General features: G+C 72.3%; 53 protein-coding genes and 2 tRNA genes (1 of these 55 running past the window's edge). 36 read left to right on the top strand and 19 right to left on the bottom strand.

Going from position 1 to position 56843, the window contains the following annotated elements:
• On the top strand, positions 1-249 hold a 249-nt coding region (locus H7344_RS16670; protein ID WP_222130794.1), incomplete at its 5' end, for a hypothetical protein.
• A 121-nt stretch (positions 250-370) separates the two neighbouring features.
• Here H7344_RS16670 and H7344_RS16675 read toward each other — a convergent pair.
• A complete protein-coding gene (locus H7344_RS16675) occupies positions 371-1837 on the bottom strand; it encodes an aminopeptidase P family protein (protein ID WP_229706881.1) in 1467 nt (488 codons plus the stop codon).
• Between the two features lie 87 nt (positions 1838-1924).
• Between H7344_RS16675 and H7344_RS16680 the strand changes: the two genes are divergently transcribed.
• The 6 genes from H7344_RS16680 to H7344_RS16705 all read left to right on the top strand — a co-directional run bounded on the left by H7344_RS16680 (position 1925) and on the right by H7344_RS16705 (position 9876).
• Positions 1925-3046 carry a PrsW family intramembrane metalloprotease gene (locus tag H7344_RS16680; RefSeq protein ID WP_229706880.1) on the top strand — a complete coding sequence of 374 codons (1122 nt, stop codon included), beginning with the start codon at positions 1925-1927 and terminating at the stop codon, positions 3044-3046.
• Positions 3043-4815, top strand: coding sequence for a GTPase domain-containing protein (locus tag H7344_RS16685; protein WP_229706879.1), 1773 nt, complete (start codon positions 3043-3045; stop codon positions 4813-4815). Before H7344_RS16680 ends, H7344_RS16685 begins: the two co-directional genes overlap by 4 nt.
• Before the next feature lie 42 nt (positions 4816-4857).
• Entirely contained in the window at positions 4858-6507 is a 1650-nt protein-coding gene (locus tag H7344_RS16690; protein WP_186347135.1) for a GTPase, read from the top strand.
• Positions 6508-6676: 169 nt separating this feature from the next.
• Positions 6677-7168, top strand: coding sequence for a single-stranded DNA-binding protein (locus H7344_RS16695; protein ID WP_186347136.1), 492 nt, complete (start codon positions 6677-6679; stop codon positions 7166-7168).
• Positions 7169-7255: 87 nt separating this feature from the next.
• Entirely contained in the window at positions 7256-8938 is a 1683-nt protein-coding gene (ettA, locus tag H7344_RS16700; protein ID WP_186347137.1) for an energy-dependent translational throttle protein EttA, read from the top strand.
• A 131-nt stretch (positions 8939-9069) separates the two neighbouring features.
• Positions 9070-9876 (top strand): alpha/beta hydrolase family protein, encoded by an 807-nt coding sequence (locus H7344_RS16705; RefSeq protein WP_186347138.1) that lies wholly within the window; start codon positions 9070-9072, stop codon positions 9874-9876.
• A 34-nt stretch (positions 9877-9910) separates the two neighbouring features.
• On the opposite strand, the gene H7344_RS16710 is transcribed toward H7344_RS16705, so the two are convergent.
• Positions 9911-10402 (bottom strand): MarR family winged helix-turn-helix transcriptional regulator, encoded by a 492-nt coding sequence (locus H7344_RS16710; RefSeq protein WP_373286505.1) that lies wholly within the window; start codon positions 10400-10402, stop codon positions 9911-9913.
• A gap of 75 nt (positions 10403-10477) precedes the next feature.
• On the opposite strand from H7344_RS16710, the gene H7344_RS16715 reads away from it, so the two are divergent.
• Positions 10478-11605 (top strand): DNA glycosylase AlkZ-like family protein, encoded by a 1128-nt coding sequence (locus tag H7344_RS16715; protein WP_186347139.1) that lies wholly within the window; start codon positions 10478-10480, stop codon positions 11603-11605.
• Between the two features lies 1 nt (position 11606).
• On the opposite strand, the gene H7344_RS16720 is transcribed toward H7344_RS16715, so the two are convergent.
• Positions 11607-12821 (bottom strand): acetyl-CoA C-acetyltransferase, encoded by a 1215-nt coding sequence (locus H7344_RS16720; protein WP_186347140.1) that lies wholly within the window; start codon positions 12819-12821, stop codon positions 11607-11609.
• A 68-nt stretch (positions 12822-12889) separates the two neighbouring features.
• On the opposite strand from H7344_RS16720, the gene H7344_RS21290 reads away from it, so the two are divergent.
• Entirely contained in the window at positions 12890-13750 is an 861-nt protein-coding gene (locus H7344_RS21290) for an acyl-CoA thioesterase (protein ID WP_186347141.1), read from the top strand.
• Positions 13751-13821: 71 nt separating this feature from the next.
• Here H7344_RS21290 and H7344_RS16730 read toward each other — a convergent pair whose 3' ends face one another.
• Together H7344_RS16730 and H7344_RS16735 are read right to left on the bottom strand one after the other, a co-directional pair.
• Positions 13822-14403 (bottom strand): RNA polymerase sigma factor, encoded by a 582-nt coding sequence (locus tag H7344_RS16730; protein ID WP_186347142.1) that lies wholly within the window; start codon positions 14401-14403, stop codon positions 13822-13824.
• Entirely contained in the window at positions 14382-15290 is a 909-nt protein-coding gene (locus tag H7344_RS16735; protein WP_186347143.1) for a hypothetical protein, read from the bottom strand. Before H7344_RS16735 ends, H7344_RS16730 begins: the two co-directional genes overlap by 22 nt.
• A gap of 201 nt (positions 15291-15491) precedes the next feature.
• Here H7344_RS16735 and H7344_RS16740 point away from each other — a divergent pair, with 201 nt between their 5' ends.
• The gene (locus H7344_RS16740; protein WP_186347144.1) at positions 15492-16178 is read left to right on the top strand and encodes an acyltransferase; all 687 of its coding nucleotides are present in this window, start codon (positions 15492-15494) and stop codon (positions 16176-16178) included.
• A gap of 18 nt (positions 16179-16196) precedes the next feature.
• Here the strand turns inward: H7344_RS16740 and H7344_RS16745 are convergent, their stop codons facing one another.
• Positions 16197-16589 (bottom strand): globin, encoded by a 393-nt coding sequence (locus H7344_RS16745; RefSeq protein WP_229706878.1) that lies wholly within the window; start codon positions 16587-16589, stop codon positions 16197-16199.
• A 100-nt stretch (positions 16590-16689) separates the two neighbouring features.
• Here H7344_RS16745 and H7344_RS16750 point away from each other — a divergent pair, with 100 nt between their 5' ends.
• Positions 16690-17118, top strand: a complete 429-nt coding sequence (locus H7344_RS16750; protein ID WP_186347146.1) for an OsmC family peroxiredoxin — start codon at positions 16690-16692, stop codon at positions 17116-17118.
• Positions 17119-17210: 92 nt separating this feature from the next.
• Here the strand turns inward: H7344_RS16750 and H7344_RS16755 are convergent, their stop codons facing one another.
• Entirely contained in the window at positions 17211-18242 is a 1032-nt protein-coding gene (locus tag H7344_RS16755; RefSeq protein WP_186347147.1) for a mechanosensitive ion channel family protein, read from the bottom strand.
• 114 nt (positions 18243-18356) lie between these two features.
• Between H7344_RS16755 and H7344_RS16760 the strand changes: the two genes are divergently transcribed.
• Entirely contained in the window at positions 18357-18719 is a 363-nt protein-coding gene (locus H7344_RS16760) for a hypothetical protein (RefSeq protein WP_186347148.1), read from the top strand.
• Positions 18697-19095, top strand: a complete 399-nt coding sequence (locus H7344_RS16765) for a DUF5130 family protein (RefSeq protein WP_222130795.1) — start codon at positions 18697-18699, stop codon at positions 19093-19095. Before H7344_RS16760 ends, H7344_RS16765 begins: the two co-directional genes overlap by 23 nt.
• 96 nt (positions 19096-19191) lie before the next feature.
• Here the strand turns inward: H7344_RS16765 and pepN are convergent, their stop codons facing one another.
• Positions 19192-21747 (bottom strand): aminopeptidase N, encoded by a 2556-nt coding sequence (pepN, locus tag H7344_RS16770; protein ID WP_186347149.1) that lies wholly within the window; start codon positions 21745-21747, stop codon positions 19192-19194.
• Positions 21748-21901: 154 nt separating this feature from the next.
• On the opposite strand from pepN, the gene H7344_RS16775 reads away from it, so the two are divergent.
• The 3 genes from H7344_RS16775 to H7344_RS16785 all read left to right on the top strand — a co-directional run bounded on the left by H7344_RS16775 (position 21902) and on the right by H7344_RS16785 (position 25622).
• Positions 21902-23539 (top strand): CHAP domain-containing protein, encoded by a 1638-nt coding sequence (locus H7344_RS16775; protein ID WP_186347150.1) that lies wholly within the window; start codon positions 21902-21904, stop codon positions 23537-23539.
• An 82-nt stretch (positions 23540-23621) separates the two neighbouring features.
• A complete protein-coding gene (gene chrA / locus H7344_RS16780; protein WP_186347151.1) occupies positions 23622-24983 on the top strand; it encodes a chromate efflux transporter in 1362 nt (453 codons plus the stop codon).
• Positions 24984-25019: 36 nt separating this feature from the next.
• Positions 25020-25622, top strand: a complete 603-nt coding sequence (locus H7344_RS16785) for a mycothiol-dependent nitroreductase Rv2466c family protein (RefSeq protein WP_186347152.1) — start codon at positions 25020-25022, stop codon at positions 25620-25622.
• Here the strand turns inward: H7344_RS16785 and H7344_RS16790 are convergent.
• Both H7344_RS16790 and H7344_RS16795 read right to left on the bottom strand, forming a co-directional pair.
• Entirely contained in the window at positions 25615-26847 is a 1233-nt protein-coding gene (locus H7344_RS16790; RefSeq protein WP_186347153.1) for a DUF2254 domain-containing protein, read from the bottom strand. The two genes, H7344_RS16785 and H7344_RS16790, sit on opposite strands and share 8 nt — an antisense overlap.
• Positions 26847-27521 carry a GOLPH3/VPS74 family protein gene (locus tag H7344_RS16795; protein WP_186347154.1) on the bottom strand — a complete coding sequence of 225 codons (675 nt, stop codon included), beginning with the start codon at positions 27519-27521 and terminating at the stop codon, positions 26847-26849. Before H7344_RS16795 ends, H7344_RS16790 begins: the two co-directional genes overlap by 1 nt.
• 75 nt (positions 27522-27596) lie before the next feature.
• Between H7344_RS16795 and metG the strand changes: the two genes are divergently transcribed.
• The 16 genes from metG (at position 27597) to H7344_RS16875 (ending at position 40709) form a co-directional block, all read left to right on the top strand.
• Positions 27597-29393: a methionine--tRNA ligase gene (metG, locus tag H7344_RS16800; RefSeq protein ID WP_186347155.1), complete on the top strand. Its 1797-nt coding sequence runs from the start codon at positions 27597-27599 to the stop codon at positions 29391-29393.
• 17 nt (positions 29394-29410) lie between these two features.
• Positions 29411-29689: a hypothetical protein gene (locus H7344_RS16805; RefSeq protein ID WP_186347156.1), complete on the top strand. Its 279-nt coding sequence runs from the start codon at positions 29411-29413 to the stop codon at positions 29687-29689.
• A gap of 74 nt (positions 29690-29763) precedes the next feature.
• Positions 29764-30333 carry an LURP-one-related/scramblase family protein gene (locus tag H7344_RS16810; RefSeq protein ID WP_166189456.1) on the top strand — a complete coding sequence of 190 codons (570 nt, stop codon included), beginning with the start codon at positions 29764-29766 and terminating at the stop codon, positions 30331-30333.
• Between the two features lie 11 nt (positions 30334-30344).
• Positions 30345-31214 (top strand): alpha/beta hydrolase, encoded by an 870-nt coding sequence (locus H7344_RS16815; protein WP_186347157.1) that lies wholly within the window; start codon positions 30345-30347, stop codon positions 31212-31214.
• Between the two features lie 13 nt (positions 31215-31227).
• The gene (locus H7344_RS16820; RefSeq protein WP_186347158.1) at positions 31228-31734 is read left to right on the top strand and encodes a ribose-5-phosphate isomerase; all 507 of its coding nucleotides are present in this window, start codon (positions 31228-31230) and stop codon (positions 31732-31734) included.
• Between the two features lie 10 nt (positions 31735-31744).
• Complete coding sequence (locus H7344_RS16825; RefSeq protein ID WP_186347159.1) at positions 31745-32587, top strand: Fpg/Nei family DNA glycosylase; 843 nt, start codon at positions 31745-31747, stop codon at positions 32585-32587.
• Between the two features lie 79 nt (positions 32588-32666).
• Positions 32667-33758 (top strand): PP2C family protein-serine/threonine phosphatase, encoded by a 1092-nt coding sequence (locus H7344_RS16830; RefSeq protein ID WP_186347160.1) that lies wholly within the window; start codon positions 32667-32669, stop codon positions 33756-33758.
• A gap of 73 nt (positions 33759-33831) precedes the next feature.
• Positions 33832-33902: transfer RNA gene (locus H7344_RS16835), tRNA-Gly, on the top strand.
• 36 nt (positions 33903-33938) lie between these two features.
• Positions 33939-34011 (top strand) — tRNA-Pro (locus H7344_RS16840).
• A gap of 58 nt (positions 34012-34069) precedes the next feature.
• Positions 34070-35473, top strand: a complete 1404-nt coding sequence (tig, locus tag H7344_RS16845; RefSeq protein ID WP_186347161.1) for a trigger factor — start codon at positions 34070-34072, stop codon at positions 35471-35473.
• 64 nt (positions 35474-35537) lie between these two features.
• Positions 35538-36716: a lipase family alpha/beta hydrolase gene (locus H7344_RS16850; RefSeq protein ID WP_186347162.1), complete on the top strand. Its 1179-nt coding sequence runs from the start codon at positions 35538-35540 to the stop codon at positions 36714-36716.
• Positions 36713-37222 carry an SRPBCC family protein gene (locus H7344_RS16855; protein ID WP_186347163.1) on the top strand — a complete coding sequence of 170 codons (510 nt, stop codon included), beginning with the start codon at positions 36713-36715 and terminating at the stop codon, positions 37220-37222. Before H7344_RS16850 ends, H7344_RS16855 begins: the two co-directional genes overlap by 4 nt.
• 105 nt (positions 37223-37327) lie before the next feature.
• Positions 37328-37933, top strand: coding sequence for an ATP-dependent Clp protease proteolytic subunit (locus H7344_RS16860; protein ID WP_154616936.1), 606 nt, complete (start codon positions 37328-37330; stop codon positions 37931-37933).
• Between the two features lie 4 nt (positions 37934-37937).
• Positions 37938-38552 (top strand): ATP-dependent Clp protease proteolytic subunit, encoded by a 615-nt coding sequence (locus H7344_RS16865; protein WP_186347164.1) that lies wholly within the window; start codon positions 37938-37940, stop codon positions 38550-38552.
• Positions 38553-38638: 86 nt separating this feature from the next.
• On the top strand, positions 38639-39922 hold the full coding sequence (gene clpX, locus H7344_RS16870) for an ATP-dependent Clp protease ATP-binding subunit ClpX (protein ID WP_166189440.1): 1284 nt from the start codon (positions 38639-38641) through the stop codon (positions 39920-39922).
• A gap of 181 nt (positions 39923-40103) precedes the next feature.
• On the top strand, positions 40104-40709 hold the full coding sequence (locus H7344_RS16875; protein WP_186347165.1) for a hypothetical protein: 606 nt from the start codon (positions 40104-40106) through the stop codon (positions 40707-40709).
• A 137-nt stretch (positions 40710-40846) separates the two neighbouring features.
• Here the strand turns inward: H7344_RS16875 and valS are convergent, their stop codons facing one another.
• On the bottom strand, positions 40847-43489 hold the full coding sequence (valS, locus tag H7344_RS16880; protein WP_186347166.1) for a valine--tRNA ligase: 2643 nt from the start codon (positions 43487-43489) through the stop codon (positions 40847-40849).
• 79 nt (positions 43490-43568) lie between these two features.
• Between valS and H7344_RS16885 the strand changes: the two genes are divergently transcribed.
• The 3 genes from H7344_RS16885 (at position 43569) to H7344_RS16895 (ending at position 47102) form a co-directional block, all read left to right on the top strand.
• Positions 43569-44489 carry a GNAT family N-acetyltransferase gene (locus H7344_RS16885; RefSeq protein ID WP_186347167.1) on the top strand — a complete coding sequence of 307 codons (921 nt, stop codon included), beginning with the start codon at positions 43569-43571 and terminating at the stop codon, positions 44487-44489.
• A 178-nt stretch (positions 44490-44667) separates the two neighbouring features.
• Positions 44668-46212: an ABC transporter substrate-binding protein gene (locus H7344_RS16890; protein ID WP_186347168.1), complete on the top strand. Its 1545-nt coding sequence runs from the start codon at positions 44668-44670 to the stop codon at positions 46210-46212.
• 71 nt (positions 46213-46283) lie between these two features.
• Positions 46284-47102, top strand: coding sequence for a shikimate dehydrogenase family protein (locus H7344_RS16895; RefSeq protein ID WP_186347169.1), 819 nt, complete (start codon positions 46284-46286; stop codon positions 47100-47102).
• Between the two features lie 29 nt (positions 47103-47131).
• Here the strand turns inward: H7344_RS16895 and H7344_RS16900 are convergent, their stop codons facing one another.
• The 8 genes from H7344_RS16900 to H7344_RS16935 are packed head-to-tail and all read right to left on the bottom strand — an operon-like array spanning position 47132 to position 56278.
• Entirely contained in the window at positions 47132-49363 is a 2232-nt protein-coding gene (locus H7344_RS16900) for a N,N-dimethylformamidase beta subunit family domain-containing protein (RefSeq protein ID WP_222130796.1), read from the bottom strand.
• Entirely contained in the window at positions 49360-50088 is a 729-nt protein-coding gene (locus H7344_RS16905) for an SDR family oxidoreductase (RefSeq protein ID WP_186347170.1), read from the bottom strand. Before H7344_RS16905 ends, H7344_RS16900 begins: the two co-directional genes overlap by 4 nt.
• Positions 50089-50121: 33 nt before the next feature.
• Positions 50122-50913 (bottom strand): FadR/GntR family transcriptional regulator, encoded by a 792-nt coding sequence (locus H7344_RS16910; RefSeq protein ID WP_186347171.1) that lies wholly within the window; start codon positions 50911-50913, stop codon positions 50122-50124.
• A 46-nt stretch (positions 50914-50959) separates the two neighbouring features.
• Complete coding sequence (locus H7344_RS16915) at positions 50960-52186, bottom strand: CaiB/BaiF CoA transferase family protein (protein ID WP_186347172.1); 1227 nt, start codon at positions 52184-52186, stop codon at positions 50960-50962.
• Complete coding sequence (locus H7344_RS16920) at positions 52183-53202, bottom strand: ABC transporter ATP-binding protein (protein WP_186347173.1); 1020 nt, start codon at positions 53200-53202, stop codon at positions 52183-52185. Before H7344_RS16920 ends, H7344_RS16915 begins: the two co-directional genes overlap by 4 nt.
• Positions 53195-54235: an ABC transporter ATP-binding protein gene (locus tag H7344_RS16925; RefSeq protein ID WP_186347174.1), complete on the bottom strand. Its 1041-nt coding sequence runs from the start codon at positions 54233-54235 to the stop codon at positions 53195-53197. The genes H7344_RS16920 and H7344_RS16925 overlap by 8 nt, the downstream gene beginning before the upstream one ends.
• Positions 54232-55251, bottom strand: a complete 1020-nt coding sequence (locus H7344_RS16930) for an ABC transporter permease (RefSeq protein ID WP_222130797.1) — start codon at positions 55249-55251, stop codon at positions 54232-54234. Before H7344_RS16930 ends, H7344_RS16925 begins: the two co-directional genes overlap by 4 nt.
• A 1-nt stretch (position 55252) precedes the next feature.
• On the bottom strand, positions 55253-56278 hold the full coding sequence (locus H7344_RS16935) for an ABC transporter permease (RefSeq protein WP_186347175.1): 1026 nt from the start codon (positions 56276-56278) through the stop codon (positions 55253-55255).
• A gap of 135 nt (positions 56279-56413) precedes the next feature.
• On the opposite strand from H7344_RS16935, the gene H7344_RS16940 reads away from it, so the two are divergent.
• Positions 56414-56843, top strand: the 5' end (the start) of a protein-coding gene (locus H7344_RS16940; protein WP_186347176.1) for a transketolase. Its footprint extends 446 nt past the window's final position; 430 of the gene's 876 nt are visible here — the first part of the coding sequence; its start codon is at positions 56414-56416; its stop codon lies off the right edge, out of view.

Here is a 56843-nt window from a genome sequence, read left to right on the forward strand (position 1 = left end):
GGAGCCCGCGGGGCGGCCGGCCGTGGCGCCGGTGCCGCTGGTGGCGGTGCTGCTGGTGGCGGAGCCCGTGGGGCGAGCGGCCGTGGCGCCGGTGCGGTCCGCGGAGCGGGCGGAGCAGCCGGCGCGGCGGGTGCCGCAGGCGCGAAGGGCCGCGGACGCGAGCGCGAGGACGCAGTCGACCACGAGCACTACGAGGACGGCTGGGACTGGCTCGGCGAGGACCAGGTCGCGCCCGAGGTGCTCGACTGACCGCGCTCGTCGGGTCGGGCAGCGGCCCGGCGAGCAGCCGGCCCGGCCCCGTGCGGTGATCCGCGCGGGGCCGGGCCGTTCCCGTCGTACGACGCGTGCGGTGCGGCCGGCAAGGTGCCGATCAGCCGCGGAGCGGGACCCGGGCGGCCATCCAGGCCTCGATGTCGTCCGCCGAGCGGGGGAGACCGTCCGAGAGGTTGCGGGCGCCGTCGGCGGTGACCAGGACGTCGTCCTCGATCCGGATGCCGACGCCGCGCAGCTCCTCGGGGACCAGCAGGTCGTCCTCCTGGAAGTAGAGGCCGGGCTCGACGGTGAGCACCATGCCCTCGGCGAGGGTGCCCTTCGCGTAGGCCTCCGGCGCCGCGCGGCCGCAGTCGTGGACGTCCATGCCGAGCATGTGGCTGGTGCCGTGCAGCGTCCAGCGCGCGTAGACCTTGTTGTCGGGGTCGAGCGCCTGCTCGGCCGGCACCGGGAGCAGCCCCATGTCGTCGAGCGCGTGCGCGAGCACCGACATCGCGGCCTCGTGCGCGGCGGTGAACGGCGCGCCGGGGCGGACGGCGTCGATGCCGGCCCGCTGGGCGGCCAGCACGACGTCGTACAGCTCGCGCTGGCGCGGGGTCCAGGTGCCGTCGACCGGGAGCGTGCGGGTGACGTCGGCGGTGTAGAGGTTGTGCCCCTCGACGCCCATGTCGAGCAGGACCAGCTCGCCGGGCGTGATCGCGCCGGAGTTCTCGATCCAGTGCAGCGTCGTGGCGTGCTTGCCGCCGGCGACGATCGAGTCGTAGCCGATGTCGTTGCCCATCGCCCGCGCGCGGCGGAAGAAGGTGCCCTCGATCCAGCGCTCGCCGTAGCGCAGCACGTTGTCCCACTCGCGCACCGAGTCCTCGAAGCCGAGGGTCGTGGCGTCACAGGCCGCCTGCAGCTCGCCGACCTCCCACTCGTCCTTGACCAGGCGCATCTCGGAGGCGACGCGGGCGAGGTCGTCGTCGAGCCCGGCGTCCCCGGGCAGCAGACGGTCGACGGCGGCGGAGATCCCGCGGTGGACGCGGGTCTTGGGCGGCGCGAGCGACGTCAGGTCGTCCTGGAGGCGGTCGACGTGACGCACCTCGATGCCGAGGGACGAGGAGATCTCGTGCAGCGACGGGCGGCGCCCGGCCCACAGCTCGCCGTACTGCCGGTCCCGGAAGAACTCGTCGGTCTCCCGGGAGGACCGGGGCCGCGCGTAGAGCACCGCGCTGCCGTCGGCCTCGATGACCAGCACGGCGTCGCTGGTCTGGTTGCCGGAGAAGTAGGTGTGCGCGGTGTCGGGCCGGAAGCGGTAGTCGGTGTCGTTCGACCGCACCTTGTAGGTGCCGGCCGGCAGCACCAGGCGCTCGCCGGGGAACGCGGCGGCCAGCCGCTCGCGGCGGCGCGCCGCCCAGGGGGCGACGGCGTGCGGCGGGAGGTCGAGCTCGCGATCGCCCCAGCCGGTGCGCATGAAGGAGGAGTACGCCGCCGGCACGGCGGGGTCGTGCGACTCGGTGCGCGGGGCGCCGGCCGGGTCGTTCTTCTGCTGCGCGGGGACTTCCGGGGTGGTCTGCTCGCTCACCCGCCCACTGTAGGTCGGGCGCCGGTCGCCGGACAGGTGCCCGTCGCGACGCGGGGCAGGGGCCTGCCCACCGATAGGCTGCGCCCTGTGTCGGCACCGCGCAGGGACAGCCTCGCCTTCACGGTCGTGGTGACCGTGCTGGTGGTGCTCTGCGCCGCCCTGATGTTGCTGGTCATCGCGCTCTCGGGCGCTCCCAGCACGCTGCTGGTCGCGACCGTGCTAGCGGCGCTGCCGGTGGGGCCGGTCGTCGCGTGCTACCTGTGGCTGGACCGCTACGAGCCGGAGCCGAAGCGCCTGCTCGCCAGCGGGCTGCTGTGGGGGGCCTTCGTCGCCACCGCGGCCGCGATCGTCGTCCAGGGCGTCGGCGGGCTGGCGATCGGGCTCAGCGAGGAGGCGAGCCTCGCGGTGGTCGCGCCGGTCACCGAGGAGGCCAGCAAGGGCCTGTTCCTGCTGCTGCTCCTGTGGTGGCGCCGTGCGGAGCTCGACGGGCTGCTCGACGGCATCGTCTACGCCGGCATGGTCGGCGTCGGCTTCGCGTTCACCGAGAACATCCTCTACCTCGCGGCCGCCTACAACGGCACCGACGGACTGGGTCCCGGCGGCACCGAGGCGCTCACGGCGACGTTCGTCGTCCGGTGCCTGTTCAGCCCGTTCGCGCACCCGTTCTTCACCACCTTCATCGGCATCGGTGTCGGCATCGCCGTGGCGTCGCGCTCCGGCGCGATCCGCGTCCTCGCGCCGCTCGCGGGTTACGTCCTCGCGGTCCTCGCGCACGGGCTGTGGAACGGGTCGACCGTCTACGGCTTCGGCAGCTTCGCGGTCGTCTACGTCGTGCTGATGGCGCCGGCGCTGGTCGGCGTCGCGTGCCTGGCGGTGTGGGCGCGGCGCAGCGAGCGGCGGATGCTCACCGTCGCTCTCTCCGACGCGGCGGCGCGGGGCCTCGTGCCGGCCACCGACATCGGCTGGGTGACGGACCTCCGGGCCCGTCGCCAGGCCCGTGCGCACGCCCGCGCGATGGGCGGCCCCGCCGCCGAGCGCGCCATGCGTGACTACCAGCAGGCCGCCGTCGAGCTCGGCTTCCTCCACCACCGCTATCTGCGTGGTACCCCGCCGCCGGACTTCGCCGCGCGGGGCCAGGACTACGTCGCGAGGATCGGCGCCGTGCGCCCGTCCATCGCCTTCCCCGGACAGGTGGTACCCACCCGATGACCTCCCCCGAGCCGACCGCACCGACCGGCGGTGACAGCCGGATGCTGACCGCCCTGGTCCAGCTGCGCAGCGCGCTCCAGGCGGCTGCGCTCCCGCTGGACCTGCCCGGTGCCGAGGAGCAGCGCCTGGCGCGCCAGGAGATGGTCGACCAGCTCGAGGACTACGTGATCCCGCGGCTGATGACGATCGACGCGCCGCTCCTGACGGTCGTCGGCGGCTCGACCGGCGCCGGCAAGTCCACGCTGGTCAACTCGCTCGTCGGGACGCGGGTCACCACGCCCGGCGTGCTGCGACCGACGACGCGCTCGCCCGTGCTCGTCCACCACCCCGAGGACGCGGAGTGGTTCGGGCAGGACCGCCTGCTGCCGGACCTCGAGCGGGTCCAGCACTCCACGAACGACCCCGACGCGCTCCAGCTGGTCGCCTCGGAGGCCGTGCCGCGCGGGCTGGCGATCCTCGACGCCCCGGACGTGGACTCGGTCGAGGAGCGCAACCGGCTGCTGGCGGCGCAGCTGCTCGCCGCCGCCGACCTGTGGCTCTTCGTCACCTCCGCCGCCCGGTACGCCGACCAGGTCCCGTGGGGCTTCCTCAAGCAGGCCGCCGAGCGCTCGACGGCGGTGGCGGTCGTCCTGGACCGCACGCCGGACGAGGCGATCGAGACGGTCGCCGCGCACCTGGCGCGGATGCTGGCCAGCCGCGGCCTGAAGGACTCGCCGCTGTTCACCGTGACCGAGGGACGGGTGGACGAGGACGGGCTTCTCCCGGCGCACCACGTCGCCGACATCCGCGGCTGGCTGGAGTCGCTCGCGGCCGACGCCGACGCGCGCGCCGCCGTCGTCAAGCAGACGCTCGAGGGCGCGATCCGCACGCTGACGGGGCGCTCCTTCCGGGTCGCGTCGGCCGCCGACGAGCAGGTCGAGGCCGCGCGCCGGCTGCGCGAGGACGCCGACCGCGCCTACGACGCCGCCTCGGCCGGGGTCCGCGAGGCCTGCGCGGACGGCACGCTGCTGCGCGGCGAGGTGCTGGCGCGCTGGCAGGAGTTCGTCGGCACCGGCGAGCTGCTCAAGTCCCTGGAGAACCGGGTCGGCTGGCTGCGCGAGCGCGTGGTCAGCGCCGTCAAGGGCAAGCCTCAGCAGGCGGAGCGGGTCACCGTCGCGGTCGAGTCCGGCCTCGAGACGCTCGTGCTCGAGCACGCCGAGGCCGCCGCGGAGCGCGCCGAGGCCGCCTGGCAGCAGTACGCCGCCGGGCAGGCGCTCCTCGCCGGCGCCGGCCAGGACCTCGGCCGCGCCTCGCGCGACCTGCGTCGTCAGGTCGAGCGCGCGGTGCGCGAGTGGCAGCAGGACGTCCTGGAGATGGTCCGCAGCGAGGGCGCCGACAAGCGCACCACCGCGAGGTTCCTGGCGTACGGCGTCAACGGCCTGTCCGTCGCCCTCATGGTCGTCGTCTTCGCCAGCACCGGCGGCGCGCTCGTCGGCGCGGAGGTCGGCATCGCCGGGGGCAGCGCCGTGCTCGGCCAGAAGCTTCTCGAGGCGGTCTTCGGCGACCAGGCCGTCCGCTCGCTCGCCGAGCGAGCACGCCGCTCGCTCGACGTCCGGATCAGTGCGCTGCTCGACGCCGAGCGCGCCCGGTACGTCGCGGTCCTGGACGGGCTCGACCTCTCGGCCGACGCCCCCGAGCAGCTGCGGCACGCCTCGCGACGCGTCGACGACCTGCGCTTCGCGGCCAGCCGGAACGACCTGGGCCGGGGCATCGCCGGACGGGACGCCTAGGGTGGTCCCCGAAACGACCGTCCGAGCAGCTGTAGGGAGACCATGACGTCCTTGCTCGAGGGTGCCAAGAAGCTGGTCACCCGGGGTACCGACATCGGTGCCCGGATCGAGGGCCTCGAGGCCGCCGTGCAGGCGGGGCGGGGACGCCTCGACGACCAGGTGCTCGACGAGGCCCACGCCGTCGCCGAGCGCGCGGCCGGCCGCCTGCGCCTGTCGGCCGACCACACCGTCGTCGGCATCGCCGGGGCCACCGGGTCGGGCAAGTCCTCGACGTTCAACGCGCTCACCGGGCTCGAGCTCTCGGCGGTCGGCGTCCGCCGGCCGACCACGTCGTGGGCCACCGCCTGCGTGTGGGGCGCCGACGGCGCGGCCGAGCTGCTCGACTGGCTCGGCATCCCGCCGCGGCACCAGACGACCCGCGACTCGCTGCTGGACACCCGCCGTGAGGACGTCGCCATGGAGGGCGTCGTCCTGCTGGACCTGCCCGACCACGACTCGACCGAGGTCTCCCACCACCTCGAGGTCGACCGCCTGGTGCAGCTCGCCGACATGCTGGTGTGGGTCCTGGACCCGCAGAAGTACGCCGACGCCGCTATCCACGACCGCTACCTCGCGCCGCTGCAGAGCCACGCCGACGTGATGGTCGTCGTGCTCAACCACATCGACACCGTGCCGGAGGAGCGCCGCGACGCGATGGTCGCCGACGTGCGCCGCCTGCTCGACGCCGACGGCCTGCCCGGCGTGCCGGTCATCCCGGTCAGCGCCCGCCACGGGATCGGCCTGGACGACCTGCGCGCGGAGATCGCGGCGCGGGTGAAGGCCAAGAAGATGACCCGCACCCGCCTCGAGGCTGACCTCCGCGCCGCGGCCGAGGCCGTGCAGGGGGTCAGTGGCACCGGCCGCACGCGCGCGCTCGCCGCCGACCGGGTCGCCGACCTCGAGGGCGCGCTGGCCGACGCCGCTGGGGTGCCGACCGTCGTCGACGCCGTCGAGCGCTCCACGCGGCTGCGTGCGGGACGGGCCACCGGCTGGCCGGTCGTCTCATGGCTCAGCGGCCTCAAGCCCGACCCGCTCAAGCGGCTGCACCTCGACCTCGGCTCGGCCGGCAAGGAGCTGACCGGCCAGGCGCGCTCGTCGGTCCCGACCGCGACGCCGGTGCAGCGCGCCCGCGTCGACACCGAGGTGCGCCGGCTGGCCGACGACGTCTCCGAGGGCCTGGCCCGGCCGTGGGAGGAGGCGGTGCGCCGTGCCTCGACGTCGCGGCTCGACGACCTCCACGACCGCCTCGACGTCGCGCTCTCGCGCACCGACCTGGGTGTCGAGAAGCTCCCGGCCTGGGCCGGCGTCGTCCGGGTGCTCCAGTGGCTGCTCGTGCTCACCGCGGCGGTCGGCCTGGGGTGGACCGTGCTCCTCGTCGTCTCCGGCACGCTCGGCGACGACTCCACCCCGAAGGTCGCGGGCATCGCGCTGCCGCTGGTCCTGCTGGTCGGCGGGATCCTGCTGGGTCTCCTGCTGGCGCTGGTGTGCCGGTTCCTCGTGGCGGCCACTGCGCGCCGGCGTGCCGCCGTGGCGGACAAGCGGCTGCGCGCCGCCGTCCACGAGGTGACCGGCGAGCTGGTCGTGGCGCCGGTCGAGGCCGAGCTGCAGGCCTACACCGTCGTGCGCAACGGCCTGGTCGCCGCCCTCGCCTGACCCCGGGCCCACGGCCCACCTTCTCTCCACACCACGCGCTCGGACCCGCGTCGTCCCCAGCCCTCGTCGGACCGTCCCGAGGTCGTCGGCGCTCGCGCGGAGCCTCGTGCTCACGTCCGAGGACGGCCGACCAGCGGACCGTCCGGGCGCGAGGCGGAGGAGAGACATCGTGAGCAACGAGACGACCGTGACGCTGCAGGGCTGGGTCGGGGGCGACGTGACCGTGCGACAGGCCGGGGACGCCCAGGTGGCGAGCTTCCGGGTGGGCGCGACGCCCCGGCGCTTCTCCCGCAGGTCGGGGGAGTGGGTCGACGGCGAGACGCAGTGGTACACCGTCAACGCGTGGCGGTCGCTCGGCGAGAACGTCGCCGCCTCCGTCCGTCGCGGTGACCCGGTGGTGGTCCACGGGCGGCTCAACGTGAGCACCTGGATCAGCTCCGCGGGCGCGGAGGTGACCTCCTTCGAGGTGGAGGCGACCTTCGTCGGCCACGACCTGGGTCGGGGCAGGAGCGTCTTCACCAAGACGCCGCGTCCGGTGGCCGAGCCGGGCGTGGCGGGCCAGGGCGCCGGTCACGCCGGTGGTCAGGTCGCCGGTCAGGTCGCCGGTCAGGCCACCGGCCAGGTCGCGGAGCCGGCAGCGGCGGCCGCGCCGGCAGCCTGAGCGCCGGCGACGGGGCGGCCCGGCGCGGGGCCGCCCCGCTCACCCCGGACGGGTGTTCCGGGCCGTTCCCAACTACGCTCGGGGACCATGGCGGAATATGTCTTCACCCTGCGCAACGTGCGCAAGGCCCACGGCGACAAGGTCGTCCTCGACAACGTGACCCTCTCGTTCCTGCACGGGGCGAAGATCGGCGTGGTCGGGCCGAACGGCGCCGGCAAGTCGTCGCTGCTCAAGATCATGGCCGGGCTCGACCAGCCCAACAACGGCGACGCGATCCTCGACCCCGAGGCGACGGTCGGGATGCTCCAGCAGGAGCCGCCCCTGACCGAGGGCAAGACGGTGCTCGAGAACGTCGAGGAGGCCGTCGGCGAGATCAAGGGCAAGCTCGACCGCTACAACGCGATCAGCGAGCAGATGTCCGACCCCGACGCCGACTTTGACACCCTGCTCGCCGAGATGGGCGACCTCCAGACCGACCTGGACCACGCCAACGCGTGGGACCTCGACTCGCGCCTGGACCAGGCGATGGACGCGCTGCGCTGCCCGCCGGCCGACGCGCTCGTCGACCACCTCTCCGGTGGCGAGCGGCGCCGCGTCGCGCTGTGCAAGCTGCTGCTCCAGCAGCCCGACCTGCTCCTGCTCGACGAGCCCACCAACCACCTGGACGCGGAGTCGGTGCAGTGGCTCGAGGGCCACCTGAAGACCTACCCCGGCGCCGTGCTGGCCGTCACCCACGACCGGTACTTCCTGGACAACGTCGCCGAGTGGATCGCCGAGGTGGACCGCGGCGCGATCCACGGCTACGAGGGCAACTACTCGACGTACCTCGAGACCAAGAAGGACCGGCTCAAGATCGAGGGCCAGAAGGACGCCAAGCGCGCCAAGATGCTGGAGAAGGAGCTGGAGTGGGTCCGCTCCAACCCGAAGGCCCGGCAGGCCAAGAGCAAGTCCCGGCTGGCGCGCTACGAGGAGATGGCGGCCGAGGCCGACCGGATGCGCAAGATCGACACCTCCGAGATCAACATCCCGGCCGGTCCGCGCCTCGGTGACATCGTGCTCGAGGCCAAGGGGCTGACCAAGGGCTTCGAGGGTCGCACGCTCATGCACGACCTGTCGTTCTCGCTGCCGCGTGCCGGCATCGTGGGCGTCATCGGCCCGAACGGCGTCGGCAAGACGACGCTGTTCCGGATGATCACCGGCAACGAGGAGCCGGACAGCGGTGAGCTCACGGTCGGCCAGACGGTGAAGATCTCCTACGTCGACCAGAGCCGCGGCGGCCTGGACCCGCAGAAGAACGTCTGGGAGGTCGTCTCCGACGGCCTGGACTTCATCAAGGTCGCCAACTTCGAGATGAACTCCCGCGCCTACGTCGCGTCGTTCGGCTTCAAGGGCCCCGACCAGCAGAAGAAGGCCGGCGTGCTGTCCGGCGGCGAGCGCAACCGGCTCAACCTCGCGCTCACGCTGAAGATGGGCGGCAACCTGCTGCTGCTCGACGAGCCGACCAACGACCTCGACGTCGAGACCCTGTCCTCGCTCGAGGACGCGCTGCTCGACTTCCCGGGCTGCGCCGTGGTCACCTCCCACGACCGGTGGTTCCTCGACCGCGTCGCGACCCACATCCTGGCCTGGGAGGGCGACGGCGAGGACGAGGCCAAGTGGTTCTGGTTCGAGGGCAACTTCGCGGCCTACGAGGAGAACAAGGTCGAGCGGCTCGGCGTCGAGGCGGCTCGCCCGCACCGCGTCACGCACCGCCGCCTGACCCGCGACTGATGTCCTGACTCCCGGACGGGCCGCCGTCGGGCCGGTTGAGGCAGGCCACACGCGGGACGTCATAACCACGGCGTCCCGCGGTCGTTGGCCACCTCGACGGGCCCCGGACCGGGGCCCTTGGGGGAGGACCCATGAGGATTCGGCGATCAGCCGTCGTCAGCGCGGTCGTGGTGGTGCTGGGAGTCGCCGCCGCACTCGTGGTGGCACCGATGCTCAGCACCGGCGCGAACGGCGGGGGCGAGCAGGGACCGACGACGGTCCGCAGCACGCTGGCCGGCCAGTCCGTGCGCCTGTCGCTGCCCGGACCGGAACCCAGGGGCGTCGTCGTCTGGTTCCATGGCCAGGGCGGCAACGTCAACGACCGCGTCGACGGCCCCTGGCTGGACGCCCTGCGGCGCAACGGCTGGGCCGTGGCCTCCTCGGAGTTCCACTCCCAGTCGTGGGGCAACGCGGCGTCGACCAAGGACACCCGGCTGCTCGTCGACTGGGCCGAGAAACAGACCGGCGCGAAGGTCCGGCTGTGGGTCTCGGGCTCGATGGGGGCCTCGATCGCACTCAACGCGCTGACGCACGGCGTACGCGCCCCGGCCTGCTGGTACGGCGTCAAGCCCGCCCTCGACCTGACGCGGATGGAGAAGGTCCCCGGCGGTCCCGGCTACATCCGCCGGGCGTACGGCGGCGGGCCGGTGCCTGCCGACCGCAACCCCATCGCGAACGTCGACCGGCTGCCGACCGACACCCGCTACCGCGTCGTGTCGTCGAAGCAGGACGAGTGGGTCGACTACGCGGAGAACACCCGGCCGCTCGTGGACCAGCTGCGCGGCCGCGGTGCCGACATCAGCCTGCTCGACGTCAAGGGCGGGCACGCCGATCCCTCGCACTGGAACGCACGGGACCTGGTGGCGTACGCCGACTCCTGCGCCGGCGGGAACGCCTGATCCGTCGCGCGGGACCGCCTGCCCGACGCCGCGGTCAGGGGTGCCGGATCTCCATCTCGGGGTGAGCGGTCACCAGGTGGTCGCTGACCGCGCCCATGACCCGGCCGAGGGCGGCGAAGTCCTCCTCGCTGGCGAGGTCGACGAGGTGCTCGCGCACCCCGCGGACGTGCACCGGCGCCGCGCGGCGCAGCAGGTCCATGCCCTTGTCGGTGAGCGTGGCGACGATGCCGCGGCCGTCCTCCGGCGAGCTGGAGCGCCGGACGAGACCGGCCTTCTCCATCCGCGCTACCGTGTGGGTGACCCGGCTGCGGCTGTGCGCGAGGGCGTCGGCCAGCTGGGCCATGCGCATCTGGCCGTCCCGCTCGGAGAGCCGCACGAGGATCTCGTACTCGGTCAGCGAGATGTCGAAGTCGCGGCGGAGGTCGTCGTCGAGGCGGTCGAAGAGCAGCGTCGTGCCCATCACGAGGGAGCGCCAGGACCACTGCTGTCCGGCGTCGAGCCACCGGGGTTCGCCTTGCTGTGCCACGGGATCACTCTAGGGCCGGAAGGCCCCCGCGCCGCGCACGCCCGCACCGTCGGCGGGCTGGTGCACGATGACGACATGGCCCCAGCCGTCACCCGCGACGCCGTGCTCCGCCGCCGCGTGCGCGCCCAGCAGCTCGACCGGACCGCCGGCCCGGACGGACCGCACCGGGACGCCACCGTGCTGGACCTGGGCGTGCAGGACACCGGACCCGACGGCGCGCGGTGGGCGCTCGCGCTGCGCGGGGCGACGACGACCTACGACGAGCGCGTGCTGGCCTGGACGTTGCGCGGCGCGCCGCACCTCTACCGTCGCGTGGAGGTCGCCGAGGTCGCGGCCGCGACCGCGCCGTGGTCGGAGCAGGACGCCGCCAAGCGGATCTTCGACGCCAGCAAGCCGCTGCGGGCGGCCGGCGTCCCGGTCCTCGACGCGCTCGACGAGGTCGGTCGCGTCATGCGCGAGGTGGTGACCGGGCCGACGGTGAAGGGGCAGGTCTCGGGTGCGCTGACCGAGCGGCTGTCGGCGCCGTACCTGCGCGAGTGCCGGCCGTGCCAGGCCGTCCACTCCCACGAGCAGACCTTCCGGCTCGCGGCGCTGCGGGTCGGGCTCGAGCTGGAGCCGGGGACCTCCCCGCCGGTCCTGCGTCCGGTGCCCGGCTGGCGCGGCCGGGCCGGGCACGTCCCGGAGCACCTCGACGTCGTGCGGGCCCTGCTGCGCCTGCTCGGTCCTGCCACACCCCAGGAGGTCGCGGCATACGTCGACGCGCCGGTGCGCGACGTCCGCGCGCGCTGGCCGGAGGACGCCGTGGACGTGCAGGTCGACGGCGTGACCCGCAGCCTGCTGGCCGCCGACCTCGACGCGCTGCTCGCCGCGGAGGACCCCGACGCCGGTCCCGACCCGGGCGCCGTCCGGTTGCTGGGACCGTTCGACCTGTTCCTGCAGGGACGTGACCGCGAGCTGGTCGTGCCCGACGCGGACGCCCGCAAGGACCTCTGGCGCGTGCTGGGCCGCCCCGGCGGGCTGCTCGTCGGGCACGAGGTCGTCGGCACCTGGCGGCCGCGCACCGCCGGGCGGCGGTTGCGGCTCCAGGTGACGGTGTGGGACGGCAGCGAGCTCGGCGCCGACGTACGTCGTGCGCTGGAGCAGGAAGCAGAACGCCTGGCCACGTTCCGTGGCCAGGCGTTCGCGGGGTTCGTCGAGGACTGAGTCAGATCCGCTCGAGGATCATCGCCATGCCCTGACCGCCGCCGACGCACATGGTGATGAGGCCGGTGGTCTTGTCGTGCCAGTCGAGCGAGTTGAGCATGGTGTTCTGCAGGCGCGCGCCGGTCATGCCGAACGGGTGGCCGACCGCGATCGCGCCGCCGTTGACGTTGAGCCGGTCGATGTCGATGCCGAGGTCCTGGTAGGACGGCACGACCTGCGCCGCGAACGCCTCGTTGATCTCGACCAGGTCGATGTCACCGATGGTCATGCCGGCGTTCTTCAGCGCGTTCTTGGTCGCCTCGACCGGCCCCATGCCCATGATCTCGGGGGAGAGGCCCGAGACGCCGGTGGAGACGATGCGGGCCAGCGGAGTCACGCCCAGCTCGGCGGCCTTGGTGTCGGACATGATGATGACCGCCGCGGCGCCGTCGTTGAGGGCGCAGCAGTTCGCGGCGGTCACGACGCCGTCGGGCCGGAAGACCGGCTTGAGGTCCTTCACCGCGTCGTACGTGACGCCCGCGCGCGGGCCGTCGTCGGTCGAGACCACGGTGCCGTCGGGGGTGGTGACCGGGGTGATCTCGCGCGCCCAGAATCCGTCGTTGATGGCCTTCTCGGCGAGGTTCTGCGAGCGGACGCCGAACTCGTCGAGCTCCTGGCGGGAGAGGCCGCGCTGCTTGGCGACGTTCTCGGCGGTCTGGCCCATCGCGATGTAGATGTCGGGGAGCAGGCCGTCCTCGCGCGGGTCGTGCCAGCCCACGCCGCCCTCGGCGGTCTTCTTGGTGCGCTCCTGCGCCTCCGCGAACTTGGGGTTGTGGGTGTCGGGCCAGTGGTCCGAGGTGCCCTTCGCGAAGCGGGAGACCGTCTCGACACCGGCCGAGATGAACACGTCGCCCTCACCGGCCTTGATCGCGTGGAACGCCATCCGGCTGGTCTGCACCGACGAGGAGCAGTAGCGGGTGATCGTGGCGCCCGGGACCTGGTCGTAGCCCATGAGCACGTTGACGATGCGCGCCATGTTGTTGCCCGACTCGCCGCCGGGGAGGCCGCAGCCGAGGTAGTGGTCGTCGATGGTCGTGGGGTCGAGCTCGGGGATCTTGTCGAGCGCCGCCTGGACGATGGTCGCGGTGAGGTCGTCGGGACGGAGGTCCTTCAGCGACCCCTTGTTCGCGCGGCCGATGGGGGAACGCGTCGCGGAGACGATGACGGCTTCGGGCATGCAGGTACTCCGATCTCGGGTGATGTGCCGACTCAGCCTAGATCAGGAGCGGCTGACAGGATCGGGACGTGCGTCACGTCTACGAGTGCCCCGTCCGCTGGGGCGACCAGGACCTGCTGGGCCACGTCAACAACGTGGTCTACGTCGACTACCTCCAGGAGGCGCGGGTCGACATGCTGCGCACCCACGGGCGGTCGCAGACCGAGGACCTCGCCGAGGGCGTGGTCGTGGTGCGCAACGACGTGGGCTACCGGGCGCCGCTGTTCTTCGACTTCCGTCCGGTGCGCATCGAGTGCTGGGTCACCGAGCTGCGCGCCGCGACGTTCACGCTGGCCTACGAGGTCTTCCACGAGCGGCCCGACGGCTCCCGGAAGATCTACCTCCAGGCCTCGACGGTGCTGACGCCCTACGTGTTCGCCGAGGAGCGGCCGCGCCGGCTCACCGCCGCGGAGCGCGAGACGCTCGCGGCGTACCTCGAGCCGACCGAGCCGGCGGCGCGGGTGCCCGTCACCGAGCGGCCCGTCACCGCCGGCCACTACCCGGTGCAGGTCCGGTTCTCCGACGTCGACGTCTACCGCCACGTCAACAACGTGACGTACTTCGAGTACTTCCAGGAAGCACGCATCCACTACTTCCACGGGATCTGGCAGGAGGCGTCGCGGACCGCGCCGCAGCCGCTGCTCGTGATCGCGCGCAAGGAGGTGGACTACCGCGTGCCGGTGCTGCACCGTCCCGAGCCGTACGACGCGTGGTCCTGGATCTCCCGGGTCGGCAACACGTCGTTCGACGTCCGGTCCGAGCTGTGCGACGGCGACACGGTGCTGGCCCGCGCGCACACCACGGTGGTCGTCGTCGACCCGGACGCGCAGCGGCCGACGCCGCCGGAGCCGGCGTTCCGCGACGCGCTGGTCGCGGCGCTGCAGGACTGAGTCCTCCGCGGGCCGGGCTGAGCCGGGCTGAGCCGGGCTGCCCCGGGCTGCCCCGGCCGAGGCCGGCCGGGTCAGGTGGTCGGCTGGGTGCTGGTCGTGACCTCGGGGCCGGCGTCGAGCAGACCGAGGCCGCGCAACCGCCGCAGGCCGCGGTGGCGCGCGACGCGCACGGCGACCGCGCTGATGCCCAACGCGCGGGACGTCGCCTCGACGTCGAGACCCACGACCTCCAGGCAGCCGATCACGTCGCGCTCGCGCGGGGGCAGCTGCGCCAGGACCTGTCGCACCCAGTCCTTCCCGACCAGGTAGGCCTCGGGCGCGTCGACGGGCTCGTGGGCCTCGTGGACGTCGTCCTCACCGACCGGGTCCGTGCGCCGCCGGTCGGTCTTGCGGCGCGCGTTCAGTCCGAGGTTGCGGGCGATGCCGAACAGCCAGCCCGCGAACTGCTCACCCGTCCCGGTGAACTCGTGGATCTTCGTCGCCGCCGTCAGCCACGCCTCGCTCGCGACGTCCTCGGCCGCCATCGCCGAGTCGCCGGAGGGTCGCACCTGGAGCCAGACCACGAGCCGGCCGCCGTGCTCGACGTACAGCTCGCGCCAGGCGTCCTGGTCACCGCGCTTCGCGCGCTCGATCAGCTCGTCGTCGGCGTCCAACCACGGTCCCCGTTGGTCGAGCCGCCCTTGCCGCCGTTGCCCTGCCCGTTGCCGCCACCCTGGTTGCCCGGGTCGTCCGGGGTCGCACCGCCCGCGTTGCCCGCGTTGCCGCTGCCGGGGCCGCCCTGGGCGTTCCCGCTCCCGTTCCCTGGGCTGCCGTCGTCGGGGGCGGGGTTGCCGGGATGCCCGCTGCCCTGGCCACCGCTGTTGCCCTGGCCGTTGTTCGCCGGGTTGCCCGTGCCGGGGCCCTGCCCGTTGGACTGGCCGCCGCCCTGTCCCTGGCCGAGGCCGGGGTTGCTGCCGGGGCCGTTCCCGTTCCCGTTCCCGTTCCCGTTCCCGTTCCCCGGTCCGTTTCCGGGGCCGTTTCCGGAGCCGTTGCCGAGCCCGGGCGGGGTGACCGAGGTGGGGACGGGGGAGGGCAGCGTGCCGGACTGGCCCGGCGCGTCGCCGGACTGGCCGGGTGCCTCGGGTGCGCCGCCCCCGTCCGACGACGACGCGGCGGCAGAGGGTGAGCGGGAGGGCCGGGTGCTCGGCCCACCGTCGCCGCCGGAGCGCGTGTCATCGGGCTCGGACGCGCCGGACCCGTCGGGGACGCCCGGCACGTCGCTCGGTGCCTCGCTCGGGACGTGGGTCGGCGCCTGGGTCGGGGGAGGGGCCTCGGGGGCCGACCGTTGCTGCTCGACCACCGCGGCGATGGCGGCGCCGCTGCCCGCGAGCGCGAGGACGGTGCCCGCCACGACGCTCGTGCGGATCCACGGGGACCGACCGGCGGGTGCGGCCGCGGGTGCCGACGCGGCGGCGAGGTTCGCGAGACGGGTCATGAAGGCGTCGTCGGGCTCGACCGCCGGCGGGTCCACCCGCAGCCGGTCCGTCCTGGGTCGTGCCATGCGCCGCCTCCGTCCAGGTCGAACGGTAGCGCCCGAACGCGCCACCGTGCGGAGCCCCTGCGCCCTGCATGGCGCGACAGGCGCGGTGCTCCACCGCTTCTTGTCGCGAGCCCTGTCCGGCGTTACAACCACCGCATGTCGACGACCGGGTCGTCATGTGACGTCCGCGGGTGGCGGAGCGGAGGACGCTAGGGTCCGGCCGTGCATCCAGTCGCGCGCCTGATGAACCGGGTCGTCCACGCCGGGTGGCGGTGGGTGGACCGGGCGGGGGAGATCGTGCCGGGGACGCGCGCGGCGGAGGAGTTCGGCTCGTTTGGGGCGGGGTCGTGCATCGACTTCCCGCCCGCGACGATCCTCAACCCGTCCTCGATCCACCTCGGCGCGGGGACGCTGGTCGGGCGCCAGGTGACGCTGTCGGTGGGCTGGGGCGTGGGGGAGCAGGTGCTGCCGCCGCGGGGGCTGGTCATCGGCGACCGGTGCATCCTCGGCGCGCGGACGAGCATCACGGCCCACGAGTCGGTCGAGATGGGCGACGACGTGTTCTGCGGGCAGGGCGTGTTCATCACGGACGCCAGCCACGGCTACCAGGTGCCGGACCGGCCTGTCGGCGCGCAGTTCGGGCCGTCCGACCCGGTGGTCGTCGGCGCCGGCTCGTGGATCGGGCACCACGCGGTGCTGCTGCCCGGGACCCGGCTGGGCCGCAACGTGGTGGTGGCGGCCGGGTCGATCGTGCGCGGGGTCGTCGAGGACCACGCGGTGGTGGCAGGCAACCCGGCGCGAGTGGTGCGGCGCTACGAGGCGGGGGTCGGCTGGGTCGGGTCGCGCGGCGACGTACGCCCCGAGCTGGCCGACGACCTCGACTTCCTCGACCCGGCAGTCACCGGCTGAGCGACGCCGGACCGGAGGTCAGGTCGCGGCGGGCGGCTCGTCGAAGGTGTTGACCATGAACTGCGCGGCGTGGGTGACGTACTCCCAGAACTGCGCGTCCTGCTCGGGCGTCAGGTCGACGGAGTCGAGGCCGGCGCGGAAGTGCTTGAGCCAGTGATCCTTCGACTCCGGCGTCACCTGGAACGGCGCGTGCCGCATGCGCAGGCGGGGGTGGCCGCGGTTCTCGGAGTACGTCGTCGGGCCGCCCCAGTACTGCACGAGGAAGAGCAGGAACCGCTCCTCGGCCGGGCCGAGGTCCTCCTCGGGGTACATCGGCCGCAGCACCTCGTCGGTCGCCACGCCCTCGTAGAACCTCGCGACGATCCGTCGGAACGTCTCGAAGCCGCCGATCTCCTCGTAGAACGTGGTCACGCGTCCATTCTGCCGACGCCCGTCCAGCCCGTTGAATCCGCGTGCCAGACTCGCGGACGACCAGACCTCAAGCCGCACCAAGCACAGGAGTGATCGACGCATGGCAACGACGCGTACCGCGCAGACCACCTGGCAGGGCTCCCTCCAGGAGGGCTCCGGCTCCGTGGAGCTCCAGTCCTCCGGCGTGGGGACCTTCGACGTCTCCTGGCCCTCCCGAGCGGAGTCGGCCAACGGCAAGACCAGCCCTGAGGAGCTCATCGCCGCTTCGCACTCCTCGTGCTTCTCGATGGCGCTCTCCGCCGCGCTGTCCAAGGCCGGCACCCCGCCGACCACCCTCGAGACCAGCGCCGAGGTCGAGCTGACCCCGGGCACCGGCATCACCGGCATCAAGCTGACCGTCGTCGGCACGGTCGAGGGCGTCACCGAGGAGCAGTTCGTCGAGGCCGCCAACGGCGCCAAGGAGGGCTGCCCGGTCAGCCAGGCGCTCGCCGGCACGACCATCACGCTGGACGCCTCGCTCAAGGGCTGACCCAGCACCCGCCGTACCACGCACGACGGCCCGCCCGGATCGATCCGGGCGGGCCGTCGTCACGTCGTACGCCGTGCGGGTGCGGGCCGGGCTCAGGCGTCCTCGTCGGCGCTGCGGCCGCCGGCCCGGGAGTCCTCGCGGTGCCACACCACCCGCTGGGCGAAGGGGATCTCGATGCCCTCGTGGTCGAAGCGGGACTTGATCCGCTGCCGCAGCTCGCGGGCGACAGCCCAGTTCTCCAGCGGCACGGTCTTGACCATGATCCGCAGGTTGACCGAGTCCGCAGCGAGCATCTCGACGCCGGTCACCTCGGGCTCCTCGATGAGCAGGTGGCGGTAGTCCTCGTCCTCCCACATGCTCCGGCCGACCTCGGCCAGGACCTGCTTGGCCAGGGTGAGGTCGGTGTCGTAGGCGACGCCCACGTCGATGACGGCGCGCGACCAGTTCTGGCTGAGGTTGCCCACCCGGAGGACCTCCCCGTTGGGCACGTACCAGACGGTGCCGTCGAGCGACCGGAGCCGGGTGACCCGCAGCGAGACCGCCTCGACCGTGCCGATGGCGTCGCCCAGGTCGACGACGTCGCCGACGCCGTACTGGTCCTCGAAGATCATGAAGATCCCCGACAGGAAGTCCTTCACCAGCGACTGGGCGCCGAAGCCGAGCGCGACGCCGACGATGCCGGCGCTCGCGATGATCGGCGCGATGTTCACCCCCAGCTCCGAGAGCACCATCGTGCCGATGATCGCGACCAGGATGCCGGTGATGACGCTTCTGAGGAGATCACCCATCGTCTTTGCCCGCTGCACGCGACGCGTCTGCGTCGCGGCGTCGCGGGCGGCCACCACGTCCACGGCCCGGCCGCGGCGCGGGAGCCGGGTCAGCTTGTCGGGCAGCACGCCGTCCTCGGCGCTCGCGACGAGGCGGTCGACGAGCTTGTGCAGGACCCAGCGGACGACCAGGCCCAGGACCAGCAGGCCGGTGATCGCGAGCGGTTTGCCGATGATCACGTCGGCGACCTCGGCGACGGTGTCGTTGCCGAACCACCGCTTGGCGATGTCGCAGGTCTGCTCGCCTTCCTCGCAGGGGTCGGTGGCGGCAGAGAGCGCGGGAGACGCGGAGAACATGGGGGCCATGTCTAACAGGTCGCCCGGGGGCTGCCGAAGGGCTCGCGGCCCGGTGTGACCCATCCGACCGGACGCCGCTCGGGGTGCGTCGGGAGGTGCCGATACCCTGGCCCCGTGACCGCTTCGACCAGCCTCCTTCGTCGCGCCGCCGCCCTGCTCGCCGGCCTCCTCGTCGTCCTGACCTCCGGCGTCGTGCTGGCCGCTCCGGCCACCGCGGACGTGCCCGAGGGCTGGTCCGACCCGGACCCGGTGAGCACCCTCGAGGCGCTCCTCGTCCTGGGCGGCATCCCGCTGCTGCTCTTCGCGCTGATCTGGGCCGCCGTGTACCTCCCGGCGATCGCCCGCGGCGAGCGCGTCTCCGCCGGGTCCGCCACCGTCGAGGACCAGTGGATCGGCGGCCCGCGCAAGACGACCTCCGAGCTGGCCGGCCCCGACGGTGACCAGTCGCAGGCCGGTGGCGCCAGTGCCCGCTGGTGAGCTGCTGACCGAGGCCCAGCGGACCCGCCTCGACGAGGCGATCCGCGCGGCCGAGCGTCACTCGCGGGTCGAGTTCTCCGTCTTCCTCGGCAGGGCGGAGGGCGACCCGCGCGCGTTCGCCACCCAGCTGCACAACTCGCTGGTCGCACCGGCCCGCAGCATCCTGGTGCTCGTCGACCCCACCGCCCGGGCGCTGGAGATCGTCACCGGCGGGTGGGTACGCCGCACGCTCACCGACAAGGAGGTCGAGCTCGCGGCCCTGCACATGCAGCAGGCGTTCGCCGAGGACGACCTCGTCGGCGGCCTGGTCCGCGGCATCCACATGCTCGCCGACCACGCCCGCCCCGCGCAGACCCTGCACGCGTCCGAGGGCTGAGCCCCGCCGCCGGGGCGTCTCCCTGCGACCAGCGGAGACGCCGACGGCCGGTCTCCCCGGAGGGAGGCCGGCCGTCGGCCGCGTGCGACGAGCGGGTCAGGCGCGGGCGTCGCGCTCCTGGGCGGTGAGGGCCCGGGCGAGCTCGGCGCGGGCCTCGCCGACGTACCGCTGGGCTCCCTTGGGGGCCGTGTTGTCCGCGAGCCAGGTGTCCAGGCGGGCGACGGTCTCGGCCGAGGCCAGGAGCCGGGGGAAGCCGTGCTCGAGGACGACCGAGCCCTTGTGGAAGCCGAGGCGGTCGATGGCGGTCTCCGCGGCCTCGAGGTACTTCTCGAGGTACGGCGCCGCGACCTCGTCCTGGCCGGGCCGGAAGATCGACAGCACCATCTCGCGCGAGGTCTCGTTCGGCGTGGCGGGGTCCATGATCGCGGCCCAGCCGGCTTCCTTGGCCGCGGCGGTCGGCTGGGCGACCCGCGCGGCGGCGGCCTTCTCCCGACCGGCGCTGGTGGGGTCTCGCTCGAGCTCGGCGTCGATGTCGGCGTCGGCGAGGACGCCGAGGCGGGCCAGGTTGGTCACCAGCGCCCAGCGGAGGTCCTGGTCGACCGCGAGGCCCTCGACGGTGAACGACCCGTCGAGCAGGCCGCGCAGGTCGGCGACCGCCTGGTCGGAGTGCGCGGCGAGCGCGTAGGACCGGGCGAAGGTGAGCTGGTGGTCGCTGCCGGCCTCGGCTGCGAGCAGCAGCTCGCGCAGCCCGGACTCCCACTCGCCCTTGAGCGCGGCGCGACCGGCCGGGTCGGAGTAGAGCTCGACGGCCAGCGCGGTCGACGCGGGGATCCGCGTGACGCCCCAGGCGTCGGTCTCCTGGCCGATGTTGGCCAGCACGAGGCGTACCCAGTCGGTGGCGGCCATCTCGCCGTCGCGGGTCATGTCCCACGTGGCGGTCCACGCGACGGCTCGGGGCAGCGAGTCCTCGAGCTTCGACAGCCCGCCGATCACGGTCTGCAGCGACCGCTCGTCGAGACGGATCTTGGCGTAGGCGTGGTCCTCGTCGTTGAGCAGCAGCAGCGCCGGCTGCTCCACGCCGACGAGCTCCTCGATCGCGGTCGAGGCGCCCTCGACGTCGACCTCGACGTACTGCCGGCGGACCAGCCGGCCGTCGCGCTCGTCGTACAGGCCGATGCCCAGGCGGTGGCGGCGCAGGGTGGGCCAGTCCGGGTGCGCGGACTGCTCGACCGAGAACGACGTGTAGCGGCCCTGGTCGTCGAGCTCGAACCGCGGCGCGAGCGTGTTGACGCCGGCCGTCTGGAGCCACTCCTGCGCCCAGCCCTTGAGCTCGCGGCCCGAGGACTTCTCCAGCGCGGCGAGCAGGTCGGCGAAGGTCGCGTTCGAGAACTCGTGGTCCTTGAAGTACTGCCGCAGGCCGGCCACGAACGGGTCGAGACCCACCCAGGCGACCAGCTGCTTGAGCACCGAGGCGCCCTTGGCGTAGGTGATCATGTCGAAGTTGACCTCGACCGCGTGCAGGTCGACGTTGTCGGCCGCGATCGGGTGGGTGGAGGGCAGCTGGTCGGCGCGGTAGCCGGTCTGCTTGCGGGCGTTCGCGAAACCGGTCCACGCGTCGTCGAACTCGGTGGCCTCGGCCTCGCACCAGTAGCAGGCCCACTCGGCGAACGACTCGTTGAGCCAGAGGTCGTCCCACCACTTCATGGTCACGAGGTCGCCGAACCACATGTGCGCCATCTCGTGGGTGATGACGGACGTGCGGAACTCGTAGAACGACCGCGGCTGGCGGCTGCGCGGGAGGTACTCGTCGCGCAGCGTCACGCAGCCGGCGTTCTCCATCGCGCCCATGTTGTACTCCGGCACGTAGAGCTGGTCGTACTTGCCGAACGGGTAGGGGTAGTCGAACTTCTCCTCGAAGAACGCGAAGCTCTGCTTGGTGAGCTTCACCAGCTCCTCGGTGTCCATGTGCTCGACGAGCGACTGCCGGCAGTAGTGGCCCAGCGGGATCGAGCCGTGCTTGCCCTCGTAGACGTCGTGCTCGGCGTGGTACTCACCGGCGACGATCGCGGTGATGTACGTCGACATCGGCTTGGTCGGCTCGAACTCCCAGACCGCGGTGCCCTCCGCGAGCGGGCGCGGCTCGGGCGTGGGGGAGTTGGACACGACCGCCCAGTGCGCCGGCGCGGAGACGCGGAACGTGAACGGCGCCTTGAGGTCGGGCTGCTCGAAGGTGGTGAACACCCGCCGGGCGTCCGGCACCTCGAACTGCGAGTAGAGGTAGACCCGGTCGTCCGCGGGGTCGACGAAGCGGTGGAGGCCCTCGCCGGTGTGGGAGTAGGTGCAGTCGGCCCGGACGACCAGCGTGTTCGTCTCCTGCAGCCCGGTCAGGCTGATCCGGCTGTCGACGTACGCCGTGGCGGGGTCGAGGGTCTCGCCGTTGAGGGTGATCTCGTGCACGGTGGCGTCGACGAGGTCGGCGAACGTCTCCGCCCCCGGTTCGCGGCAGGTGAACTCGAGGGTGGTGGTCGAGCCGAAAGTGCTCGCATCGGTCGCGGTGGCGCCGGTGAGGTCCAGGTCGATGGTGTACGACGTGACGTCCAGGAGGGCGGCGCGGGTGGCGGCCTCGTCCCGGGTGAGGTTCGTTCCAGGCATGCGCCGCATCCTGCCACCGCACGGCCACCGCGCGCCGACGCGGCCCCGGCCGCCGCCTCTGGCGCCGTCCGCGCGGCGCGAGCCGCGAAAATTACACGATTGAAGTTATTCGGCGGCGTGTCGGTGCTTGACTTTCTGCCACTAGAGTCCCCCCGTGCCTCATCAGTCACAGCCGTCCCACGCGCCCCGAACCACCCGTTCCGCGCGCCCACTCGCGGCGGTCGTGCTGCTGCTCGGCACCGTCCTGGCCGGGCTGGTCGCGGTGCCCGTGGCGCCCGCCGGTGCCGCGTCGACGTACCTGTGCACCGGCTACAAGGCCTGCCGCGACGCGGGCTACCCCAACGGCGGCTACCAGGCCGTCAGCAAGCAGATGTTCTGGCGGATGTACGCCGGCCACAACTGCACCAACTACGTCGCCTACCGCCTCGTCTCCAGCGGGATGCCGAACGAGCGGCCGTGGAGCGGCAGCGGCAACGCCGAGAACTGGGGCCGCGCGATGTCGTCGATCACCGACGACGTCCCGGCGGTCGGCGCGGTCGCCTGGTGGAAGCAGAACACCGGCGGTGCCGGCTCGGCCGGCCACGTGGCGTACGTCGAGCAGGTCGTCTCCCCGACCGAGATCATCGTCTCCGAGGACAGCTGGGGCGGCGACTTCCACTGGCGCCGGATCACCAGGACCGGCACCAGCTGGCCCAGCGGCTTCATCCACTTCAACGACAAGGCGGTCGTCAACGACGCGCCGCCGGCGGTCGTCGGCACGCCCACCGTCGGACAGCCGGTCACCGCCGAGCCGGGCGCGTGGCAGCCGACCGCGACCTACCGCTACCAGTGGCTCGCCGGCGGCAAGGCGGTCGCGGGCGCGACGTCCGCGACCTTCACCCCGACGCCGGACCTCAAGGGCAAGCGGCTCGCGGTCAAGGTCACCGCCCAGCGCAAGGGGTACGCCGCCGCGTCGGCGACCTCGCCGACCGCGCCTGCGGTGGCGCCGGGCGTCCTCGAGCAGACCGCCGGGCCGGCGATCACCGGCACCGCCGAGGTCGACCAGACGCTGACCCTCGCGCAGCCGGCCTTCACGCCCGCGGCCGAGAAGCTCAAGATCGAGTGGCTGGCCGACGGGACGCCGATCGCGGGTGCGACCGGCGAGCAGCTGGTGCTGGGCCAGGAGCAGATCGGGACCGTCGTCTCGGCGCGCGTCACGGCGCGGGCGGCCGGCTACCAGAAGGTCGTCGCCGAGACCGCTCCTACCGGCCGGGTCATCGCCGGCACGATCGAGGTGCGCCGCGACTTCGGCGTCCGCGGTGTCCTGCGGACGGGTCGCACGCTGAAGGCGGTGGCCGGCACCTACACGCCGGCCGACGCGAAGGTCGAGCACACGTGGCTCCGCGACGGCACGCCCGTCGGGACCGGCACGACCTACGAGCTCACCCCGCAGGACGTCGGCCACGCGATGACGCTCCGCGTCGACCTCACCGCGCCGCACTTCCGCAGCGCGTCGACCACGGTCCGCCCCGACGGCCGGGTCGCGACGACGTCGAAGGTCGCGCTGCGCACCAACGGCAGGAAGGGCCGCGCGATCGTCGTCGTCGACGTCACGGCGCCCGGTGTCGCCGCGCCCGACGGCACGGTGAGGATCAAGGTGGCCAAGCGGATCGTCGAGGCGACGGTCACCGACGGTCGCGCCCGGGTGGTCGTCCGGAAGGTCAGGGCCGGCCGGCTGCCGGTCGTCGTGGTCTACCGCGGCACCGAGGTCATCCGCAGCAGCCGCGCCTCGGGCACCGTGACCGTGCGCTGACCTGCCCTGACCTGCCGGTCCGGTCACCGGCCGTTCGCCGAGCGGTCACCGGGCCGGCCGCCGGGTCTGCCACGATCCCTGCGTGCATCCTCGCGGCGCCCGCCCCACCCAGGTCGTCCCGCTTCGCGAGGCGACCCGCGCGTGGTTCCGCATCTCGTTGCAGACCTTCGGGGGCCCGGCGGGCCAGATCGCGGTGATGCAGCGCGAGCTCGTCGACGAGCGCCGGTGGCTGGGGGAGCGGCGGTTCCTGCACGCGCTGAGCTACTGCATGCTGCTGCCCGGCCCGGAGGCACAACAGCTGGCCGTCTACGCCGGATGGCTCCTCAACGGCTGGCTCGGCGGCCTGGTCGCGGGCGTGCTGTTCGTGCTGCCCGGCCTGGTGGCCCTGCTCGGGCTGTCCTGGCTCTACGTCGCCCAGGGCGACACCGTGGTGGTCACCGGCCTGTTCCTCGGCCTCGCGCCGGCAGTGGTCGCGGTCGTCCTGCAGGCGGTGCTGCGCATCGGCGGGCGGGCCCTGCGGCACCCGGCCCTCGTCGCGCTCGCCGTGGGGGCGTTCCTGTGCCTGGCCGTGCTCGACGTGCCGTTCCCCGCCGTCGTGCTGGGCGCCGGCCTCGTCGGCTGGCTCGTCGGCCGCCGCGTCCCGACGTTGGGCGCCCCGCCGGCGCCGGTCGCCTCCGACGCACCGCCGCCGCTGGTGCCGGACGACGCACTCCACCACGCGGCGCCGGGGTGGCGGCGCAACATCGTGGTGCTCGCGGTCGGCGTCGTCCTCTGGGTCACGCCCGTGGCCCTCGCCTGGGCGCTCGGTGACGGACGCAGCGTCTACACCGACCAGGGCGTCTTCTTCGGCGGCATGGCGCTGGTGACGTTCGGGGGCGCCTACGCGGTGCTGTCCTACGTCGCGGAGGCCGCCGTGGAGACCTACGGCTGGCTCGGGGCGGGCGAGATGGCCCGCGGGCTCGCGCTCGCCGAGTCGACGCCCGGGCCGCTGATCATGGTCGTGCAGTTCGTGGCCTTCCTGGGCGGTCATCGCGACCCCGGCGGGCTGGACCCGTGGCTCGGGGCGGTCGTCGCCTCGCTGCTGGTGGTGTGGGTGACGTTCCTGCCCAGCTTCCTGTTCATCTACCTCGGCGCGCCGTACGTCGAGCGGTTGCGCGGGAGCGCCGGCCTCACCGCCGCGCTGGCCGGCGTGACCGCCGCAGTCGTCGGCGTCATCGCGAACCTCGCGCTCTTCTTCGCCGTCCACACGCTCTTCTCCGACACCCGACGCGTGGGTCGGGACCACCTCGGCCTCGAGCTGCCCGTGTGGTCGTCGTGGTCGTGGCCGGCGGTGCTCGTCGCCGCCGTCGCGCTGGTGCTCGTGCTGCGGCTGCGGTGGTCGGTGCTGCGCACCCTCGGCGCGTGCGCACTCCTCGGGCTGGCACTGCACCTGGCGACGACCTGAGGAACAGCGGCTGGATCCCCGGTGTTGACTGCGGTCATGACGACCAACGCCGACTTCTGGTTCGACCCCGCCTGCCCGTTCGCGTGGATTACCTCGCGCTGGATCCTCGAGGTGGAGAAGGTCCGCGACATCTCCGTCACCTGGCACCTGATGTCGCTGGCCTACCTCAACCAGGACAAGGACATCCCCGAGGAGTACCGCGAGTTCCTGAAGACCGCGTGGCAGCCCGTGCGGGTCGTGATGGCCGCCGAGCAGGCCCACGGCAAGGAGGCGCTGCTGCCGCTCTACACCGCGCTCGGCACCCGCCGGCACAACCAGGAGCAGGACTTCACCCGCGAGGTCATCGAGTCCGCCCTGGATGAGGCCGGCCTGCCCACCTCGCTGGCCGACGCCATGGACGACTCGTCCTACGACGAGGCGATCAAGAAGTCCCACCACCTCGGCATGGACCAGGTCGGCGACGAGGTCGGCACCCCGACCATCGCCATCGAGGGCACCGCGTTCTTCGGCCCCGTGCTCTCCTCGATCCCCAAGGGCGAGGAGGCCGGCAAGGTCTGGGACGGCGCCGTCCTGCTCGCCGGCTACCCGCACTTCTTCGAGCTCAAGCGCTCGCGCAACGCCGAGCTCGACTTCAGCTGAGTCGGGCCACAGCAGCCAGCTTCGCCTCGATCGCGGCGCGGTGCTCGCGCCGCGCGGCCGCGCGAAGGTCGACGAGCATCGCCTCGAGGCGCGGCGGCACCTGGATGCTGTCCGCGCCCCAGTGGGCGACCTCGTCGACCGCGAGATCGAGGAGGTCGGCGAAGCGGTGGGGCCGCAGCTCGACCCTCGCCACGCCGTCCTCGTCGCCCTCGACACCCGCCGGGTCCGCGGCCGCTGCGGCGCGGCGCAGGAGGTCGTGCAGCTGGTCGACGACCTGGACCGCGGTGGTCGGGTCGTTGATGCCCGGGGACAGCGCGCGCTCGGCGATGTCGACCAGTCGCCGTACGCCGAACGAGACGTCCTGCTGCAGGGTGCGCTCGTGGCTGAGGTGCAGGTGCCGGCGGACCAGCCGCGACGTGTCGTCGTCCGCACCCGGGGTGGTGCCGCGCACGACCGCGAGCGGCGCACCACTGGGCACGAAGGTGCCCAGCGCGTGCAGCACGTCGACCCGCACGTCGTTCCTGCGGGCCACGTCGACCAACGGCGCCACGTCGACGAGGTCGAGGTGGCCCGAGTGCCCGGCGGTCACGACGTGCTCGCCGGGCAGGTGGCTCGCCGTCGGCTCGACGGGGTGGGCCGGTCTGCGGGCGAGGGTGCGCTCGAGCAGCGCCCGGGTCTCGGCGCCGGTCCGGCGGACGATCGTGCCGACGGCGATCGCCTCGGTGATGTGGTGGATGTAGGCCAGGAACATGGCGACGGCGGCCAGTACCAGCAGGTAGGAGACGGTCACGGCCAGCTGCGGCACGGTGCTCGTCTCGGTGTCCACGATGGAGCGCAGCACGGTGAGGGAGTAGAGGAAGGTCGCGGCGAAGACCCCCAGCGTGTGCTGGGTGACGCGGTCCTCCAGGAAGGTCCCGAGCACGCGCGGTGAGAACTGGCTCGCCGCCAGCTGCAGGACGACGATGGTGATCGAGAAGACCAGCGTGGTCACCGAGATCATGGCCCCGGCGATGCTGGAGAGCACGGTGCGGGCCCCCTCGGGGCCGCCGCCGAAGAGGATCGGCATCCAGGAGGCGACGTCCTCGTCGATCTCCGGCAGCACCAGCCCGAGCGCCACCGAGGCCAGGCACCACAGGGCGGGCACGACCCAGAACGGGGCGAACGCGGCGCGCAGCAACCGTCGGGCCGGGCGCACGTCCCGGACGCCCGGCAGGTGCGTTCGCATCAGCTCGACGCGGCGGCCGCGCCGCCCGCGGCCACGGCCGCCGTCATCGCGGCCGTCGAGGCGGCGATGGCGTCCTTGACCGCCTTCGCCGCCCAGTCACCGTCGGCGAGCGCCCTGGCCCGCTTGCGGACCTCGCCAACCGACATGCCCTGGTGCTCGACGCTCTTGTGGGCGCGGCCGAGCGCGTCGAGGAGAGCCACGAGGGCGCGCGTTCGGTCGTCCGGCTCGGCGCCGGAGACGAGCGCGGCGCTGAGGGCACGGCGTACCGCGTCCTCGTGGGTGGAGTCCACCGCCGGCCAGGTGGTCCGCGGGAACAGGCCGAGCACCTTGTCGCGGCGCGGCTCGACCATCCCGCGCCGCTCGAGGCTCGCGAGCAGGTCGTCCTTGACGCCCTTGCCGAGCCGGTTGACCAGGTCCTGTGCGCTCCGCTCCTTCTCGGCGACCGTCGCCAGCGCCGCCGCGAGCAGCGGGTCGGTCGGCGTCGTCGGGGTCGTGGCCCGCACCTTGGCCGAGTGCCAGAAACCGCGCTTCTCCTCGACCTCCACGGCGCCGCCGAGCGCCAGCTCGACCAGCAGCGCGCCGCCGAGGGCGGTCTGCAGGTAGGTGCTGGCGGCGAGCGTGCCCTTCTCGTCGTCGAGGAGCAGGAGCAGCAGGTCCTCCGCGATGAGCGTCATGCAGGTCACGCTAGCGCCGTCCGGGTCCCGCACCGGCGCAGGAGGAGGCGGGCCGCGGACCCTAGGATCGGACCCATGAGCCGAGTCCTGTCCGCCGTCGCCTGGCCGTACGCCAACGGCCCGCGCCACATCGGCCACGTGGCCGGTTTCGGCGTGCCCTCCGACGTCTTCAGCCGCTACATGCGGATGGCCGGGCACGACGTCCTCATGGTCTCCGGCACCGACGAGCACGGCACCCCGATCCTCATCGCCGCCGACGAGGCCGGGCTGTCGCCGCAGGAGCTCGCCGACCGCAACCACCGGATCATCGCCGAGGACCTCGCTGCGCTGGGCGTGTCGTACGACCTCTACACGCGCACCACCACGCGCAACCACCACGCGGTCGTGCAGGAGCTCTTCCTCGGCGTCCACCAGAACGGCTACTTCGTCGAGCAGACGACGTACGGCGCCATCTCGCCGTCGACCGGGCGCACCCTGCCCGACCGCTACATCGAGGGCACCTGCCCGATCTGCGGGTACGACGGTGCGCGCGGCGACCAGTGCGACAACTGCGGCAACCAGCTCGACCCGGCCGACCTGAAGAACCCCGTCTCGCGCATCAACGGCGAGACCCCGGAGTTCGTGGAGACCCAGCACTTCTTCCTCGACCTGCCCGCGCTGGCCGAGGCGCTGGGGGAGTGGCTCGACGAGCGCGAGGCGACCGGCCTGTGGCGGCCGAACGTCATCCGGTTCAGCCAGAACATCCTCAAGGAGATCCGTCCGCGCGCGATGACGCGCGACATCGACTGGGGCATCGCCGTCCCCCTCGAGGGCTGGCAGGACAACCCGACCAAGAAGCTCTACGTCTGGTTCGACGCCGTCATCGGCTACCTCTCCGCCTCCATCGAGTGGGCGCGCCGCCTCGGCGAGCCCGAGCGGTGGCGCGACTGGTGGAACGACCCCGAGGCGCTGTCGTACTACTTCATGGGCAAGGACAACATCACCTTCCACTCCCAGATCTGGCCGGCTGAGCTGCTGGCCTACGCGGGCAAGGGCAGCAAGGGTGGCGAGCCCCGGCAGTACGGCGAGCTCAACCTGCCGACCGAGGTCGTGTCCTCGGAGTTCCTGACGATGGAGGGCAAGAAGTTCTCCTCCTCCAAGCGGGTCGTCATCTACGTGCGCGACCTGCTCAGCCGCTACCAGCCCGACGCCTTCCGCTACTTCGTCGCCGCGGCGGGTCCGGAGAACCAGGACGCCGACTTCACCTGGTCGGAGTTCGTCAGGCGCACCAACGACGAGCTCGTCGCCGGCTGGGGCAACCTGGTCAACCGCACGGCCAACCTGATCGCGAAGAACTTCGGCGAGATCCCGGCCGCAGGCCCGCTCGCGCCGGAGGACGAGGCCGTGCTCGCCGTCGTGGAGGAGGCCTTCGGCACGGTCGGCGACCTCATCGGCCGGCACCGCCAGAAGCAGGCGATCGGCGAGGCGATGCGCGCGGTCGCCGAGGTCAACAAGTACGTCTCGGACTCCGAGCCCTGGAAGCTCAAGGGCGATGACCAGCGCGAGCGGCTCGCGACGATCCTGCACGTGATGGCGCAGTGCGTCGCCGACCTCAACCTGGTGCTCGCACCGTTCCTGCCGTTCTCCGCGAACCTCGTCGACCAGGCGCTCGGCGGTGCCGGGGACGTGGCGCCGATGCCGCGGCTGGAGGAGGTCGAGGACCTCGACGGCGGTGCGGGCTACCCGATCATCACCGGGGACTACTCCGCGACCCCGCGGTGGGAGCGGCGCCCCGTCGTCGCCGGCACCCCGGTCGCCAAGCCGACGCCGGTGTTCACCAAGCTCGACCCGTCCGTCGTGGACGAGGAGCTCGCCCGCCTCGCGGGCGAGTGAGGGGGTACCGGGCCGTCATGACGAGCGAACGCACCGACGAGGACGACCTGCGCACCGCGACGCAGCAGGCGGTCGACGCGACCGCGACGGCGTACACCGAGGACGCCTCGATCGACCTCGAGGACACTCTGCGCCGGGAGATGGCGCAGCGCGGCATGGCGCTGGACGACGACTCGTGGGTGCGCGAGGTCGCCCGCGCGGTCCGCTCGGGGCACCACGTGTCGTTCCAGCCGGCCCCGGCCGACGAGGAGCCCACCACGCCCGGCTCCCTCGGTGGGGACAACGGCGGCGCCTGACCCGCGCCCCGCCTCGCTGGTCGAGCAGCGAGCCGTGGCTGGCGTCGTCGGCCCCCGCCCCTAGGCTGCGGGGCATGACGGCGCAGATGTACCTGCCGACGTTCTACGTCAAGCAGAAGCTCGCGATGACCACCAACCGCTACGAGCTGTACGCCGCGAACCCGGACGGCTCGTTCGGGCAGCTGTACGGCCTGGCCGAGCAGAAGCGGCTGGCGTTCAAGGAGCAGGTGACGTTCTTCAGCGACGCCAGCAAGAGCCGCGCGGTCTTCGCGTTCAAGGCGCGCCGCAAGCTCGACCTCAACGCGGGCTACGACATCACCGACGAGACCGGCCAGCAGATCGGGTTCTTCCGCAAGGACTTCGGAGCCAGCCTGATGCGCTCGACGTTCCACGTGGAGGGCCCGGGCTACGCCGGCACCGGCCAGGAGCGGAGCCAGGCGGTGGCGCTCGTCCGGCGGTTCACCGACATCCCGTTCCTGCCGATCCACTTCGACTTCGTCGGCAGCGACGGGCAGCCGCTGCTGAGCGTCGAGCGGCAGGCCTCGATGCGCGACAAGTACACCGTGAACGTGCCCGACCAGCGCGTGGACTTCCGCGTCGCCGCGGCGATCGCGGTCGGCCTCGACGCGCTCATGCAGCGCTGAGGCGGACCACGATGCTCTTCCCCGAGTCCCGCCGCGCGCTCGAGCAGCCGTCCGGCCCGCCGGCGTGGTCCGACGAGCACGACCTGGTGGCCGAGCGGGCCCGGGCGCGCGAGGAGGCGCTCGCCGAGCCGCGTGAGGACGTCGCCGAGGTCGTCGACGTCGACGCGGACGGCGTGCCGTGCCGCCTCTACCGCCCCGCGGGCGCCCGTCCCGGCGTGGTCGTGCACCTGCACGGCGGCGGCTTCGTCCTCCACGACGTCGAGGTGCACGACGCCTCGGCCCGCCGGCTCGCCAACCGCACCGGGCTGGCCGTGCTGAGCGTCGACTACCGCCGACCGCCCGAGGACCCGTTCCCCGCCGCGCCCGACGACGTCTCGACCGCGCTCGGCTGGCTGCAGGGTCACGAGCCCGGGCCGTACGTCGTGCACGGCGACAGCGCCGGCGCCAACCTGGCGCTCGTCGCCGCGCTCCGGCACCCCGGCGCGTTCGTCGCGGCTGTCCTGATCTACCCCTTCCTCGACCCGACGGCCGGCTTCGACTCCTACGCGACCGCGACCGACGGCTTCGACCCGCGGGAGGCCGCTTGGTACTGGCAGCAGTACGCCGCCACGCCGGCCGACCTCGAGCACCCCGACCTGGCGCCGCTCCGCTCGGACCGGCTCGGCACGCTCCCGCCGACCCTGGTGGTCACCGCCGAGCACGACCCGCTCCGCGACGAGGCCGAGCACCTCGCGCTGCGGCTCGCCGAGGAGGGCGTCGAGGTCGTCTCGACCCGCTACCAGGGACAGCTGCACGGCTTCTGGCGCCACCCGTCGGTCTTCCCGGCCGCGGAGCCGCTGATGGGCCAGGTGGCCGGCTTCGTCCGCCAGCACGTCCCCTGAGAGGATCGGGGCCATGCGCGTGCACCTCGGTTCCGACCATGCCGGCCTCGAGCTCAAGGACCACCTGGTCGCCTGGCTGCGGGAGCAGGGGCACGAGCCGGTCGACCACGGCCCGTTCGTCTACGACGCGCTCGACGACTACCCGGTCTTCTGCCTGCGCGCCGCCGAGGCGGTCGCGGCGGAGCGCGTGGCGGGGGAGGACTCCCTCGGCGTGGTGATCGGCGGCTCGGGCAACGGCGAGCAGATGGCGGCCAACAAGGTCCAGGGCGTCCGCTGCGCGCTGGTGTGGTCGGAGGAGACCGCCGTGCTGGCACGCGAGCACAACGACGCCAACGTCGTGTCGGTCGGGGGCCGGATGCACTCGGTCGAGGACATGACCCGTTTCGTCGAGGTCTTCCTCGGCACCGACTTCACCGGCGACGAGCGGCACGTGCGCCGGATCGGCCAGCTGGCGTCGTACGAGACCACCCGCGAGCTGCCGCCGCTGCCGGAGTCGGCACGCGGCCACGAGCAGGGCTGACCGAGTCGCGATGCCCGAGGGACACACCCTCCACCGGCTCGCGCTGGAGCTGACCGACGCCTTCGCCGGCAGCGTCGTCCGCGTCGGCAGCCCGCAGGGACGCTTCGCCGAGTCCGCGTCGCTCGTCGACGGCCAGGTGCTCGAGGGTGCCGAGGCGTGGGGCAAGCACCTGTTCATCGGGTTCGCCGGCGAGCGGTTCGTGCACGTGCACCTCGGGCTCTACGGCAAGCTCGACGTCCGCACCGGGGTCGAGGAAGTGCCCGACCCGGTCGGCCAGGTGCGGATGCGACTGGTGCGCGCCGACGGGACGGCGTACGCCGACCTCCGCGGCGCGACGACGTGCGAGCTGGTCACCGCCGAGCAGCGCGACCTCGTCGTGGAGCGGTCGGGACCCGACCCGATCCGCCCGGACGCCGACCCCGACCGCGCCTGGCAGCGGATCCGTCGCAGCCGCGCGCCCATCGGCGGGCTGCTCATGGACCAGACCGTGCTGGCCGGCGTCGGCAACGTCTACCGCGCCGAGGTGCTGTACCGGCACCGGATGCACCCGCTGCGGCCGGGCAGCACGCTGCGGCAGTCGCAGTGGCAGGCGACGTGGGACGACCTCGTGGTGCTGATGGCCGAGGGCGTGCGCACCGGCCGGATCGACACGGTCCGCCCGGAGCACAGCCCCGAGGCGATGGGCCGTCCGCCGCGCAAGGACGACCACGGCGGCGAGGTCTACGTCTACCGCCGCCACGGCCAGCCGTGCCTGGTCTGCGGCGCGAAGGTCCGCACCGACGTGCTCCAGGGACGCAACCTGTTCTGGTGCCCGCGTTGTCAGCCGACGTTCCGCTCCCGCGCCGTACAGTGAACCCGCCCCCACCTGCGCGGACGGCTCCTGACGCCGTCGCGTCGGCTCCCTGGACCCACACGACTCCCGCGAGGCGACCATGACGGCTGTGCACCAGGCCCGGCGCGTCGCGTCCCGTCGTGGGTACGCGTCGGTGCTGCGGCGCCGCCTGCCGTTGGAGACCCGCTGGTCGATCGGGCTGGTGGCGCTCGGCGTGCTCGCGACGGTGCTGGTCGCGGTCTACCCCGAGAACATGCCGCTGACCGCGCAGATGGTGCCGCTGCTGCTCGGCAGCCTGGTGCTCGGGCCGCGGACGCTGCCGTGGTTCGTCATCGTGCTGATGCTGCTGCTGACGGTCTCCCTCGCGGTGCAGGACAGCTTCAGCGCCCGGACGGTCGGCGCGGTCAGCATCCAGTTCGTCATGGGCTTCATCGTCCTGCTGACGTCGTTCCGGCGCTCGCGGCTGGGGGTGGCGAACGTGCTGGGGGAGTCGATGCTCGTCGACCTGCGCGACCGCATCCTCAACCAGGGCGGCGTCCCGGCGCTGCCGGAGGGCTGGCAGGTCCAGACCTCGCTGCGGTCGGCCGGTGGGACCCCGTTCGCCGGTGACTTCGTCGTCGCCGTGCGGCCCCACGGCACCGACCGGCTCGAGGTCGTGGTCGTGGACGTCTCCGGCAAGGGCGAGCAGGCGGGCACCCGCGCCCTGCTGCTCTCCGGCGCCCTGGGCGGGCTCCTCGGCGCGCTCTCGCCCGAGCAGTTCCTGCCCGCCGCCAACGCCTACCTGCTCCAGCAGGAGTGGGAGGAGGGGTTCGCGACCGCCGTCCACCTTTCCCTCGACCTCGTCACCGGGGCGTACGCCGTCCGCTCGGCCGGCCACCCGCCGGCCGTGGTCCGCGCCGCCGGCAGCGGCCGTTGGTCGGTGCTCGACAGCAGCGGCCCGGTGCTCGGGCTGATCGACGAGGCCGTCTTCACCGCCGCCACCGGCCACCTCCAGGCCGGCGACGCGCTGCTCCTCTACACCGACGGCATGGTCGAGGAGCCCCAGCGCGACATCGACCTCGGCATCGACCGGATGCTCGGCGAGGCCGAGGGCCTGCTCCGCGGCGACTTCCGCGGCGCGGCCGACAAGCTCGTCGCCGCCCTCGGCTCCCGCGACGACGACCGCGCGGTGGTCGTGGTCAACCGGCGCTGAGGCCGTTTGGGGGACTGTCGCGCCGGTGTGGCAGGATTCGGGGGGTTCAAGGGGGGCGAAGCCCCCCTTGTGTGCGGATGTAGCTCAATGGTAGAGCCCCAGTCTTCCAAACTGGCTACGCGGGTTCGATTCCCGTCATCCGCTCTCAGGAGCCGGCCGGACCTCCGGCGGGCCTCTTGGCGGGGCGTAGCGTAGTGGCTAGCGCGCCTGCTTTGGGAGCAGGAGACCGCAGGTTCGAGTCCTGTCGCCCCGACGCACCACACCACCCTCACCGACCGGTGAACGAGACAACGATTGACAGGAGACAACCTGTGAAGAGCGCCGTCGAGACCTTGAGCCCGACCCGGGCCAAGCTGACCGTCGAGGTGCCCTTCGAGGAGCTCAAGCCGAGCCTCGACGCGGCGTACAAGAAGATCGCCCAGCAGATCAACGTCCCCGGCTTCCGCCGCGGCAAGGTGCCCCCGATGGTCATCGACCGCCAGGTCGGGCGCGGCGCCGTCCTCGACGAGGCGATCAACGACGTGCTCCCGAAGCAGTACGTCGCGGCGCTCGAGGAGAACTCGCTGAGCCCGCTGGCGCAGCCGGAGATCGAGGTCACGAAGTTCGAGGACAACGAGGTCCTCGAGTTCACCGCCGAGGTCGACATCCGTCCGCAGATCGACCTCCCCTCCTACGAGGGTCTCGAGGCCTCGGTGGACGACGTCGAGATCTCCGACGAGGACGTCGAGGAGCAGGTCAAGGCGCTCCGCGAGCGGTTCGCGACCCTGTCCGACGTCGAGCGCGCCGCTGCCGAGGACGACTTCGTCGTGCTCGACCTGGTCGCCACCAAGGACGGCGAGGTCGTCGACGGCGCCGAGGTCAGCGGCATGAGCTACCAGGTCGGCCGCGGCGGCATGATCGACGGGCTCGACGAGGCGCTGACCGGCATGGCCGCCGGCGAGGAGAAGACCTTCACCACCCAGCTCGTGGGTGGCGACCTGGTCGGCCAGGAGGTCGAGGTCCGGGTCAAGGTCACCCAGGTCCAGCAGCAGGAGCTGCCGGAGTACGACGACGAGTTCGCCCAGCTCGCCTCCGAGTTCGACACCATCGACGAGCTCACCGCCGACGTGCGCGAGCGGCTCGGCCGGGGCAAGCGCCTGGAGCAGGCCGCCGAGGCCCGCGACGCCGTCCTCGAGGCGCTGCTGGAGAAGGTCGAGGTGCCGCTGCCCGAGGGCATCGTCACCGACGAGCTGAACGCGCGCCGCCAGAACATCGAGCAGCAGCTCGCGTTCGCCGGCATCACGATGGAGAAGTACCTCGAGGACGAGGGCCAGACGCAGGAGGAGTTCGAGGCCGACCTCGACCGCCGCGTCCGCGACGCCGTCGCCGCGCAGTTCCTCCTCGACGAGATCGCGAAGAAGGAGGAGCTCGGCGTCGACCAGCAGGAGCTCTCCCAGCACCTCGTGCGGCGTGCCCAGCAGTCCGGGCAGAACCCGCAGGAGTTCGCGAACCACATGTTCGAGCACAACCACATCCCCGACCTCGTGCAGGAGATCCTGCGCGGCAAGGCGCTCGCGACGATCGTCGAGACCGCGGTCGTCAAGGACGCCTCGGGCAACGTGGTCGAGCTGAAGAACCTGCAGCCCGACGGCACGATCATGGAGGTCACCGAGGAGACCGGCGACGAGCCGGCCGCCGAGGAGACCACCGAGGAGGAGTCCTCCAAGGAGGACTGACCCCACGCCTCGCCGATACCCGCTTGGGTGCACACCTGTGCACTCAGGCGGGTATCGTCGTTCCATGCCCGCCCCGCACGCCACTGCGGCACCCGGCCCGACGTACCTCGACGCGCTGTCACTGCTGAGCCAGGTCGCCGACGAGCTGGTCGTCCGCAGCGTCCGCGACACCCACGCCGCCTGGGCGGACCGGGTGCACGCCGTGGCCCGCCCCGCGACGGGTGGCGCCGCGAGCGTCCCGGAGCGGGTGCACCGTGGCATTGCCGGTGCGGTGTACGCCGGGGTCTCGGCCGGCCTGCGCGCCGCCTCGGTCGGCCTCGACAAGGCCGCGGCGACCGGGGTGGGTCCCCGCCTGGAGGACGGGCCGCGCGGGCGGTTCGTCAGCTCCGCGGTCAACGGCCTGATCGGGGACCGGCTGCTGCGCGAGCGGCCGCAGCTGGCGATCCCGATGGCCGTGCGCAGCGGCGGCCGCGACGTCCCGCTCGACGGGCTGGCGGATGCGTTCCCCGCCGCCACCAGCAAGGTCGTGGTGTTCCTCCACGGCCTGTGCGAGAACGAGTCCTACTGGAACCGCTGGCGCGAGCGCACCGGCACGACGTACGGCGAGGCGCTGGCCGGCCGTGGTTGGACGCCGGTCTTCCTCCGCGCCAACACCGGGCTCGGCCTGCGCGAGAACGGCGTCGCGCTCGCCGCGCTCATGCAGCGGCTCGTCGAGGGCTGGCCGGTCGAGGTCGAGCAGGTGGCGCTCGTCGGGCACTCGCTCGGCGGCCTGGTGGTGCGCGCCGCCGGCGCCGTGGCGACGGAGGCCGAGCGGCCGTGGACCGAGCGGGTCACCGACGTGGTCACGCTCGGCACCCCGCACCTCGGTGCGCCCATCGCGTGGGGGATCGGCCACGGCAGCCGCGGTCTCGGGCTGCTCCCGGAGACCGCCGCGTTCGGCCGGATCCTCGACTGGCGCTCGATCGGGGTGCACGACCTGGTCGCCGGCCTCGCCCACGACGTGCCGCCGCTGCCGCACGCCCGCTACCGGCTGGTGGCGGCCACGCTGACGCAGTCGCAGCGGCACCCGGTGGGCGACGTGGTCGGCGACCTTCTGGTGCGGCCGCGGTCGGCGTACGGCCGGGACCGGCGCGGGCGCACGCTGTTCCCCGGCGGGGAGGTGCTGCACGTCGGGCGCACCGACCACTTCGGCCTGCTGAACCACCCCGAGGTCCACCGCGCCCTGCGACGATGGCTGCCGTGACCGCCCCTCCCGCCGGCTCGACCGGCGCCCCCGACCGCGAGCTGCGCGCCGAGACCGTCGTCGAGGCCCCGCCCGCCGCCGTCTGGGCCCTGCTGACGGACCTCGACCGGATGTCCGACCGGAGCCCGGAGCTGGTGCGGATGGTGCCGCTCAAGCGGGGCGGGCTGCGGGTGGGGCAGTGGTACCTCGGGATCAACCGCCGCGGCCCGGCCGTGTGGCCCACCCGCAACGTCGTCGACGAGCTCGTGCCGGGCAGCACGCTCGGCTGGCTCACGACCTCCAGCGGCGCGCGCTGGGTCTGGGAGCTGTCGCCCGACGGGCCGGACGGACGGTCCACCGGCGTGGTCCACCGCCGCCCCGTGCCGCGCAGGCTGACCGTGGTGAGCAAGGTCTTCGCGCCGCTCGCCCTCGGTGGCTCGGCCGCGCACGCCGACGAGCTGGAGGAGGGCATGGTCCAGACGGTCGAGCGGCTCAAGGCGGCTGTGGAGGGCGTGCGGGCGGGGTGAAATCCGCTGTCGGCGAACAGCGGGGGACAACCCGTGGAAGTGTCGGTGCCGCGGGCTAGGGTCGACGACGTGACCCAGAACCCCAGCCTCTCCGGCGCCCCTGAGATGAACGGTGGCGCAGGCCTGAACGTCCTCGACGACCACATCTACCAGCGCCTGCTGCGCGAGCGGATCGTGTTCCTCGGCTCGGAGGTCCGCGACCAGAACGCCAACGCGATCTGTGCCCAGCTGCTGCTGCTCTCGGCGGAGGACCCCGAGGCCGACATCTTCCTGCACATCAACAGCCCGGGTGGTTCCGTGGACGCCGGCATGGCGATCTACGACACGATGAACTACATCCCCAACGACGTCGCGACCGTCGGCATGGGCCTGGCCGCATCGATGGGCCAGTTCCTGCTCTGCGCCGGCACCAAGGGCAAGCGCTACGCCCTGCCGCACGCGCGGATCATGATGCACCAGCCCTCCTCGGGCATGGGCGGCTCCGCCTCCGACATCAAGATCCAGGCCCAGCAGTCGCTGCACATCAAGCAGGTGCTGCTCGACCTCATCGCCGAGCACACGGGCCAGTCCCGCGAGCAGGTCGAGGCCGACGCCGACCGCGACCGCTGGTTCACCGCCCAGCAGGCGATGGAGTACGGCCTGGTCGACCAGGTCGTGAAGTCCGCCCGCGACGCCGCCGACGAGGGCCGTCCGGCCCACCAGAAGGACTGAACGCATGAACTACTACATCCCGCAGTGGGAAGAGCGCACCTCCTACGGCGTCCGTCGCATCGACCCCTACGCGAAGCTGTTCGAGGACCGCATCATCTACCTCGGCACGCCGATCTCCGACGACGTCGCGAACGCGGTCATCGCCCAGCTCATGTGCCTGGAGTCGATGAACCCTGACCAGGACGTGCAGATCTACATCAACAGCCCCGGTGGCTCGTTCACCGCGCTGACGGCGATCTACGACACGATGAACTTCATCAAGCCCGACGTGCAGACGGTGTGCATCGGCCAGGCCGCCTCGGCCGCGGCGATCCTGCTGGCCGCCGGCACCAAGGGCAAGCGCCTGGCGCTGCCCAACAGCCGCATCCTGATCCACCAGCCCTACACCGAGGGCACCTTCGGCCAGACCTCCGACATCGAGATCCAGGCCAACGAGATCCTGCGGATGCGCGAGCTGCTCGAGCAGATGATCAGCACCCACTCCGGCAAGGACATGGAGCAGGTCAGCCGCGACATCGAGCGCGACAAGATCCTCACCGCCGACCAGGCCCTGGAGTATGGCCTGATCGACACCGTGGTCGAGTCCCGCAAGGCGACCCCGGCGTTCGCCACGTCCTGACGCGTCACCCCGTGTCGGCCCCCTCGCGGGGCCGGCACGGGGTACCGTCTCCTGAGTTTCAGCACTGTTGAGGAGGATGACCGGCCGTGGCGCGAATCGGTGACGGAGGTGACCTGCTGAAGTGTTCCTTCTGCGGAAAGAGCCAGAAGCAGGTCAAGAAGCTCATCGCGGGCCCCGGGGTCTACATCTGCGACGAGTGCATCGACCTGTGCAACGAGATCATCGAGGAGGAGCTCAGCGAGGGCGCCGAGGTCAGCCTCGAGGAGCTGCCCAAGCCGCGTGAGATCTTCGAGTTCCTCAACTCCTACGTGATCGGCCAGGAGCAGGCCAAGAAGTCCCTCGCCGTCGCGGTCTACAACCACTACAAGCGGGTGCAGGCCGGCCTCCAGCCCGTCGCGGGCAAGCACAGCAAGGAGGAGGTCGTCGAGGTCGCGAAGTCCAACATCCTCGTGATCGGACCGACCGGCTGCGGCAAGACCTACCTCGCCCAGACCCTCGCGCGGATGCTCAACGTCCCGTTCGCCATCGCCGACGCCACGGCGCTGACCGAGGCCGGCTACGTCGGCGAGGACGTCGAGAACATCCTGCTCAAGCTCATCCAGGCCGCCGACTACGACGTCAAGAAGGCCGAGACCGGCATCATCTACATCGACGAGATCGACAAGGTGGCGCGCAAGGCGGAGAACCCCTCGATCACGCGCGACGTCTCGGGCGAGGGCGTGCAGCAGGCCCTGCTGAAGATCATCGAGGGCACCACCGCCTCGGTGCCGCCCCAGGGCGGGCGCAAGCACCCGCACCAGGAGTTCATCCAGATCGACACCACCAACATCCTCTTCGTGGTGGGTGGTGCCTTCGCCGGGCTCGAGCACATCATCGAGCAGCGGGTAGGCAAGAAGACGCTCGGCTTCACCGCGGACGTCCGTGGCCAGACCGAGCGCGAGGCCGACGACCTGCTCCAGCACGTCCGGCCCGAGGACCTCACCAAGTTCGGCCTGATCCCCGAGTTCATCGGCCGCCTGCCGCTGATCGCCAGCGTGAACAAGCTCGACCAGGAGGCGCTGGTCCAGATCCTCACCGAGCCACGCAACGCGCTGGTCAAGCAGTACCAGAAGCTCTTCGAGCTCGACGGCGTCGAGCTGGAGTTCACCCCCGACGCCATCGCCGCGATCGCCGACAAGGCGCTCGAGCGGGGCACCGGTGCCCGCGGCCTGCGCGCGATCATCGAGGAGGTCCTCCTCCACGTGATGTACGACGTGCCCTCGCGCGGCGACGTCGCCAAGGTGGTCCTCACCGGCGAGGTCGTCATGGGCGAGGCCGCCCCGACGCTCGTCCCCCGCGAGATCGAGACGAAGAAGAAGAAGTCGGCCTGAGCGCGGGGGACCCGCGGGCGCCCCAGGCGTCACGGAGCGGGCCCCCGGAACGGGATCGGTCGGCGACCGGCTGGTCATGGCCCGTTCAGGCCATGGACGGATCGGGGATGTCGCCCCCACACTCGGTGTGGGGGAGACTCGTGTCCGTCGACGTACCAGACGCCGGGAGGAGGGACCGCCCGTGAGTGACCAGCACCGAGCACCCCTGGCCGCGTTCGCCCTCGTGACGATGATCGCCGGCGGCGTCGTCGTGCAGTCCACCGTCAACGACGACCGGACCGACGGCACGCGCGACACCGTCGCGGTGACCAGCACCGCGTCGAGCAGCACACGGCCGACCCCCTCCGACGACGTCACCCGCGAAGCGACCGGCACGCCGTCCTCCGCCTCGACGCCAGCCACGACGCCGGGCGGCGCCGCGGACCCGGCCGGCCCGGCCGAGCGGCCCGCCGACGTACGCCCGATGGTGCCGGTGGAGGTGTTCGGCTCCCTTCCCGGGCTCGTGGCGTTCCTCTCCGGCAACCCGGACGCCGGCGACGGCGGCCCGAGCCCGTCCTTCCAGCCGGAGCAGGAGTCGCCCGGCGTCGACCTGGGGAGCACCGGCGGCCCCTCGCCGACGCCCGGACCGACCACGCCCCCGCCGAGCGAGCAGCCCGCCCCCTCGGGGCAGCCGTCGCCCGACGCGTCGCCGTCCGGCTCGCCCAGCTCCACCGCGACCTCGGACGCCGAGCGTCCGGTCGAGCCCAGCCCGCCCTCGTCCTCGGCCTCGACCGCGTCGACTCCTTGAGCCGGCCGGCCGTGAGGTTCGTCGGCTACCCGATGAACCTCACGGCGCACGGTCGAAATTTCGTCGGGGGACCGTCAGGTTCATCGGCGCCCCGATGAAGCTGACGGCCGCCCGCCCGCAGCGACCAGCGGCCGGCGTCAGCCCTGCGCGACCGGGGCCAGCTCGGCGGCGACGGACAGCTCGGTGGCGGAGCCGTCGACGGTGAAGACCAGGTCGCCGGTCACCTTGCCGCTGCGACGCAGGTCGTCGGCGGCGAGCTCGGCGGCGCGGACGAGCGCCTCGGGGCCGCTCACCTCGACGCGGGACAGCTCGGCGCGCATGGACACCTTCGCCTGCGACTTGGCGCCGCGGATGCCCGCCAGGGCGGAGGCGACGGCGTCGACCGTGGCCGCGTCAGCGGCGGCGGGGGAGCCGAGCTCGAGGACGCCGGGCCAGGAGGCGTGGTGGACCGAGCCCTCCTGCCACCACGACCAGACCTCCTCGGTCACGTAGGGCAGGAACGGGGCGAGCAGGCGCAGCTGCTTGTGCAGCGCGATGGCCAGCGTGGCCTTCGCCGAGGCGGTCGCGGCGCCGCCGTCCTCGGCGTACGCCCGCTCCTTGACCAGCTCGAGGTAGTCGTCGCAGAACTCCCAGAAGAACTTCTCGATCGTCTCGAGCGCCGTCGTGTAGTCGTAGGCCTCGAACGCGTCGGTGGCCTTGGTGATCACCTCGGCGAGGCGGCCGAGCAGCGCGCAGTCGATCGGCTCGGAGACCTCGAACGGGTTGAGCGCGGAGGCGCCGACGCCGCCGAGGACGAACTTCGAGGCGTTGAGGACCTTCATCGCCAGCCGGCGACCGACCTTCATCTGGCTCTCGTCGAAGGGCGAGTCCAGGCCCGGGCGCGACATCGCGGCCCGCCAGCGGACGGCGTCGGCACCGAACTTGTCGAGGATCTCGGTCGGGACGACCACGTTGCCCTTGGACTTCGACATCTTCTTGCGGTCGGGGTCGACCACGAAGCCGGAGATCAGCGCGTGGCTCCACGGGGTGACGCCCTGCTCGAAGTGCGCGCGGACCACGCGGGAGAACAGCCAGGTGCGGATGATGTCGTGCGCCTGGGTGGCGAGGTCCATCGGGAAGACCCGCTCGAAGAGGTCCGGGTCCTCCTCCCAGCCGCCGGCGATCTGCGGCGTCAGCGACGAGGTCGCCCAGGTGTCCATGACGTCGGGGTCGCCGATGAAGCCACCGGCCTTGCCGCGCTGGTCCTCGGAGTAGCCGCGCGGGGCGTCGGTCGAGGGGTCGATCGGGAGCTCGGCCTCCGACGGGAGGAGCGGGTGGTCGTAGTCGGGCTCGCCCTGGTCGTCGAGGGGGTACCAGACCGGGAACGGGATGCCGAAGAAGCGCTGGCGCGAGATCAGCCAGTCGCCGTTGAGGCCGCCGACCCAGTTGTCGTAACGGTGCTTCATGTGGGTGGGGACCCAGGTGATGTCCGAGCCGCGCGCGACGAGCTCGTCGCGCAGGTCGGCGTCGCGGCCACCGTTGCGGATGTACCACTGGCGGGTTGCGACGATCTCGAGCGGCTTGTCGCCCTTCTCGAAGAAGTTCGTCATCCGCTGCGTCGGCTTCGGGTCGCCGTCGAGGTCGCCGGTCTCGCGCAGCATGGTGACCATCTCCTCGCGGGCGGAGAAGGTGGTCTTCCCGGCGAGGCGCTCGTACGCCGCCGCGGCGGGCGCGGCCGCGAGCCACTCGGGCGTCTCGCGGAGCAGGCGGCCGTCGCGGCCGATGACCGTGCGGACGGGCAGCTGCAGCTCGCGCCACCAGGTGACGTCGGTCAGGTCGCCGAAGGTGCAGCACATGGCGATGCCGGCGCCCTTGTCCATCTCGGCCGCGGGGTGCGCCACGACGGGGATCTCGACGCCGAAGACCGGCGAGGTGACCGTGGAGCCGAACAGCGGCTGGTAGCGCTCGTCGTCGGGGTGCGCGATCAGCGCGACGACGGCCGGGATGAGCTCGGGGCGGGTCGTCTCGATGCACACATAACGGTCGGCTTCGGGCTGGGATTGATGGTCGCTCGTGGTGTGGAAGCGCACCCTGTGATAGGCGCCGGCGTACTCCCGCGCCTCGAGCTCGGCCTGGGCGACCGCGGTCTGGAAGGTGACGTCCCAGAGGGTCGGCGCCTCCTGGAGGTAGGCCTCGCCGCGGGCGAAGTTGCGCAGGAAGGCGCGCTGGCTGGCGGTCTGCGCCTTCGGGCCGATCGTCGTGTAGTGCTGCTCCCAGTCGACCGAGAGGCCGAGGGTGCGCCACAGCGACTCGAAGACCTGCTCGTCCTCCTGGACCAGCTGCTCGCACAGCTCGACGAAGTTGGGCCGGCTGATCGGCACCTGCTTCTTCGGGTCCGGCTTGGCCGGCGGCGTGAAGTCTGCGTCGTAGGGGAGCGAGGGGTCGCAGCGGACGCCGAAGTAGTTCTGCACCCGGCGCTCGGTCGGCAGGCCGTTGTCGTCCCAGCCCATCGGGTAGAAGACCGACTTGCCGCGCATCCGCTGGAAGCGGGCGACGACGTCGGTGTGGGTGTAGGAGAAGACGTGGCCGACGTGGAGGCTGCCGCTCACGGTCGGCGGCGGGGTGTCGATGGAGAAGACGTTCTCGCGCGGCTGGGTGCGGTCGAACGCGTAGGTGCGGTCGGCCTTCCAGCGCTCGGCCCACTTCTGCTCCAGCCCCTCCAGCGCGGGCTTCTCCGGTACGGCGAGCGCGGGCGGGGCGCTCGGCGTGTCGGGGGCCTGCTGCTGCGGGGTCTCGGTCATGGGCGAAGCCTAGTTCGACCGCTCCGACCTGCGGAAACCGGTTGCCACTCCGGCGGCCTCGGCACATACCCTCCGCGGCATGCCCGACTCGCCCGGCACGGCGTACGCCGTCACGCTCACCACCGACCCCGCGGCGTTCCTGCGCGAGACCGGCGACCTCCTCGCAGCCGACCCGGTCATCACCTCGGTGGTCGGGACGGTGACCCAGCAGGCGGTCGCCGCCGACGCGGCCGGCGACCCGGCGCCCGACCACCCGCGGTGGTGGGCGGTCGTGCGCGACGGCGCCGGGACGGTGGCGGGCGCGGCGATGCGGACCGCGCCGTTCGAGCCGCACCCGGCGTACGTCCTGCCGATGCCGGACGAGGCGGCCCGCGCCCTGGCGCACGCGGTCCACGAGCGCGGCGAGCGCCTCGACGGGGTCAACGGTGCCCTGCCGGCCGCGCGGGTCGTCGCCGAGGAGGCCGCCGCGCTGGCCGGGGCCGAGGCCGTCGTCGACGAGCACCTGGTGCTCTGGGAGCTGCCGGACCTCGCCACGCTGGTCGACCACGACGCCCCGGGCCGGCTGCGCGCCGCGGAGCCCGACGACGTGCCGCTGTGCATGAAGTGGTGGGACGCCTTCGCCGTCGACTCCGCCGAGCAGGGCGGCCGCGAGGGCGCGCACCCGATGGACCGGGCGACCGAGGAGGGCATGGCGCAGCGGGTGGCGGCCGGGTTGGTGTGGCTGTGGGAGTCGCCCGAGGGCGAGGTCGTGCACCTGACCGCGCACACCGGCTCGGCGTACGGCGTGGTCCGGGTCGGCCCCGTCTACACCCCGCGCGAGCACCGCGGCCACGGCTACGCGAGCGCCGCCGTCGCGCAGGTGACCCGGCGCGTCCTGGAGGGGCGGGACCGGGCGTGCCTGTTCACCGACCGCGCGAACCCGACCTCGAACAAGATCTACGCCGCGATCGGCTACCGGCCCGTCGCGGAGACCGCCAACCTCGTGCTCCGGGGCATCTGACCGGGCGCTTCCCCCGTCGGAGACGGAGGGCCGGACTCGACGGATTCCGAAGCGGAGTCGCGACGGCTATTGACAACTGTTCGGCCTAAAAGGATCCTCAACGTACTAAATGCGTCCCAGGATGGAGACCGCCGTGAAGAAAACGATGACCACCGCCGTTGCTGCGTGTGTCATGGCCTTGTCGCTGACTGCATGCGGCTCCGGCAGCAGCGAGACCGACAACGAGAACGAGGCAGGCGAGCTGCGCATCGGCATCGCGCTGGGCGACCTCGCGACCTTCGACCCCGCGCGGGTGCTGGCCGATGCCATGCAGCTGGTGATCCCGATGTACGCCGAGACCCTGGTCGACGTCGACCAGGACGACCCCGCGAAGGTGCTCCCGAACCTCGCGACGTCGTGGGAGGCCTCGGACGACCTGAGGAGCTACACGTTCGAGCTGCGTGACGACGTGACCTTCCCCAGCGGGAACACGATGACCGCCGAGGACGTCAAGTTCAGCCTCGAGCGGGTCAAGAACATCCAGGGCGCCTCGGCCTTCAAGATGGGCATCGTCCAGTCGGTCAACGTCGTGGACGAGCACACCGTCGAGTTCGCGCTGACGGGGCCGGACAGCTCCTTCCCCTCCCGCATGGCAGCGCCCTACCTGTCGGTCTTCGACAGCAAGGTGCTGCAGGAGAACGGTGCGACGGCCGACGCCGAGGCGGTCACCACTGACGAGGCCCAGTCCTTCATGGACGAGACCACCGTCGGGAGCGGCCCCTACGAGCTCCAGGAGTGGCGCCGCAACTCCGAGGTCGTCTTCGAGGCCCGCGACGACTACTGGGGTGAGGCACCCGCCTTCGACACCATCGTCCTCGAAGACATCCGCGACGCGTCGACCCAAGCGCAGCTGGTCGAGCGGGGCGACATCGACATCGCCATGGACATCGAGCCCGACACCGCGGCGTCCCTCGACGGCAAGGACGGCGTCGAGGTCGTCACCGAGCCGTCGTACAACATTAACTACCTCGCGATGAACCACAAGAGCAGCGACGCTCCCGAGCTCGCCGACGACCGGGTGCGCCAGGCAATCCAGATGGCGGTCGACTACGACGGCATCAGCGAGGCGCTGGCCGACGGCGCACCTCGTCCGGCAGCGGTCGTGCCGCTCGGGTTCGTGGGCTCCGACGCTGTCGAGCCGATCGGCTACGACCCCGACGCTGCGAAGACGTTGCTCGACGAGGCCGGCGTCACCGATCTCACCCTCGACGTCGACTTCGCGAACGTCACTTGGTACGGCGTCGCCCAGCAGAGCCTTTGGGAAAAGCTGCAGTCGGACTTCGCCAAGATCGGCATCACCGTCAACATCCGACCGGTCGAGTACGAGAAGTGGATCGCGGACTACCGGGCCGGCGACTACGCCATCACCTCGGGCCTCTGGGCTCCGGAGGACTTCGACTCCTCGTCCTACTTCGACCCGTTCGGTCGTGAGGCGGGCATCTACGGCGAGCGCACGTCGATGGACTTCCCCATCGGCCAGAAGCTCTACGACGAGTACCTCGCCGAGAAGGACCCCGCGGCCCGCGAGGAGATCGCGATCGAGCTCATCACCGCGATGCGTGACGACGCCACGTTGATCCCCCTGTTCCAGGCCAAGAAGTTCCTGGTCCACTCCGATGCCGTCACCGGCGTCCGGTACAGCCCGAACAAGCAGATCCGCCTGGTCGAGATCGAGCCGAGCTGACCGACCGATCGAACGAGAGCCGCGAGACCCCCGACCTCTGTCGGGGGTCTCGCGTCGTCCAGGAGGGCCTTGTGCGCATCACCGGGGAGACCGACGTCGTGTTCATCCTCTGCGACCCGGTCGCACACGTCCGGGGGAGCGACATCCTCAACCGGCGCTTCGCTGCTGCCGGTGACGACGTCGCCGTCTCGCCTCTGCACGTCGTGCCGGAGGACCTGCCGGTCGTCGTGTCCGCCGTCCGCTCGATGCGGAACGTCGCCGGTTTCGGCGTCACCATCCCGCACAAGGTGGCGGTCGTCGGGCTGCTCGACGAGCTGACCGACCGCGCCCGTCTGGTCGGGGCCATCAACTTCGTGCGACGCAGCGCCGACGGCACCCTGACCGGCGACAACGTCGACGGTGCCGGGTTCATCGCCGGGCTCGCGGCCGACGGGCTCTCCGTCGACGGCGCGTCGGTCCTGCAGGTCGGGGCCGGCGGAGCCGGCCGTGCCGTCGCGTTCGCGGTGGCCGGCGCGGGAGCCCGGCGCCTGCGGATCCACAACCGGAGCCCGAGGGCGGCCGAGGAGCTCGCCGCCGCGGTGGCCGCGGCGCACCCCGCCTGCGACGTGCGCCCGGCGACCAGCGCGGACCCGCGCGAGACGGACGTCGCGGTCAACACCACGTCACTCGGGATGCGACCCGGGGACCCGCTGCCCTTCGACGTCGCTGCGCTGCCGGCGCACGCCGGGGTCGCCGAGATCGTGATCCAACCGAGGATGACGGCGCTCCTGGAGGCCGCCGTCGCCCGGGGCCTGCCGGTGTCCTACGGCCGGTCGATGCTGGAGGGCCAGTTCGACGCTGTGCGCTCGTTCCTGTGGCCCGACGGCGGGTCACCGGCGCGGCGGGACTGACGTCCCGCCACGCTCGGCACCGGCCGGCCTCACCGTCCGGCGGGCCCCCTGACCAAGAAGGCGCGGACGGCGTTCTCGGTGAGACGGGCGACGTTGTTGTCGAAGCCCCGGTAGGCGAGGCTCCCGGTCCAGGTGATCGCGGCGGTGGACAGGACCGCGCCCCCGGCGGGGGTCTCGAAGTAGGTGATGTCGGCCCGGACGTTGGGGTTGTTGGTGCCGTTGATGAGCGGCGTCGGCGCGTTGAGCTCCTCGTTGGAGGCGAGGTAGTAGGACGAGTGCGGTTGCGAGGTGGCGACGACGAGGGCGTGCCGGGGCGTCCCGAGACGGATGTCGGCCCGGTCGATCTCGTCGCCCGCGGCGCCGCCCAGCACGAGGCCGAAGTCGCCGATGACCTCCTCCTCGATGCCCTCGAACAGGAACTCGACGCGCTCGTCACGCGAGGCCGCGGTGCGCTCGAAGCCGGGTGTCGCGTCGTCCCAGCCCTGGGCCGCCATGCCGACCCCGACCAGCCGGTTGGGCGCCCGACCGCGCAGGCGCCAGAGGCCGCCCTGCTCCACGGACTGGCTCATGACGGTCTCTCCGGGCTCGCTCTCCCAGGTGCGGATGCCCTGGTGGCCGCGGCGCACCTCCACGAGGTGGGGGCGGTCGAGATGTGCGCTGGTGACCCAGTAGAAGCCGTTGCCTCCGAGGTAGATGATGCTGCCGCCGTCGGCCAGGAACGCCTCGGCGGCATCGAGCATCCGCCGGCTCCAGTACTCCGGGTGGCTCCCCGTGACCAGCACCGGGTGACCCTCGAGGACCTGCGCGCCGCCCTCGTGCAGGGCGTGGTCGGTGGTGACGGAGTGCTCGATGCCGAGGCTGCCGAGCCAGGTCGGGATGACGAGGTCCGCGGCGAGGTGCCGCGGGGCGTCCTGCAGCGCGCTGCGGAAGTCCCATCGCATGTTCAGGATCGGCCGCAGGTGGGACGAGTAGCAGACGCCGGAGCCGTCGACGTGGTGGTCGTAGAGGGAGTTGCCGAACTCCCGGTGCGCGTAGATCTGCTTGTCGCGGTCGCTCGGGACGAACTCGCGGTTGGAGAGGGTGTCGTCGGTGTAGTCGAACTCCTCGGCCAGGCGAGCGTTCGCGTAGGCGAGGTAGGAGAAGGTGGGCAGGAGGAACAGCACCCCCGCCGGGCTGGTCGGACGGACGACGACGGGGACGTGGTCCTCGGAGCCCGCACCGGTCAGCAGCACGGCGTACACGCCGCTCGGCAGGTCCGCGGGCACGACTAGCTCGTGCGTCACCTGCCAGCCGCAGTCCTCGAGGTCGTCGCGGTGGAAGTGGACGGCGCCGTACTGCTCGGGCGCGAGCCGGTAGTCGACCTCGGTCGCGTCCCAGTGCCGCCCGGTCACGGCGCGTGCGGGGGCGTTGAGGAGCCGACCACCGGGCACGCCTTCGACGGTCGAGGGAAACCGGGCGGTGGCCAGGTCGTGGCCGAAGTCCCAGGCGGCGATCACCGCGGGGTCGTCCTGGGCGGGATCCGGGGAGTCCTGGGTCTGCAGGTCGACCGGGCCACGGTGGATCGCGGGGCCCTCCAGCTTTCCGTCGTAGGTGCGTCGGGCGCGAGGCGTCCCGTCTGCCGCCGTCACCAGCTCAGCCGCGGCCAGCACGAGCCGGTCGAACTCCGGCGAACCGCTGAGGGCGGCGATCCCGGCCGTGCTGGTGGTGGGCCCGTCCCCGGGCACGAGCCGGTCGAGAGGACGCGTCTGAAGCGTCAGGACCCCCGACGTCACGTCGACGGTGACCGCGAGGGACACCCACTGCCGGAGCACGAGCGGGGTCGGCGCCTCGATCTCGGCCGCCGCGTCGCCGGCACGGAACCGCGCGGTCAGGGCGCCCGTGCCGTCCAGGTGGAGCCCGAGGGCCGCGTCAGGGCCGTCGAGGAGCACGAGGCACGACCCCTCGGGGTCGAAGCGGGTCGGCCAGGCGTGGACCACCAAGGTCGTCGGCGTGCTCCCGGCGTCGATGGAGAGCCCCTCGACCAGGCCGAACGAGCCGGGGTGGGTGTCCTGCCAGTGACCGTCGCCCTCCTGCACCGGGACGGACGCCACCGGCTCGTGCCGGTGGCGGATCCGTTCGGTGTCGCCGTCGGCGAGCGGCCGGACGAGCTCGACGCGGAGCCGCCGCGAGCGCGACGAGGAGTGGACGCGCACCGTGTCGCCGGGTGCGTAGTCGAGCCGGTCGCAGTAGGCGAATGTCTCCTCCTGCTCGGTCGCGCTCACGACGCCTGGCTCGTCGGCGCGATGACGACCTCACGGACGCACACGTCCTGCGGGAGCTCGTAGAGGCCCACGATGGTCTCGGCGATCGTCTCGGCGTCGAGGCCGCCGTCGAGGCGGCTCTTGGTCGCCTCGTACGACTGCTTGATGGCCGCGTCGGACACCGAGACCAGCAGGTCGGTGTCCACGATCCCCGGCGACACCACGCTGAAGCGGACGCCGTCCTCGGCGTGCTCGCGCCGCATCGTCTCGGTCATCGCGTTGACCGCGAACTTGGTGCCGCTGTAGACGGCGTGGTTCGGGTAGACGTTGTGGCCGGCGATGGAGGAGATGTTCACGACCGTCCCCCGCCGGGCGGCAACCATGCTTGCGAGCACCAGCTGGGTGGCGGTGAGCAGTCCGAGGCAGTTGACGTCGAAGAGCCGGCGCCACTCCTCGGGGTCCTGGTCGGCGACCCGACCCAGGGGCATGACGCCGGCGTTGTTCACGAGGAGGTCCGGCTCCCCGAACCGCTCGCGTGCCTCGTCGAGCGCAGCAGCCATCGCCGCGCGGTCGGTGACGTCGACGGACCTCGCCATGGACTGCGGGACCTCCAGGGCCTCGATCAGCTCAGCGCGCCGGGCCAGCAGCAGCGTCGGGTATCCGCGTGTCCCGAAGGCGCGCGCGGTCGCCGCTCCGATCCCCGAGCTGGCGCCGGTGATGACGACGAGGCGACGTGTGCTGGTCATGGTTCTCCATCGGTCGGGAGGGGACGGACGTGGTCAGAGGTGCGCGGTGCCGTTGGCCCAGGTCTCGGGGCGCAGCACCGGGGAGTCGAGATGTCCCGACTTCTTGATCACCGCCAGGAACGACTTCAGGTGGCGGTCCATGGCCTCGGACGCTCGCTCGGGGTCACGGGCGGCGATGCTCTCGGCGATGTCGACGTGGGCGCCGCGCGCGACGCAGACGTCGTTGTGGGACAGGCCCGCCTGGGGCGTGTGCCAGGCCGCGATGTTGAGGACGTAGCCCATCGTCACGCGGTAGAACTCGTTGTCGCACGAGTCGGCGATGAGGTTGTGGAAGGAGACCACGCCCTCGACGGTCTCCTGCTCCTCGTCCTCCGTGGCCCGGAACATCGCTGCGATCTGCTCCTCCGTGGCGTTGGTCGCGGCGAGCGCGGCGGTCGCGCACTCGACCACCCGGCGGAAGTGGAACAGGTCGCCGAGCGTGGCGTCGGAGAGCGCGAGCAGCACGGCGATCGACCGCGTCGCCTGGGAGACGTCGGGTCGGCTGACCCGGACGCCGCCGTAGGGGCCGCGGCGGGTCGTGATCAGGCCCTCCGACTCGAGGAGCCGGAGCGCCTCGCGCACGGTGCCCCGGCTGTACCCGGTCCGCTCGATCAAGTCGCTCTCACTGGGCAGGTCACGGCCCTCGGGCATCTTCGTGACCACGATCTGGTTGCGGAGCTCCTCGGCCAGCACGGCCGACGCCTTCGGCAGCTTGGTCTTCGGCCAGGGCGGCCGGTCGATCTGGTCGGCGCTGATCAGCTGCCGCCCGCTGAGTTCAGGGGTCATCGTTGGCTCCTCGGTCCACCGTTGAGCGATCGGTCCGGCCGAGCACTCATGACGTCGCGCCGTCCGGGCGCATCTCCCGGATCATCTCCTGCGAGACCCCCAGAGCCTGAAGCACGGCTGCAGTGTCGGCCCCCAGTTGCGGCGGGCCGGAGGTGATCTCGAGAGCTGCTCCGTCGAGCCGCAGCGGTGTGCGCACCTGCGGGACGCCGTCGACGTCGACCACCATCCGTTCGGAGATGACCGGGTCGGCGAAGACCTCGGGGATGGTGTTGACGGGCGCGACCGGGACGTCGGCCGACTCGAGCACGTCCAGCCAGTGGCCCCGCCCGCCGGTCCGCAGCCGGCTCTCCAGCTCGGCGACCAGCTCGTCGCGGTGGGTGACGCGGCCACGGTTGTCCGCGAAGCGCGGATCGTTGCCGAGCTCGGGCGCCCCGAGCGCGGCGGCGAACCGGCGGAAGTGCCGGTCGGTGCCGACGGCGACCGCGATCGGCTCGTCCGCGGTCGCGAGCGTCTCGTACGGAGCGATGCTCGGGTGCTGATTGCCGAAGAGCGCCGGCTCCTTGCCGGCCACGAGCCAGCCGGAGGCCATGTTGGCCAGCATGGAGATCTGGGCGTCGAGCAGCGAGATCTCGACGTGCCGGCCCCGGCCCGTGCGGTCCCGCTCGCTCAGCGAGCTGACGATGCCGAGCGCCGCGAAGACGCCGGCGAACAGGTCGGTCACCGCAACGCCCACCCGGGTCGGGCTGCCGCCCTTGGCGCCCGTGATCGACATCAATCCGCCCATCGCCTGGGCGAGGAAGTCGAAGCCGGGCCGGCCGGCGTAGGCGTTGTCGGAGCCGAAGCCGGAGATGGTGGCCGTCACGACGCGCGGGTTGTCGCGCGCGATCGCAGCGCGGTCCAGGCCGAAGGCCTCCATCCGGCCGGGCAGGAAGTTGTCGATCACCACGTCGGCGTGTGCGGCCAGGCGGCGTGCGACCCGTGCGCCCGCGGCACTCGCCAGGTCGAGGGCCACCGAGCGCTTGTTGTGGTTGACCGCCATGAAGTACGACGCCGTGCCGTCCGCCGCGAACGGGGGACCCCAGTGCCGGGTCTCGTCGCCTCGCGACGGCGACTCGACCTTGATGACGTCCGCGCCGAGGTCGGCGAGATTCATGGTCGCGTAGGGGCCGGCCAGGATCCGGGTCAGGTCGAGCACGCGCACGCCCGACAGCGGACCGGGACGGGCCTCGCCGGCGGGCCAGCCACCGTCGAGCGGACCCGGCTCGCCGGTCATCGGGCGGCCTGGCCGGCGACCAGCTCAGCCATGCCGGGCTGCGCGAAGTGGCACGCGACCATGTGCTCCTCGCCGTCGGTGCCGATGTCGCGCCAGGCGGGCACCTCCGCGGCGCAGACGTCCTGCGCGAGCGGGCAGCGCGTGCGGAACACGCAGCCGCTGGGCGGGTTCAGCGGGCTGGGCACGTCGCCCTGCAGCAGGATGTGCTCGCGGTTGCGCTCGATGTCGGGGTCCGGCACCGGCACCGCCGACATCAGGGCCACGGTGTAGGGGTGCTGCGGGTCGTTGTAGACGGTGTCGCGCGAGGCCAGCTCCATCGGGCGTCCGAGGTACATCACCAGGATCCGGTCGGAGATGTGGTGCACGGCGGAGAGGTCGTGGGAGATGAAGAGGTAGGACAGGTCCCGCGCGCGCTGCAGCTCCCGGAAGAGGTTGAGGACCTGAGCGCGGATCGAGACGTCGAGGGCCGCGGTCGGTTCGTCGCAGATGATCAGGTCCGGCTCGACGGCCAGGGCCCGAGCGATGCCGACGCGTTGGCGCTGCCCGCCGGAGAACTCGTGCGGATAGCGGTCCAGCGCCGACTCCGGCATGCCGACCAGGCCGAGCAGCTCGGCTGCGCGGGCACGGTGCTCGGACCTGGGGACCGTGTCGTGCACCAGGAGCGGCTCGGCGACGATCTGGCCGACCGTCATCCGCATGTTCAGCGAGGAGGTCGGGTCCTGGAAGACCATCTGGGTGCGTCGGCGGGCGGCGCGCACTTGGTTCGCCTTGAGCGTGGTGAGGTCCTGGCCCTCCAGCATGATCGAGCCGGAGGTCGCCTTGACCAGGCCCTGGATGGCCAGCCCGGTGGTCGACTTGCCGCAGCCGGACTCGCCCACGACTCCGAGTGTCTCGCCGTAGCCGATGGTGAAGTCGAGGCCGTCGACGGCCTTGACGACACCGCGGCCGCCGCGGGCGCCAGCCTTCGCCTTGAAGTGCACGGAGAGGTCCCGGACCTCGAGCAGTGTGTCAGCCATGGTTCCTCGCCTCGTCTGCTGCGGCGAAGCACGCCGCCTCGTGTCGGGGTGCGACCGTCACCAGCTCGGGTCGGCGGGCCAGGCCGCGCTCGTCGCGCACGTCGCAGCGTGCGTAGAACGGGCACCCGGCCGGCAGGTCGACCAGGCTCGGCGGCAGGCCAGGGATCGAGACCAGGTCCCCCCGGTCGGGGTCGCGCAGCCGCGGCACCGAGCCGAGGAGTGCACGTGTGTAGGGATGGCGCGGGTCGTGGAAGATGTCGCGGGCGGGCCCCTGCTCGATGACCGACCCGGCGTACATGACGGCCACGCGGTCCGCCAGCCCGGCGACGACCCCGAGGTCGTGGGAGACCCAGACGACCGAGAGGTCCTCGAAGGACCGCACGAGCTCGAGGATCTGCGCCTGCACGGTGACGTCCAGCGCCGTCGTCGGCTCGTCGGCGATGAGGACCTTCGGCTCGCCGGCGAGCGCCATCGCGATCATCGCGCGCTGGCGCATCCCGCCCGAGAGCTGGTGGGGATACTGGTCCACCCGTTGCCGCGGGTCGGGGACACCGACCCGCTCCAGCATCTCGATGGACAGTGCGTGCGCCGCCTTCTTCGACAGCCCGCGGTGGCGGCGGACCCCCTCGCTGATCTGGCGTCCGATCGTGAGGACGGGGTTGAAGGCGCTCAGGGAGTCCTGGAAGACCATGGAGATGTCCCGGCCCAGGACGTCACGCAGGCCACGGCGCGAGAGCGCCAGCAGGTCCACGCCGTCGAGCAAGACCTTCCCGCCGGTCGTGCGCGACGGGGGAGTGGGCAGCAGGCCGAGAGCGGCCAGGAGCGTGGCGGTCTTGCCCGACCCGGACTCGCCGACGATAGCCAGGCACTCGCCGGCAGCGACGGAGAAGCTGACGTGGTTGACCGCCTTCGCCACGCCGGCGCTGGTGCGGAACTCCACCTGGAGGTCCTGGACCTCGAAGACCGGAGCCCCGGGGGCGCGCCCCTCGGGGGACGGCTGGAGGGTGAGCTCGAGGGAGGGGTGGGCGCTCATGCCGCGCGCTCACCTGCCTTGCCCAGGAGCGTGCGGCGCAGCATCCGCGACGTGGCGCCGCCGCCTCTCGTCCGCTGGGTCCGCATCTGTGGGTCGAACCGGTCTCGCATCGCGTCTCCGATGAAGTTGAAGGCCAGCACCATCGAGAGGATGGCGATGCCCGGGAACAGCCCCAGCCACCAGCTGTCGATGCGCGACTGGGCCTCGCTGACCATGGCGCCCCACTCGGGCGTCGGGGGCACGGCGCCCACGCCGATGAAGCTGAGCCCGGCGGCCAGGAGGATCACCATCCCGAGGTCGACGGTGGCCTTGACGAGGATGGGCTGCAGCCCGAAGGGCAGGACGTGCACCCGGAAGATCCGCGCCCGCGAGCAGCCGATGGACTGCGCTGCCAGGACGTGCAGGTTGTTGCGGATCGACAGCACCTGCCCTCGCATCAGGCGTGTGTACTCCGGCCAGGTGACGGCCGCAATCGCGATGACGACGTTGGTCGTGCTGGGACCGAGGGCTGCAGCGATGGCGAGGGCCAAGACGATCGCGGGGAAGGACAGGACGATGTCGCTGATCCGCATGACGACCTCGTCGACCAGGCCACCGAGGAAGCCGGCCACCGCTCCGATGAGGCACCCGATCGCGACCGAGACCGCCACCGTCACCAACGCGATGGGCAGGGAGAGGCGCGCGCCGTGCATCACCCGGGCGAAGACGTCGCGGCCGAGGTTGTCGGTGCCGAACCAGTGCTCGCCACTCGGCGGAGCCAGGCGGCCCTGGAGGTCCTGGTCGGTCACCGGGTCGAAGGGCGTCCACCACGGCACCGTCAGCGCGACCAGGACCCAGATGACCACGATCGTGACGCCGATGTTGAACGCCAGTCGCCCGCCGCCGCCCTCGAGCCGGTCCGCCTTCAGGGCGAGCGTCGGCGTGACCGGAGCAGTCGACATCGTCTCGCCTCGGCCGGTGACCGCGACGGGCGAGCCCGGGTCGGAGGCGTCGCCGGGACGCTGGATGTCGGTCATGTCATTCCCCCAGCCTGATCCGCGGATCCAGGGCCGCGTAGATGATGTCCACCACCGCGTTGGTGACGACGTAGACGGCGCCGATGAGGACGGTGACGCCGAGGATCGCCTGGTAGTCCAGCGCCTTGGCTGCGTCGACCGCGTAGCGTCCGATGCCGGGCCAGGAGAAGACCGTCTCGGTCAGCACGGCCCCGGCGAGCAGCCCTCCGATGGCCAGGCCGAGGACGGTCACGGTCGGGATCAGGGCGTTGGGCAGGATGTGGAACTGCAGCAGGGTCCGGGCCGAGACGCCCTTGGAGCGCGCGGTGACCAGGTGCGGCGCTCGCAGGACCTCGAGCATCGAGGCACGCGTCATGCGGGCCAGCAAGCCCAGGAAGAACGAGCCGAGGACGCACGCGGGCAGCAAGAGGTGCGACATCGCGTTCCACATCGTCGCGAAGTCACCGGTGACCAGGGCGTCGAAGGTGTAGAGCCCGGTGATGTGGGTCGGCGGGTCGAAGCCGCGACCGAGACGCCCCTCCGGTCCCGGCAGGATCTGGAACCGCAGGTAGAAGACCTGGAGACCGATGATCCCGAGCCAGAACACCGGGACACCGGAGGCGACCAGAGCGATCGTGCGCACCACCAGGTCGGGCCACTTGTTGTGGTAGAAGGCGGCGACCGAGCCGAGGATGATCCCGGCGGTGCCCGCGACCACGATGGCGGCGAGCGCCAGCTCGATCGTCGCGGGGAAGAACTCGACGAGGTCGTCGGCCACTCCGCGTCGGGTCAGTGTCGACTGCCCCAGGTCGCCGGTGACGAGGTGCTGGAGGTAGATCCAGAACCTCTCGTGGATCGGCTGGTCCAGGCCCCACTCCCGCTCGTACGTCGCGCGGGCGACCGGGTCGCTGCCGCCGACGTCACCGAGGATCCGTGCGAGCGGGTCGCCCGGGAGGTAGTTCGCCAGCACGAAGGCGATCACCAGCAACCCGAAGAGGGTGGGGATCGCCAGCAGCAGGCGTCGCGTCGCGAACCGTACGAGTCCCACGTGGTTGCCCTCCGACTGACCATAGAATTCGTAGATTGATTATCCTATAGTGGGGTGACCCAGACCATAAGTCAACGTCGACGCGACGCTGGCCCACATGAGCTGCGGACCCGATTCCACCAGCCAGGAGGTCCTGTGCGGCACCGAGAAGAACCGCGAGACACCGAGCCCGACCTCGCGCACCTGCAGGACCGCGCCCGGTTCATCCGTAGCGAGACCGTACGCCTGGCTGCGATCGCCGGAGCCGGCCACTACACGTCGGTGTTCTCGATCGCCGAGATCCTCTCGACCCTCTACTACCGGCAGCTGCACCTGGATCCGCAGGACCCGCGCGACCCCGATCGCGACCGGGTGGTGCTCAGCAAGGGTCACGCGGCCATTGGTCTCTACCCGGTGCTGGCGGACCTCGGCTACTTCGACCCGACCCTGCTGGACACCTACACCCGCTTGGGGTCGCCGTTCGGCGACCACCCCGACATGAAGAAGGTGCCGGGGATCGACTTCAGCTCCGGATCGCTGGGCCACGGGCTCTCGATCGGCGTCGGCATGGCGCTGGGCGCCCGAC

Origin of the sequence: Nocardioides deserti, assembly GCF_014266025.1 — a bacterium.
Lineage (GTDB): Bacteria > Actinomycetota > Actinomycetes > Propionibacteriales > Nocardioidaceae > Nocardioides > Nocardioides deserti.

Coding starts and splice junctions, on each gene's coding strand:
- H7344_RS16790 (WP_186347153.1), bottom strand. CDS start 26,847: ATGCGAACGCACCTGCCGGGCGTCCGGGACGTGCGCCCGGCCCGACGG.
- H7344_RS16705 (WP_186347138.1), top strand. CDS start 9,070: ATGAGGATTCGGCGATCAGCCGTCGTCAGCGCGGTCGTGGTGGTGCTG.
- H7344_RS16720 (WP_186347140.1), bottom strand. CDS start 12,821: ATGCCCGAAGCCGTCATCGTCTCCGCGACGCGTTCCCCCATCGGCCGC.
- H7344_RS16820 (WP_186347158.1), top strand. CDS start 31,228: ATGCGCGTGCACCTCGGTTCCGACCATGCCGGCCTCGAGCTCAAGGAC.
- H7344_RS16885 (WP_186347167.1), top strand. CDS start 43,569: ATGCCCGACTCGCCCGGCACGGCGTACGCCGTCACGCTCACCACCGAC.
- H7344_RS16755 (WP_186347147.1), bottom strand. CDS start 18,242: ATGTTCTCCGCGTCTCCCGCGCTCTCTGCCGCCACCGACCCCTGCGAG.
- H7344_RS16805 (WP_186347156.1), top strand. CDS start 29,411: ATGACGAGCGAACGCACCGACGAGGACGACCTGCGCACCGCGACGCAG.
- H7344_RS16750 (WP_186347146.1), top strand. CDS start 16,690: ATGGCAACGACGCGTACCGCGCAGACCACCTGGCAGGGCTCCCTCCAG.
- H7344_RS16905 (WP_186347170.1), bottom strand. CDS start 50,088: ATGACCAGCACACGTCGCCTCGTCGTCATCACCGGCGCCAGCTCGGGG.
- H7344_RS16910 (WP_186347171.1), bottom strand. CDS start 50,913: ATGACCCCTGAACTCAGCGGGCGGCAGCTGATCAGCGCCGACCAGATC.
- H7344_RS16930 (WP_222130797.1), bottom strand. CDS start 55,251: ATGACCGACATCCAGCGTCCCGGCGACGCCTCCGACCCGGGCTCGCCC.
- H7344_RS16815 (WP_186347157.1), top strand. CDS start 30,345: ATGCTCTTCCCCGAGTCCCGCCGCGCGCTCGAGCAGCCGTCCGGCCCG.
- H7344_RS16865 (WP_186347164.1), top strand. CDS start 37,938: ATGAACTACTACATCCCGCAGTGGGAAGAGCGCACCTCCTACGGCGTC.
- H7344_RS16860 (WP_154616936.1), top strand. CDS start 37,328: ATGAACGGTGGCGCAGGCCTGAACGTCCTCGACGACCACATCTACCAG.
- ettA (WP_186347137.1), top strand. CDS start 7,256: ATGGCGGAATATGTCTTCACCCTGCGCAACGTGCGCAAGGCCCACGGC.
- H7344_RS16685 (WP_229706879.1), top strand. CDS start 3,043: ATGACCTCCCCCGAGCCGACCGCACCGACCGGCGGTGACAGCCGGATG.
- H7344_RS16735 (WP_186347143.1), bottom strand. CDS start 15,290: ATGGCACGACCCAGGACGGACCGGCTGCGGGTGGACCCGCCGGCGGTC.
- H7344_RS16920 (WP_186347173.1), bottom strand. CDS start 53,202: ATGGCTGACACACTGCTCGAGGTCCGGGACCTCTCCGTGCACTTCAAG.
- H7344_RS16830 (WP_186347160.1), top strand. CDS start 32,667: ATGACGGCTGTGCACCAGGCCCGGCGCGTCGCGTCCCGTCGTGGGTAC.
- H7344_RS16690 (WP_186347135.1), top strand. CDS start 4,858: ATGACGTCCTTGCTCGAGGGTGCCAAGAAGCTGGTCACCCGGGGTACC.
- H7344_RS16915 (WP_186347172.1), bottom strand. CDS start 52,186: ATGACCGGCGAGCCGGGTCCGCTCGACGGTGGCTGGCCCGCCGGCGAG.
- H7344_RS16810 (WP_166189456.1), top strand. CDS start 29,764: ATGACGGCGCAGATGTACCTGCCGACGTTCTACGTCAAGCAGAAGCTC.
- H7344_RS16825 (WP_186347159.1), top strand. CDS start 31,745: ATGCCCGAGGGACACACCCTCCACCGGCTCGCGCTGGAGCTGACCGAC.
- metG (WP_186347155.1), top strand. CDS start 27,597: ATGAGCCGAGTCCTGTCCGCCGTCGCCTGGCCGTACGCCAACGGCCCG.
- H7344_RS16850 (WP_186347162.1), top strand. CDS start 35,538: ATGCCCGCCCCGCACGCCACTGCGGCACCCGGCCCGACGTACCTCGAC.
- pepN (WP_186347149.1), bottom strand. CDS start 21,747: ATGCCTGGAACGAACCTCACCCGGGACGAGGCCGCCACCCGCGCCGCC.
- H7344_RS16785 (WP_186347152.1), top strand. CDS start 25,020: ATGACGACCAACGCCGACTTCTGGTTCGACCCCGCCTGCCCGTTCGCG.
- H7344_RS16925 (WP_186347174.1), bottom strand. CDS start 54,235: ATGAGCGCCCACCCCTCCCTCGAGCTCACCCTCCAGCCGTCCCCCGAG.
- H7344_RS16795 (WP_186347154.1), bottom strand. CDS start 27,521: ATGACGCTCATCGCGGAGGACCTGCTGCTCCTGCTCCTCGACGACGAG.
- H7344_RS16715 (WP_186347139.1), top strand. CDS start 10,478: ATGGCCCCAGCCGTCACCCGCGACGCCGTGCTCCGCCGCCGCGTGCGC.
- valS (WP_186347166.1), bottom strand. CDS start 43,489: ATGACCGAGACCCCGCAGCAGCAGGCCCCCGACACGCCGAGCGCCCCG.